The sequence below is a fragment of the Amycolatopsis sp. NPDC004368 genome, assembly GCF_053602515.1.
In genome coordinates, this window is the sequence record NZ_JBSGDT010000023.1 from 57,017 (window position 1) to 114,424 (window position 57,408).

The following is a 57,408-nucleotide window of genomic DNA, read 5'->3' on the forward strand; positions in this document are numbered from 1 at the left end:
AGGGCGTGCTCGCGAACTACGCCGAAGTGGCCGCCAAGACCGACGAGCTCGTGGCGACCGTGCCCGACCTGGGGGCCACGCAGCCACTGCCCAACGCGCCGTGGTTCCCGGAGAACGCGAGCTGGTCGGCGCGGCGGGTGTTCCTGCACATCATCGCCGAGACCGCGCAGCACGCCGGCCACGCCGACATCCTGCGCGAGTCCCTCGACGGTGCGAAGAGCATGGGCTGAGCGGCGTCACGGCGCCGCGCGGTCGATCGCCTGCGCGGCCCGGTGGGCGAACGCGATGATCGGGCCGAGCGTCGCGCCCCCGGCCCAGTAGGCACGGCCGGACGCCGACGCCACGCAGTTGCCGACGCCGTAGAGGCCGGGGATGGGGGCGCCGAGGTCGTCGAGCACGCGCCCGTCGGGGTCGGTGCGCGGGCCGCCCTTGGTGTCGAGGATGCCGCCGGTGACGAGGGCGGCGTAGTACGGGCCGGTGGCGCTCAGCGGCCACATGGTGGGGTTGGCGCGACCGGGCTCGTCCTTCACCGGGCCGTTGAACACCAGCTGGATCGCGGTCTCACCGCGGGCGAAGTCCTCGTCCTTCCCGTCGGCGGCGAAGCGGTTGAACCGGTCGATCGTGCGCGGCAGGTTCGCGGCGAAGTCGTCGGCGAGGGTGAACCCGCCGGTCTTCGTGGCCAGCGCAGCGAGCCGTTCGCGGATCTTCGCGGTGAGCTCGTCGAGCGTCGGCGCCGAGAGCACGTGGGCGTCGTCGCTGCCCGCCGGCACGATCAGCCGGCCGTACTCGTCGCTGGCCGAATGGTCCTGGCTGCGCTGGTCCCACAGCTGCACGAGGACGAGGTTCGGGTACGTGCCGGTCGCCGGGTCCCACCGGAAGAACGTCCGCGCGGCCTCGTTGTAGGGCAGCTTCTCGTTGACCACCCGCTCGCCGTGCCGGTCGACGAAGACCATCGAGTCACCGGCCACCGAGAACATGCCGACCAGGTCGGCCCGCCCGGCCCGCTCCAGCGGCACCGGGCACATCCAGGCGTGGTTCATGGTGGCAAGCTGCGCGCCGAGCGTGGAGGCGATGCGCAGGAAATCGCCCTCGTTGGTCAAGGCCGCGCACCCGGGGTACGCCGGCACGCCGAGGTGGTCGCCGCGCAGCCGCTCGTCGTGGCCGAAGCCGCCCGTCGCGAACACGACACCCTTACGCGCGCGGACCCGCACGGTCGTGCCGTCGACGGTCGTCGCTTCGACGCCGGTGACGCGGCCGTCGTCCATGACCAGGCGCTGCACGCGGTGGCCGGTGCGCACGTCGACGCCGTCGCGCGCAGCGACGGCGGACATCCGCTCCACCGCGCGCTCGCCACCATCGGACATCGAGTCCCGCGCGTCGGCGGGTACCAGGACCCGGCCGTGCGGTGCCTTGTCCTCCGGGAGCTCCGACCAGTAGTCGGGGACGTCCGGGCAGTGCCGGTAGGGCAGCGCGCCGCGGTCGGCGAGCAGCTCGGCGGCCGGGCTCGCGCTTTCGAAGAACGCCCGGGCCATCGAGGCTTCCCATTCGGTGAGCCCCGCCGTCGGGCTGTCCGGGTCGTAGCGCGTGGGCTGCGAGAGCCGCGCGACGTACCGGAGGAAGTCCTCGAACCGGTCCTCGATGCCCAGCGCCCGCATGGGTTCGTTGTCCGGCACCCAGTACCAGAACGCGGCTTTCCTGATGGTGTTGCCGAGTTCCGCTGCCTTTTCCAGCAGCACCACCTCGTTCCCGAGCCAGCGGGTGAACAACGCGGTGGGCAGGCCGGCACCGCCACCGCCGACCACGACGACGTCGGTCTCGACGTCCGCGGCGCCGGGTGGGACGGGCCGGGCGTTCTCTCGGGGCGCAACTGTCATGCGCACACCCTGCGGCCGCGGGCTCGCGCGCGGTTGTCTCACAATGAGACAGCCCGCCCGACCGTGTGGTGGCGCAAGATGTGCGGATCCGGTGTGCACAGTTCCCGTGACCACAATGGAGTGACGGCGGATGGGCTACGAGATCGACACGCGCGACGGCCTCGCCCGCCTGCGTCACGCCCGCGAGGTCTTCCTGACCGAACGGCGCCTGCCGGCGGATCTGCCCGCGTGGCTTTCGGCCGCGTGGCGCCGGTCGCGGTTCGCCGAACTCGACGTGACCCGCGACCACGTGCCCGAGGTGCCCGTTTCGCTGGACACCCCGCTGGTTCGCGCCGCGACCCCGGTGCTGACGCGGCTCGCCGCCGACCTCGTCGGGCTCGGCGCCGCGATCGTGCTCAGCGACCGCCACGCCCACGTCGTCGGGTGCTGGGCCGACGACGAGGCGGTGGGCGCCCACCTCGCCCGCATCGACACCCGGCTGGGCGCCGACCTGTCGGAGAGCTCCACCGGGACCAACGGCATCAGCCACGTCCTGGCCACGAGGGGCCCCTTCGTGATCGGCGGGCCCGAACACCTCTTCGGGCTCTACCAGCACTCCGTGTGCGCCGGCGCCCCGGTCACGGACCCGATCACGCACAAGGCCGCCGGTGCGGTCGCGATCGTGTGCGAGCTCGACGCGCCGTTGCGGGTACTGCACGCCGTCGCGACCACGGCGGCCGGCGCGATCGAACGGGAGCTGCTGCACGCCGCGTCGGCGCACGAGCGGCGGCTCCTCGAGGCCTACCTGCGGGCCGGGCCGGCGAAGTACCCGATCGCCGTGCTCGACGGCCGGACCCGCCTGGTCAGTGACTCCGCCGCCGCGCTGCTGCGGCCCCGCGACCTCGAGACCCTCGAGTCGTACGCGGTCGAGGCCGTGCGGGACGGTGCGCTCCCCACCACCGAGCTGATCCTGGAAGACGGGGTGAAGGTCCGGTTGTCGCCCGCGCTCGCCGACGACAACCGGGGCGTGCTGGTCGTTGCCGAGCCGGTGCCGCCGCGGCCCGCGCGCCGGCGCGTCCGGCTGTCGCTGTTCGCGGACGCGGGCCTCGTCGGCAGCGCGCCGGCGTGGCGATCGCTGGAGCGATCCGTCGCGGACGCCGGCACCCGGCCACTGCTGCTGCTCGGCGAACCGGGAGTCGGCAAGACCTCCGTCGCGCGTGCGGTGCTCGGCGATCCGCCGGTCCTCGAAGCCACGGACGACGACGGCTGGCTCGCCGAGGTCGCGGCGGCACTGCGGGCTCCGGCCGTGCTGCTCCGGCACGTCGAACGCCTGGGGCCGGGCCGCGGCGCGCGGCTCGCCGCCCTCCTCGCCGACGACCACCACGCCCGCGTCGTCGCGACCTTCACGACCGGCGCCGGCCCGGGGTGCGCGGATCTGCTGCGCACCGGCTGGTCGCCGGTCGAGGTCCTCGTGCCCGGCCTTCGCGAGCGGACGGCCGACATCCCCGAGCTGGCGCAGCGGTTCGCCGGCGGCGCGCGCTTCACCCAGGACGCGCGCACCACGCTGCAACGCCACGATTGGCCGGGCAACCTCGTCGAGCTCAAGGCCGTGGTCGCCGCGGCGGAAGCGGAAGCCGCGGGGCCGACCGTCGGCGCCCGGCACCTGCCCGGCCGCCTGCGGTCGTCGTCGGCGCACCCGCGGCTGACCGAGCTGGAGAAGGCCGAGCGCCTGGCGATTTCCGAGGCGCTGAGGACCGCGAACGGCAATCGCGTGCGGGCGGCCGTCCTGCTCGGCATCGGCCGCGCGACGCTCTACCGGAAGCTGCGGCGTTACGGACTCGAATGACCGCCGAGCCGCGTGTAGTGCATCTCGAAGTCGTGCCGCCAGTCCTCACCCGGCGGAGCCAGCTCCCAGGCGCCGTCGATGTGGTCGCCGTCGGCGCTGAAGGTGGCGGTGAAGCGCTGCCGGAAGCTGAGCGGCGAGAAGTCGGCGGCTTCGCGCAGCAGCGTCCACACGCCGTCGCGGAAGGTCATCGCGTAGAGGCGGCTCACGCCACGGGCGTCGTGGTAGTGCTGGGTGAAGGTGCCGTCTTCGTGGGCGGAGACGATCGAGAAGCTGTCCGGCGCCTCCGGCAGGGGGACTTCCGTGCGCTGCGTGAGAAAACGGCCGTCGAGGATCGTCGCGAAGACCGACCGCGCGACCGGCGAGGGCTGGTCGGCGGGCGCGTGGGGGAACACGACCGTCACCGCCCACTCGCCGAGGAACGGGTCCAGGTTTTCGATGCCCACGCGCGTCTCCTTCCAGCCGGCCAGGTCAGCCGGTGCGGTCGCCGAAGGATTCGAGCAGCGTGCGCAGGGCGTCGGCGAGGTCGGCCTGCACGGGTGGGGTGAGGGCGTCGAGCACGCGGCGTTCGGTGTCGACGTGGTCGGGCAGCGCCCGGTCGATCAGGGCGCGGCCTTCGCCGGTGAGCGCGACGAGCACGCCGCGCCCGTCGGTTTCGCTGCGGCTGCGGGAGATCAGGCCGCGGTCCTCGAGGCGGTCGAGCCGCTGCGTCACGGCGCCGGAGGTGACCATCGCGGTGCGCGTGAGCTCGGTCGGCGTCAGGCGGTGGGGCGGGTCGCTGCGGCGCAGGCAGGCGAGCACGTCGAACGACGCCGCGTCGAGGCCGTGTCTGGCGAACGTGCGCGCCAGCTCGGTGTCGATCAAGCGGGACACCCGCTTGAGCCGGCCGATCACGGCCATCGGGGACACGTCGAGGTCCGGGCGCTGCGCGGCCCACTGCGCCAGCACGGAGTCCACGTGGTCGGCCATGGTATCCAGCCTAATGGGTGACTTAGTCCTGAGGTAGGTGAGCGATCCGTCGAAGTCGCTTAGCGTTGAGGTACCTCACTCACGGGCCGGTATCCCGGGCCGTGAAAAAATCTTGTGGCCCGGTATCGTCCGCGCGGTGGCGGAGGGAGCGTTGATGATCCGGCGGCGAGGTGTTGCCGTGGTGCTGCTCGTCCTCGCGATGGCCGCCTCGGCGTGCGCGGCCTCCGACGCGGCCATCGGGCGCCTCGGTGAGGTCGTGCGCACGGCTTCGGGCCCGGTGCGCGGCACGGTGACCCCGGATCACCGCCTGTTCCAAGGGATTCCGTACGCGGCGCCGCCGACCGGTGAGCGCCGCTGGCAGCCGCCCGCGCCGCCCGCGCCCTGGACGGCCGAGCGCGACGCCACGGCGCCCGGACCCCGCTGCCCGCAGGAGACCGCGGCCGGCACCAGTGAAGACTGCCTCTACCTCAACGTCTCGACGCCCCCGGTCTCGACGGCGAAACGTCCCGTGCTCGTGTGGATCCACGGCGGCGCCTTCCTCGACGGCGGCGGCGACCGCTACGACCCGACCCGGCTCGCCGTGCGGGGCGACCTGGTCGTGGTCACGATCAACTACCGCCTGGGGGCACTGGGTTTCCTCGCCGACCCGGCACTGGGCACCCAGCCCGGCAACTACGGTTTCCTCGACCAGCAGCAGGCCCTGCGCTGGGTGCACGACAACATCGCGGCGTTCGGCGGTGATCCCGCCGCGGTGACCGTCGCGGGCGAGTCCGCGGGCGGCATGTCCGTGTGCGATCACCTGGTGGCCCCGGGCTCGCGCGGGCTCTTCCGCGCGGCGATCGTCCAAAGTGCTCCGTGCCAGGAGCAGGCAACCCTGACGGCGGCTGAAAAGTCCAGCGTGGACTTTTCAGCGGCCCACGGCTGCCCCGACCGCGCGACGGCCGCCGCGTGCCTGCGCGCGCTGCCCGTGGCGAAACTGCAACCCGGCCCGGTGTACCGGTCCCTGGCCGGCATCGGGTTCCCCGGCCCCGTCACCGGCGGCACGGACCTGCCGCGGGATCCGGTCACCGGCGTCGGTTCCGCGGCTCCCGTGCCCGTGCTGATGGGCACCACGCACGACGAGTTCACCTACTTCCTTGCCCAGCAGATCACCGCCGGCGCCCCACCCGTCACCCCGGGCACCTACGTGGCCGCCCTGGCCCGCTACTTCCCCGACGCCGCCGCCGTCGCCGCCGAATACCCGCCGGCCGCCTTCGGTGGCGACGCCTCGCGCGCCTACTCGGCGGCGGTCACGGACTCGGCCTTCGCCTGCGTCACCGAAACCCTGTCGCACTCCCTGCCGTCGGTGTGGCGCTACGACTTCGCCGACGCCACCTCCCCGGCCGCCGCGGGCGTGCAGGCCCCCTTCCCGCTCGGTGCGGCCCACACGTTCGAGCTGCCCTACCTCTTCGACCTCGACGGCCGGCCGGCCGCCTTCACGCCCGCCCAGAAGTCCTTGTCCGACCGGATGGTCGGCGCCTGGGCCGCCTTCGTCCACGGCACACCACCGCCGTCCTGGCCGGCCGGCTCCGTCGTCACCTTCGCCTCCGACGGCCCGCATCCCGATCCGTCCTTCCCGGCGGACCACCACTGCACGTTCTGGGGCCGGAACTCCCTGTGACGCACTGACGCATCTGCTCTGCACCGCGCGGGTGTTTTCCGTGCCGCTGACCCGTTCGGACGACCGTCGACCTCCTAATGTCGGTACCCACAGGGGAGGGGAACCGATGTCGGGTGAGCGACGGCCGAGCGTGGCCGGACGGGCGGAGCCGCGATGACCGCGTCCGCTCACGGCGACCCCGAGGCGATCGCGCGGCTCCTCGAGAGGGCGCGGCCGCTGATCGTGCGCTACTGCCGGGCGCGGATCGGGCGGCGCGGCGGCAGTTTCGCGAAGGCGGACGAAGTGGCTCAGGAAGTGTGTCTCGGGATTCTCGTCGCCCTGCCCGGCCGCGCGGGGGACCGGTCGTTCTCGGCCACGGCGTACCGCATCGCGCAGCGCCAGGTCCGCGAGGCCGGGTCGGGCGGTGAGCCGGCGGACGAGCGCCTGGCCGGGCTCCTGCGGCTCCTGCCCGAACGGCAGTGCGAGATCATGATCCTGCGGACGGTCGTCGGCCTGTCCGCCGAGCAGACCGGTGATGCGCTGGGCCTCGGCGCGGCCGCTGTGCGGGTGCAGCAGCACCGGGCGCTCACGGCGATGCGCAAGGCACTCGGCACCTGAGTCCGGCAGCATGGCCGCATGACCGTCACCGCCGCGGATCTCGGCGACGCGCTCGCCTGCGTCGAAGCCACGCTCCGGCCGCACACCCACCAGGACTGGACCCGCCCCGCCGGTGAGCTCGACTGGGACTGCCGCCAGACGGCGGAGCACGTGGGGGACGTCCTGATGTCGTACGCGGCCCAGGTCGTCAGCCGGCCGCGGGACCACTACGTGCGCTTCCTCGCGAAGGCCGACGAAGGGGCCACGCCGGAGGAGCTGCTGGAGCTCGCGCTCACCGGTGCTCGCCTCCTGCGAGCCGCGATCGCCACCAGCGCGCCCGAGGCCCGGGCTTATCACCCGACCGGTTTCGCCGACCCGGAAGGCTTCGCCGCCATGGGGTGCGCCGAATTGCTGCTGCACGGCGACGACCTCGCGCGCGGCGTCGGCACCCAGCTCGACCCGCCGCGCGAAGTCTGCGCCCGCGTGGTCGCGCGGCTCTTCCCCGACGAGGCCCCGGCGTCCGATCCGTGGGACGGACTGCGCTGGTGCGCGGGCCGTATCGAGCTTCCGGGCAGGTCACGGCGGGCAGAGTGGAAGTGGCGGGGCGCGCCCCTGAACTGATTACCGTCCCGCAGTGTGAACGGTGGCTGCCTGTAACGGACGCATCCGGTAGGCTCGACCACCAAGGTCGAGAGGCGCTGCAACGGACCACGGGTGTCCGCCACGCTCGACCGGCTCCACCGCGAACCGAAGGGCGCCTCCGTGACTACGCCGGAGGTGGCATGACCCAGCAGCCCAGGACCCAGCAGCGCGGGACTCAAGACGTGCGGGACCTGCTCGACCAGCGCATCGCCGTGCTCGACGGCGCGTGGGGCACGATGCTGCAGGGCGCCGGCCTGACCCCCGAGGACTACCGCGACTCGTGGCTCGAGGGACACCCCAAGGACGTCACCGGCGACCCGGATCTGCTGAACCTGACGCGACCCGACGTGATCCTCGACGTGCACCGCCAGTACCTGGCCGCGGGCGCGGACATCACGACCACCAACACCTTCACGGCCACCAGCATCGGCCAGGCCGACTACGGCCTGGCCGACCACGTGCGCGAGATGAACCTGCGCGGGGCCGCTCTGGCGCGCCAGGCCGCCGACGAGTTCGGCGGCCGCTTCGTGGCCGGCTCGATCGGCCCGCTCAACGTCACGCTCTCGCTTTCGCCGCGCGTCGAGGACCCCGCGTTCCGCGCGGTGACCTTCGAAGAGGTCAAGGCGTCCTACGCCGAGCAGATCCAGGCGCTCGCCGACGGCGGCGTCGACCTGCTGCTGATCGAGACGATCTTCGACACCCTCAACGCCAAGGCCGCCATCACGGCCGCGCGCGAGGTCGCGCCGCACCTGCCGCTGTGGATCTCCGTGACGATCGTGGACCTGTCGGGCCGCACGCTCTCGGGCCAGACCGTCGAGGCGTTCTGGAGCTCGATCGCCCACGCCGAACCGCTCGTGGTGGGCGTGAACTGTTCCCTGGGCGCCGCGGAGATGCGCCCGCACGTGGAGGAGCTGGCGAAGATCGCGGGCACCTACACCGCGTGCCACCCCAACGCCGGCCTGCCCAACGCGTTCGGCGGCTACGACCAGACCCCCGACGAGACCGGCGGCATGCTCGGCGAGTTCGCGGGCGCGGGCATGGTCAACATCGTCGGCGGGTGCTGCGGCACCACACCCGCGCACATCGCGAAGATCGCCGAAGCCGTGAAGGGCCTGGCGCCGCGCGAGGTGCCCGAGGAGCCGCACCGGTCGCGCTTCTCCGGGCTCGAGCCGTTCACGATCGGCGAGGACACCGGGTTCGTGATGATCGGCGAGCGCACCAACGTCACGGGGTCCGCGAAGTTCCGCCGGCTCATCGAGGGCGACAACCACCAGGCCGCCGTCGACGTCGCGCTGGAGCAGGTGCGCGGCGGCGCCAACCTGCTCGACGTGAACATGGACGCCGACCTGCTCGACTCCGAGCAGGCGATGACCACGTTCCTCAACCTCATCGCCACCGAGCCCGAGGTCGCCCGCATCCCGGTGATGATCGACAGCTCGCGCTGGAGCGTGCTCGAAGCCGGCCTGCGGTGCGTGCAGGGCAAGGGCGTGGTCAACTCCATCAGCCTCAAGGAAGGCGAGGGTCCGTTCCTCGAACAGGCCCGCCGCATCCGCGACTACGGCGCCGGTGTCGTGGTGATGGCGTTCGACGAGAAGGGCCAGGCCGACACCGCGGACCGCAAGGTGGAGATCTGCGCCCGCGCGTACGACCTGCTCACCCGAGAAGCCGGGTTCGCCGGCGAGGACATCATCTTCGACCCCAACGTGCTGGCCGTCGCCACCGGCATCAGCGAGCACAACGGGTACGCGAAGGCGTTCATCGAGGCGCTGCCGCGGATCAAGGAGCGCTGCCCGGGCGTGCACACCTCCGGCGGCATCTCGAACCTCTCGTTCTCCTTCCGCGGCAACGACGTGGTGCGCGAGGCGATGCACTCGGCGTTCCTGTTCCACGCCGTGCGCGCGGGGCTCGACATGGGCATCGTCAACGCGGGCCAGCTCGCCGTGTACGAGGACATCCCGAAGGACCTGCTGGAGCTGGTCGAGGACGTGCTCTTCGACCGGCGCGAGGACGCCACCGACCGGCTCGTGGAGTTCGCCGAGACGGTGAAGGGCAGCGGCACCAAGCGCACCGTCGACCTGTCGTGGCGGGAGGGCCCGGTCGCGGAACGCCTTTCGCACGCGCTGGTGCACGGCATCGTCGACTTCATCGAAGCCGACACCGAGGAGGCGCGGCAGCAGTTCGAGCGGCCGCTGCAGGTGATCGAAGGTCCGCTGATGGACGGGATGAAGATCGTCGGCGACCTGTTCGGGTCGGGCAAGATGTTCCTGCCGCAGGTGGTCAAGAGTGCCCGGGTGATGAAGCGGTCGGTGGCCTACCTGGAGCCGTACATGGAGGCGGAGAAGGAGAAGATGCGCCTCGAAGGCCGCATCGACACCTCGCGCGGCCAGGGCAAGGTCGTGCTCGCCACGGTGAAGGGCGACGTGCACGACATCGGCAAGAACATCGTCGGCGTGGTGCTGGGCTGCAACAACTACGAGGTCATCGACCTCGGGGTGATGGTGCCCGCCGCGCAGATCCTCGACACAGCCGTGACGGAGGGCGCCGACGTGATCGGGCTGTCCGGCCTCATCACGCCCTCGCTCGACGAAATGGTCACCGTGGCCACGGAAATGCAGCGGCGTGGCCTCAAGCTGCCGCTGCTGATCGGCGGTGCCACCACGTCGAAGCAGCACACGGCCGTGAAGATCGCGCCGGTGTACGACCACTCGACCCTGCACGTGCTGGACGCGTCGCGGGTCGTGGGTGTCGTCTCGGACCTGCTCGACACCGACCGGTCCGACGCGCTCGACGCCACCAACCGCGCCGAGCAGCAGCGCCTGCGCGAACAGCACGAGAACCGCCACGCGACACCGTTGCTCACCGTCGAGCAGGCGCGGGCCAACCGCGAGCAGGTGTCGTTCGACGACGTGCCCGTGCCTGAGTTCACGGGCGTGCGGGTGGTCGAGCCGTCGATCGCCGAGCTGCGCGAGATGGTCGACTGGCAGTTCCTGTTCCTGGCCTGGGAGCTCAAGGGCAAGTACCCGGCGATCCTCGAGCAGCCCGTCGCGCGCGAGCTCTTCGACGACGCCAACACGCTGCTCGACGAGATCATCGCCGCCGGCTCGTTCACCGCGCGCGGCGCGTTCGGCTACTGGCCCGCCCACTCCGAGGGCGACGACATCCTGCTCGACGGCGAGTACGCCGGCCGCGGTTTCCCCATGCTGCGCCAGCAGACGCAGAAGCCCGACGGCCGAGCCAACCGCTGCCTGGCCGACTACGTCGCTCCGGAAGGCGATCACCTCGGCGGTTTCGCCGTGGCCATCCACGGCGCCGAAGAGCTGGCCCGCCACTACGAAGCCGGGCACGACGACTACCGGGCCATCATGGTCAAGGCACTGGCCGACCGCCTGGCCGAGGCGTTCGCCGAGTACATCCACCTCGAGGCCCGCCGCCGCTGGTTCGAGCCCGACGCCGAGCCGAAGCTTGAGGACCTGCACGCCGAGCGCTTCCGCGGTATCCGCCCGGCCCTGGGCTACCCCGCGAGCCCCGACCACAGCGAGAAGAAGGACCTCTTCGATCTGCTCGGTGCCCGCGAGCTGGGCATCGGTCTCACCGAGTCCTACGCGATGAGCCCGGCCGCCGCCGTCAGCGGCCTGATCTTCGCGCACCCGGCGTCCCGCTACTTCACCGTGGGGCGTCTCGGCCGCGACCAGGTCGAGGACTACGCCCGGCGGCGGGGTCTGGACCTGGGCGAGGTGGAGCGCTGGCTGCGGCCGAACCTGGCGTACTGATCCGGACCGATCCGAAGCACGGCCGACGGGGGTCGCACCGCGTCGGCCGTGTCCGTTTCCGGTACCCGAGCGGGCACGAATCGGGATGAAACGGACCGCAGTTCGGGGTCGAAGACATCCCGGACCTGCGCAAAGGCGCCCTGCCAGCTAGGTTCTCCCGGTGCGTGCATTGAGTGTGGTGCGAGTCGGAGCGGTGGCGCTCCTCGTGGTGGTCGCGGCGGGCGCGGTGGTGCTGGCCGCGATCGATGCGTGGTGGTGGTTCCTCGCCGGGCCGCTGCTGGTGCCGGCGCTGGTCGGCGTGTACGACCTGGTGCAGCGTGAGCATTCGGTGCTGCGCAACTACCCCGTGCTCGGCCACGCGCGGTTCCTGCTCGAAGCCATCCGCCCGGAATTGCAGCAGTACTTCATCGAGCGCAACTTCGACGGGCGCCCGTACGACCGCGATGTGCGCAGCATCGTCTACCAGCGCGCCAAGGGCACGGACGCGGAGGAGCCGTTCGGCACCGAGCGGGACGTGTACGCCGACGGCTACGAGTTCCTCGTGCCCTCGATGGCGCCGGTGAAGCAGGCGGAGACGCCGCCGCGCGTGCGGATCGGCGGGCCGGACTGCAGGAAGCCCTACGACATGGCGCTGCTGAACGTGTCGGCGATGAGCTTCGGCAGCCTGTCGGCCAATGCGATCCTGGCGCTCAACAAGGGCGCGGCGCTCGGCGGGTTCGCGCACGACACCGGCGAAGGCGGGCTGTCGGAGTACCACCTTCGGGGTGGGGGAGACCTGGTCTGGGAGGTCGGCACCGGTTACTTCGGCTGCCGCACCTCCGACGGCGACTTCAACCCGTCGGTGTTCGCCGACAAAGCCCAGCACGACAACGTGAAGTGCGTGTCGCTGAAGCTTTCCCAGGGCGCGAAGCCCGGGATCGGCGGCGTGCTGCCGGGCACGAAGGTCAACGCCGAGATCGCGCGGGTGCGTGAGGTGCCGATCGGGCAGACGGTGATTTCGCCGCCGTACCACCGCGTTTTCTCGACCCCGCGCGAGCTCGTGCACTTCGTCGCGAAGATGCGGGAGCTCTCGGGCGGCAAGCCCGCCGGCTTCAAGCTCTGCGTCGGCTCGCGGCAGCAGGTGCTGGCTGTGTGCAAGGCGATGGCGGAAGAGAACGTGACGCCCGACTTCATCATCGTCGACGGTTCCGAAGGCGGCACCGGCGCGGCGCCGCTGGAGTTCGCCGACCACCTCGGCACGCCGCTCACCGAAGGGCTCATCACCGTCCACAACGCACTCGTCGGAACCGGTTTGCGCGACCGGATCCGGCTGGGCGCGAGCGGGAAGGTCGCCACGGGCGCCGACCTCGTGAAGCGCCTGCTGCAGGGCGCTGACTACACCAACGCGGCGCGGGCGATGATGTTCGCCGTCGGGTGCATCCAGTCGCAGCGCTGTCACACGAACAAGTGCCCGGTCGGTGTCGCCACGCAGGACCCGCGGCGCGGGCGCGCGCTCGACGTCGGGGACAAGTCGCAGCGCGTGCAGCGCTACCAGCACTCGACGGTGGCCGGCGCGCTGCAGATCATGGCCGCGATGGGCGTGTCCGGCCCGGCCGGTCTCTCGCCGCACCAGCTGCGCCGCCGCCTCGGCCCGAACGTGGTGCGGTCCTACGCCGAACTGTACGACTGGCTCGAGCCGGGCCAGCTGCTGGCCGAGCCGCCCGAGGCCTGGGCCGCCGACTGGAAATCCGCCGACCCCGACCGGTTCACCGTGTAGGCGGACGCCTCCGGCATGTCCGGCATAGGCCCGCCGCCGCCGTCGGGCTAGGGTGTGCGGAGGTTGAAAAGACAGCCTTCGAGCCCCGGCGTGGATTCGTCCAGGCCAGGGCTCTCCTTCGTGTCGCGTGCCGCCGCGGTGCAGTGTCATGGCCGGCGCGTTCCAGGAAAGGCTGATCGTTCTGTCGAACAGGGGTTTGTCGGGCACGGAGTGGTCCGGCACTGGCTTATCGGACGCCGAGTTGTCGGATGCTGAAGGATCGAACGCGGGCCCGTCGACCGATGGTCTCCCGAATGCTGCCGAGCGGGCCGCCCTGCCGGCGGTTCCGCCGCTCGACCCGGTCGCACCCGGCTCACGCCTGCGGGTGCTGCTGATCGAGGACGACGACGGCGACGCCCTGATCGTGGAAGAGCTCCTCGCCGACGCCGCGGTCCCGACGACGCTGGCCCGCGCGCACACGCTCGCCGAAGCGCTGGCGGGCCCGGTCGTGGCCGACTGCATCCTGCTCGACCTCCAGCTGCCCGACGCCATGGGCCTGACCGGGCTGACCCGGGTGCGCCGGCACGCGCCCGGCGTCGCGGTGGTGGTGCTGACCGGCCAGAACGACGAGGCCACCGGTGTCGCGGCCGTCGCCGCGGGCGCCCAGGACTACCTCGGCAAGGACCAGGTCGACGGGCCGCTGCTGGGCAAGGCGCTGCGGTACGCGTGGGAGCGCAAGCGCACCGAACAGGTCGAGCAGCAGCTGTTGCAGCAACAGCTCCTGGCGAGTGAGAACTCGCGCCTCGAACGCGGTCTGCTGCCCAGTCCGCTGCTGGCCGATCCGCACCTGCGACTGGCGTCGAAATACCGCCCGGGCCGCAACGGCTCGCTGCTGGGCGGCGATTTCTACGACGCCGTCGAGCTCACCGACGGCACCGTGCACCTCGTGATCGGCGACGTCTGCGGCCACGGCCCCGACGAGGCCGCCCTCGGTGTCGCCCTGCGCATCGCCTGGCGTGCTCTCGTGCTGGCGGGCCTGCCGACGGCCGAGGTGCTCGCGACGGTCGAACGCGTGCTCGTGCACGAGCGGATCCGCCCGTTGTTCGCGACGCTGTGCACGGTGGTCGTCGCCCCGGATCGCAGGTCGCTGCGGATGAACCTCGCCGGCCACCCACCGCCCCTGCTGATCAGCCGCGACGGGACCGGTCGCCTGCTGCCCGGCGACAAGCTGGGCGTGCCGCTCGGCGTGGTCCCCGACGCGCGCTGGGACCCGCTCGAGGTGGCGCTGGAACCCGGCTGGTCGCTCGTGCTCTACACCGACGGCATCTTCGAGGGCCGCGTCGGCCGGGGCTCCGAACGCCTCGGCCACGAGGAAATGGCCCGCCTGCTCGTCGACCTGCTGCGGGAAGCCGGGACGCACCACGACCAAGGAGTGGTGCTCGACCGGCTCATCACCCGCGTCGAGGAGCTCAACGCCGGCCCGCTCGACGACGACGTCGCCCTCACCATGGTCACGCACCGCGAAGAGGCCGCGCGATGAACCGGCTGCCGAAGGCTCAGCCCCACTGGCCGATTCGCCGCTGGGTGTCGGTGGTCGGGCTCGTCGAGGTCGTGCTGCTGCTCGCCGCCGTCGCCGGCGGGGTCCTCGCGGTGGGCAACCTCAACGACGCGCGCTCCCGCCTGCTGGACCAGAGCGGCCCGCAGCTGTTGCAGGCCAACGCGCTGTCGCAAGCGCTGCTGAACCAGGAGACCGGCATCCGCGGGTACCTGCTCACCGGGCGCCGCGACTTCCTCGACCCCTACCTGGCGGGCCGCGCCCAGCAGGACGCCGCCACGAGCGAGCTTCGTCGCCTGGGCGCGCTGCCCGGCACCCAGACCGGTGACGACCTCGAGGCGGTGCTGCGCGCCGCCGGCGAATGGCAGGCGGCGGTCAGCGCGCCGACTTCGCCCGGCACGCCGCCACCCGGCGTGGGCGCGGCCGATGCCGGCAAGGCGTTGTTCGACCGGGTCCGCTCCACCCTCGACACGCTTTCGGCGCACCTGTCCGCCGCGCGCGACATCGGCCGGGCCGACCTCAACGGCGCCGCATCCCAGCTCACCGTGCTGCTGCTCGTGATCGCCGCGCTCGTGGTGATCCTGTTCGCGCTGCTGTGGGTCTGGCTGCAGCGCGTGATCACCGTGCCGATCATGCGGCTGGCCACCGAGGTCCGCGAGGTGTCCGCCACCGACGACATCCACCGCCCCGTGCACGGCACCGGCCCGCGTGAGCTCGTCGAGCTGGGCGCCGACGTCGACGCCATGCGCCGGCGGATCGTCGCCGAGGTCAGCGACCTCGAGAACGCGCACACCCTGCTCGACACCCGCACCAAGGAGCTCGAACGGTCCAATTCGGATCTCGAGCAGTTCGCCTACGTCGCGTCGCACGACCTGCAGGAGCCGCTGCGCAAGGTCGCGAGCTTCTGCCAGCTGCTCGAACGCCGGTACAAGGGCCGGCTCGACGAACGCGGCGACCAGTACATCGCCTTCGCGGTCGACGGCGCGAAGCGCATGCAGAACCTCATCAACGACCTGCTCTCCTTCTCCCGCGTCGGCCGTCGTGCCGGTGAGATGACGGTGGTCGACACCGGGAAGCTGCTCGACGACGCGCTCGGCAACCTCGAGCCCGTGATCGAGGAGACCGGCGCCCGCATCGAGCGCGGCCCCCTGCCCGAGGTGCGGGGTGAAGGCCCGCTGCTCACCGCCGTGCTGCAGAACCTGGTCAACAACGCGCTCAAGTTCCACGGCGAGGCCGCCCCCGTGGTCGGTGTATCGGCCGAACGCCAGGGCGACGACTGGCTGTTTTCCGTGTCCGACAACGGGATCGGCATCGAGGAGCAGTACGCCGAACGGATCTTCGTGATCTTCCAGCGGCTGCACAGCAAATCGGCCTACGGTGGCACCGGGATCGGGCTCGCGATGTGCCGCAAGATCGTGGAGTTCCACGGTGGGCGCATCTGGCTCGACACGGAAGTGACCGAGGGCAGCCGCTTCCGCTTCACCCTGCCCGCGCTCGACCCGGCGCCCGATCCTCGGACCGAGCCCCAGACGGAACCCCGGACCGAGCCCCCGGCCGACGAGCCCGAGCACACCCCAGACCTGATCGACACCCGGACCGGGAACGAGGACGCATGACCGACACCATGGCCCCCATCGACATCCTGCTCGTCGAGGACGACCCGGGCGACGTGCTGATGACGCAGGAGGCCTTCGAGCACCACAAGATCCGCAACGCGCTCTACGTGGTGGCCGACGGCGTCGAGGCCCTGCAGTTCCTGCGGCGCGAGGGCCAGTACTCCGACGCGCCGCGCCCGGGCTTGATCCTGCTGGACCTCAACCTGCCCCGCAAGGACGGGCGCGAGGTGCTGGCCGAGGTGAAGGCGACGCCGGAGCTGCGCAGCATCCCGGTCGTCGTGCTCACCACGTCGGAGGCGGAGGAGGACATCTTGCGCAGCTACGACCTGCACGCCAACGCGTACGTGACCAAGCCGGTGGACTTCGACCGGTTCGTGGAGGTCGTGCGCCAGATCGACGACTTCTTCGTCACCGTCGTGAAGCTGCCACGCTGAACCGCGGCAGTGGCGCTCGGGGCGGCGATCCTGCACGATGGGACCTCGTGACGTCTACTCCCCGGGATGTGCCCGAGACCGGCGATCTGCTGGTCACCACGCGGTGGCGTGACCGGGCCGTCGTGGTGACCGTGGCGGGGGAGATCGACCTCGTCACCGCGCCCGAGCTCGACGAGATCGTGACCGGTGTGGTCGACGAGCACCCCGAGGTGCTCGTGGTCGACCTCAGTGAGGTCACGTTCCTCAGCTCGGCCGGGCTCCAGGTGCTGGCCGCCGCGCACCAGCGGCTGGGGGAGCGGGGCCTGCGGGTGGTCAGCACGTCGCACATCACCACGCGACCGCTCACCAGCACCGGGCTCGACACGTGGATCGGCCTGTTCACCACCGTCGACGAAGCGCTCGCGGGCGCTTCGGGACCGGGGGTGTGACGTGGTCGTGCCCGAGGAAACACCGGTGAGCGTGCCCGCGTTGCGCTGCCGCGGCATCGTGGCCGAGGCGGGGGAGCTGCGCGTGCTGCGCCACCGGCTCACGGACTGGGTGCGCGAGGCGGGGGTGCCCGAGGACCGGGCGCAGGACATCGTGCTGGCCAGCTACGAAGCTCTCGCCAACGTCGCCGACCACGCCTACGGCGGTGACACGCGCGGCCTCGTGGACCTCGACGCCACGGTGTTGGCGGACCGGGTGGAAGTGGTGATCACCGACCACGGGCACTGGCGCGCGCCGGTCGAGGACCCCCATCCCGTGTCGCTGCGCGGACGCGGTCTCCTGCTGCTGCGGGCGAGCGCCGACTACGCGGACATCACCGGCGGGGTGGACGGCACCGTCGTCACCCTCGGCTGGCACCTGAGCGCCGTCCGGTCGAGCTGAGGGGCCGGCTTCAGCGGTTGACCGGCTGGGGCCGGGCGACCTGCTCGGCCGCGCGGCGGCGCAGGAGGAACCGTTGCAGCTTGCCACTGGGGTTGCGTGGCAGCTCGGCCACGAACTCCACCCGCCGCGGGTACTTGTACGGCGCCGCAACGGATTTCGCGTAATCCTGCAGTTCCTTGACCTTGGGCTCGCCGGCGTCGGCGCCCTCGCGCAGCACCACGTACGCGGCCACGACCGAGCCGCGAGCCTCGTCCGGGGCGGCGACCACCGCGCACTCGAGCACGTCGGGGTGGCCCATCAGGACCTCCTCGACCTCGGGGCCGGCGATGTTGTACCCCGAGGACACGATCATGTCGTCGCTGCGGGCGCGGTAGTGGAAGTAGCCGTCGGTGTCGCGCACGTACGTGTCGCCGGTGAGGTTCCAGCCGTCCTCCACGAACACGGTCTGGCGCTCGTCGGCGAGGTAGCGGCAGCCCGTGGGGCCCTGCACCGCGAGCCGGCCGGGGGTGCCGTCGGGTACCGGGCGGCCCTCGTCGTCGACGATCCGCGCCCGGTAGCCCGGCACGGCGCGGCCGGTGGCGCCCGGGCGGGTCTCGTCGTCGGCGGCGGAGATGAACACGTGCAGCATTTCGGTGCTGCCGATGCCGTCGATCAGCCAGCGGCCGGTGGCCTCGTGGAAATCGGTGGCCACGGATTCGGGCAGTGCTTCGCCCGCCGAGACCGCGCGCCGCAGCCGGGTGAGCGACGCTCTTCGGTCGGACGCGAGGATCGCGCGGTAGGCCGTGGGCGCGGTGAACAGCACCGTGACGCCGTGGGCCGCCGTGAGGTCGGCCAGCTCCACCGGCGTCGCGCGCTCGATGAGCAGCGTGGCCGCGCCCGCGTGCAGGGGGAACACGAGCAGCCCGCCGAGGCCGAAGGTGAAGGCGAGCGGCGGGGTGCCCGTGAACAGGTCGCTCGGCTCGGGTTTCACGAGGTGGCGCGAGAACGTGTCCGCGATGGCGATGAGGTCGCGGTGGAAGTGCATGGTGGCCTTGGGGCGGCCCGTGGTGCCGGAGGTGAAGGCCAGGATCGCCACGTCGTCGGCGGCGGTGTCGACGTCGTCGAACGTCTCCGGCTGGGTCGCGCAGCGGGCCGCGAGGTCCTCGCGCGTGTCGCCGCCGAACGCGATCAGCGGCAGGTCGAAAGGCAGCAGGTCTTCGGTGTAGCGGTGGTCGGCCAGCGCGAGCACGGGGGAGGACGCGTCGACGATCTTCGTCAGCTCGTGCGTGCGCAGCATCGGCATCGTCGTCACGGCGACCGCGCCGGCCTTGAGCACGCCGAGCCAGCACGCGGCCAGCCACGGGGTGTTCGGCCCGCGCAGCAGCACGCGGTTGCCCGGCACCACGCCGAGGCCCACCAGCGTGCCCGCGATCCGGTTGGCGCGGGCGAGCAGTTCGCCGTAGGACCAGCTGCTCGTCGGCGAGAGCACGGCGGGCCGGTCGGGGCCCCACTGCGCGACGGCTCCGTCGAGCAGACGGGTTGCGGCGTTGAGCCGATCGGGGTAGTGCAGCTCGGGAAGGTCGAAGCTCAGGTGCGGCCACTGGTCGAACGGAGGCAGGTTGTCCCGGCAGAACGTGTCCACGTGGGCACTGGGCGTGAGCTGCACGGCTGACCTCTTTTCCCGTGGCGGCCGTCAACAGAACGCCACTGTAATACAATTTACGACCGTCAGGAAGACGCTAGAGCGGCCGAAGGAGGCCGAGTCGTGGCCCCAGTCGTGAAAGCAGTCGTGAAACCCGAGGTCGACACGTGCGATCCGGACGAGGCACGGTCGCGGCTGAGCGACGTCTACTGTCCCCACCGGCTCGACCTCGTCGGGGGCGGGCGGGGATTCGTCTGCCGGCAGAGCTCACGCGGATTCGCCAAGGTGCGGTTGTTCGACCTCGTCTACGGCGGGTCCGAGGTGCACGTGGACCCGGTGCCCTTCGACGACTTCGTGCTCGTCACCCGGCCGCTCAAGGGCCGCTTCGCCGTGCGCTCCAGCGCCGAGGGGCTGGTCGGTGCCGGGTCGGGCGCGCTCGTGATGGACGCCCACGGCTCGTACCAGCTGCGGTGGTACGACAGCGCCGAGGTGCTCAACACCGTGCTGGACCGCGACGGGCTCGAACGGATCGCCGCCGAGCTGCGGGGTTGGGACGAGCCACGGCCGGTGCGCTTCGCGCTGGGCGCGCCCGGGTCGGCCACCGCCGGGCGCCGATGGGACACCGTGACCCGGTTGCTGCTGGAGGAAACGCGCGCGGGCGACGGAATGGCGGCCAGTCCGCTGCTCGCCGCCCAGCTCTTCCGGCTCGCGGCGACCGCGCTGCTGGAGGCCTACCCGAGCACGCTCGGCGAACCGCCTCCCGGGCTGCCGGGTCAGGTGTCCCCGGCGGCGGTCCGGCGGGCCGAGGCGTTCATCGAGCTCAACGCCGGTGACGACATCGGGCTGCTCGAGATCGCGGCGGCCGCGCGCCTGAGCGTGCGCGGGGTGCAGGCCGCGTTCAGCCGCGCGGGACGGCCGTCACCGGTCGCGTACCTGCGGGAGACGCGGCTGCGCCGGGCGCACGCCGAGCTGCGCGAGCGCTCGCCCGAGGAAACGACCGTGGCGGCCGTCGCGGCGCGCTGGGGTTTCGGCAACGCCGGGCGCTTCAGCGCCGAGCACCGGCGGTTGTTCGGCTGCGGCCCCGGCGAGATGCTGCGAGGAAGCTGACCGCGGGGCTCGTCAGCAGATCGCGACCGCGTTGGCCGGTGAGCCGACGCCGCCGACGAGGTTCAGCGGTTTGACCACCACGAGGAACGTGTGACCGCCTCCGCCGGCGGCGTGGGCCGAGAGCGCGTCGAGTTTCCACTGCTCGCCGATGGGCAGGCCCAGCAGCCCGATGAGGTCCTGGTGCACCATGCCCGGCTCGTGCGGCCCGCCGAACCGCGGGTCCGGCGGCGGGGGCATGGCCTCCAGCGCGAAGGTGTCCGACGCGAGCAACGCCAGGCGCCGATCCCAGATCCACGCGATCAGCTCGGGCGACTGGGCCAGACCCGTGCACCGGCGGGTTTTCGCGACCGCCGCCCGGCCCGCGGTGTCCAAAGCGGACAGATACCACTCGGCCCAGCCGGTGCGCAGCACCAGGAGATCACCTTCGCGCAGCGTTTCGCCCTGCCACGCCAGCGTCTCCTCGACGAGCTCCAGCGGCAGCGGTTCCCCGGCGGCGTGGTCGATCGGTGTGCCCTGGGCCTCCCGGAACCGGGCCACGTCGACGAGCACCCCGCGGCCGACGATCGGGTCCTCGGCCCAGCGCTGCACACCCAGCTCCGGCGTGCCGGGGCGCACGGCGGCGTCGGGAACACCGCTGTAGAACCCGGCTTCGTGGTGGCGGCGGTGGCGCAGACCGTCCACATGGGAGCTCGCCTGCAGCCACAGGTGGTCGACGTAGTCGTCGCGCTGGTCGGCGTGCGAGGACGTGATCGTCTGCTCCGGCGGCGTCCGCCACACCACCGACGGGTCGAACGCGTCGAGCGGATAGTCGAGGTTGAACACAGTGCCGTGGTGCACCAGCCCGGCCGCTTCGACCACTTGCTCGGCCTGCGCGAAGTTCGCCATGCCCCGCTCGGGCGTGCGCTGGAACACGCCCCAGCTCGAGCCGGCCGGGGCGTCGGTGCGGGCACGCAGCTCGTCGTGGCTCGGCACGGTCACGGTCTTCTCCTCTCCCTGGCTCACGCGAGCTCCCGGCCGCGGGTCTCGGGCAGGAACACCAGCGCGATCAGGAACAGACCGTAGGCGCTGGCGGCGAACACGGAGATCCCGGTCCCCAGGCCGTAGCTGCCGGCCAGCGCGCCGACCACCGCCGGCGCCAGCGCGGCCACGCCCCGGCCGACGTTGTAGCAGAAGCCCTGACCGGCACCGCGCATCTCACCGGGGAAGAGCTCCGCGAGGAACGGGCCGAAGCCGCTGATGATCCCGGATCCGAAGAACCCCAGGGGGAATCCGACGTAGATCACGAGCCCCGCCGGGATGTGCGCGTAGGCGTAGACCACGACCGTCACCGCGCTGAGGACCCCGAACACGGCGAACGTCGGTTTGCGGCCGAACCGGTCGTTGGCGAACCCGGCGGCGACGTAGCCGAGGAACGACCCCGCGATCACGAACACGAGGTACCCCGCGGCGCCGACCGCGCTCAGGCCCCGGCTCTCGGAGAGATACGTCGGCAACCACGTGAAGATTGCGTAGTACCCGCTCTGCATCCCGATCGACAGCAGCGTCGCGAGGATCGTGTACCGCAGGACCTTGCGCTTGAAGATGAGCCCGAGACTGATCGGCGTCTTGGCCTTGCGGGTGCGGCGGGCCTCCAGCCACACCGGCGACTCGGGCACCTTGCGCAGGATGTAGATCACGACCACCGCGGGGATCAGGCCGATCCAGAACATCATGCGCCAGCCGATCGCCCCGAAGTTCGGCAGGATCACCACCGACGCGATCACCGCCAGCGCCCAGCCGAACGACCAGGCGCCCTGGATGAACCCGGCGACCGCACCGCGTTTCTTCGCCGGGATGACCTCCGAGATGAGCACCGCCCCGACGGCCCACTCGCCGCCGAACCCCAGGCCCTCCACCGCGCGGTACACGAGCAGCTCCGGATAACTGCTCGCGATCCCCGACAGGGCCGTGAAAAGCGAGTACAGGAAGATCGCCGCGGCCAGGATGCGCACGCGCCCGAACCGATCGGACAACGTGCCGGCGACGATGCCGCCGAACGCCGAGAACAGCAGCGTGACCGTGCCGATGAGGCCGGCTTGTTCGTGGTTGAGCCCGAACGCGATGCTCACGGCGCCGATGGCCAGCGTGTAGAGCATGTAGTCGAACCCGTCGAGGCCCCAGCCCGCGAACGTGGCCCAGAAGACCCGGCGTTGCGGACGGTCGAGGGTGAGCGGGGGAACTTTGGCGAGGACGGACATCGTTGACCAATCCTTGTGTCGGAGGGGACGCTCAGCCGGCGAAGCGCAGCACCAGATCTGCCGCGGCCACACCGTCGGGATGGGCGATGAGCGGGTTGATCTCGAGCTCGGCGAGCCGGTCGCCGAGCCCGGCGGCGTAGCGGGAGAGCGCCGCCACGGCGGTGGCCACGGCGTCGAGGTCGGCTCCCGGTTCTCCGCGGTAACCGCGCAGCAGGGGTGCACCGCGCAGCCGGGTCAGCAGCTCCCGCACGTCGGGTTCCGACAGGGGAGCCAGTGCGGTGACCACGTCCTGGTAGACCTCCGCCGTCACGCCGCCGAAGCCGACGGTCACCACCGGCGGGTAGCCGTCGGCAGCGCCTTCCACGCCGACGAGCAGCTCGATCCCCGGCGGCAGCAGGCGTTGCACGAGGATTCCGTCGAGCACGGCGTCGGGCCGGGCCGCGTGCACGGCTTCGGTCATCTCCCGGTACGCGCTCGCCGCGTCCGTGACGCCGACGCGCACGCCGCCGACCTCGGACTTGTGCGTGATGGCGGGCGACTGCGCCTTGAGCACCACTGGGCCGCCGATCCGGCTGGCTGCTTCGGTCGCCTCCAGTGCGCTCGTCGCGAGTTCACCGTCGGGCCGCGGCACCCCCAGTGCGTCGAGCAGCGGCCCACCTGCGGCTTCGGTGACCACGCCGGTGCCGGTGAAGACGCCGGTCAGCGGCTCCGGCCGCACCGGCGGCCCGACCGTGGCCGATCGGTACAACCGGGCCAGCACGTGGGCCTTGCGCCCGATCGAGTCGTGGAGCGGCACGTGGTGCTCCCGCAGGATCTTCACGGCTTCGGTGATCTGGTTGCCGTCGGCGAGCCACACCACGCCCAGGGGCTTGGGTGAGCTTTCCGCCGCCGCCACCAGCTGGCGGGCCACACGGGCCGCGCGGGCGCCGGTCACGTTCGTCATGATCATCATCAGGACGTCGGTGCCCGGGTCGTCGAGAATGGTGCGGCAGACGTGGAACACCGAGTCGTCGTCCTGCGCGAACAGCTGCGCGGTGACGTCGACCGGGTTGCTCGTGGAGCCGTACGCCGGGATGAACTTCGCGAGCTCCCGGCGCGTTTCGGCAGCCAGCTCACCGGTCCGCAGCCCGGCTTCTTCCAACCAGTCGGCCGCGATCCCGCCCGCTCCGCCGGAGCTCGTCACGACCGTGACTCCCGGCCCTCGCACGGGTTTGCGCGCGGCCAGCTCCACCACCGTGTCCAGCAGCTGGTCGAGGTCGGTCACGCCGATCACGCCGTGCTCCGCCGACACCAGCTCGAACGCCGTGGCGGGCCCGATCATGGCGCCGGTGTGCGAAGCCGCCGCGCGCCGTCCCGCAGCCGAGCGGCCCGAGCGCAGCACGACCAGGTTCTTGCCGAGCTCCCGTGCCCGCGTGGTGAGCTGCCGCCACTGCGCACCCGGCGGGATCGCCTCCAGGTACATCGCGACGACGCGGACCTCGTCCTCTTCCAGGAACCCCGCGGCGAGATCGGCCACCCCGAGGTCGGCCTGGTTGCCGCTGCTCGCCCACGCGGTGAGCCCGATGCCCCGTTCCCGGGCCAGCCCGAGGAACGAGCCGCCGATCGCGCCGCTCTGGCCCACGTAGGCGATGCCGCTGGAGTCGCCGAGCCCGGCCTGCGCGGCCTCGCTGAACGTCGCGACGAGACCGGCGGGCCGGTAGATCAGCCCCTGGCAGTTGGGTCCGAGCAGCCGCACGCCCCCGGCGCGGGCGGCCTCGGCCATCCGCCGCTGGACTTCGAGCCCTTCGGCACCCAGCTCGGCGAAGCCCGACGAGAACACCACAGCCGTGCCGACGCCGGCGCGCACGCAGTCGTCGATCGCGCCCGGCACCGCGGCCGCGGGGACCAGGATCAGCGCGAGGTCGACCGGGCCGGGTGCGGCGTCGAGCGAGGGGTAACACGGCAGGCCGTCGAGTTCGCCGTACTTCGCGTTCACGGGCAGGATGCGGCCCGCGTAACCGAAGTCGCGCAGGTTGGCCAGCGCCTGCGCGGCGAGGCTCCCGGCCCGCGCCGACGCGCCGACGATCGCGACCGAGCGGGGGTGCAGCAGGCGAGCAGCCCAGTGGTCACCGGAGTCAACGGGCATCGAAGTGGTCCTTTCGGGCCGGTCAGGGAACCAGCCAGCTGAGCACGGGGGTGGATTGCAGGTAGACGAGCACCGACAGCACCACGACCATCAGGACGGTCCAGCCGATCGTCCGGCGGAAGAGCACCCCTTCCTTGCCGCCGAGGCCGACGGCGACGGCGGCGATCGCCAGGTTCTGCAGCGACACCGCCTTGCCGACGACACCGCCGCTGCTGTTGGCGGAGGTCAGCAGCACGTCGGACAGGCCCGCGTGGTGGGCGGTGGTGTACTGCAGCAGGCCGAACAGGGTGTTGCTGGAGGTGTCGGACCCGGTCAGCACCGTGCCGATCCAGCCGATCACCGGCGACACCAGCGGGAACGCCGCCCCGGCGCCCGCGAGCCACACGCCGAGCGTGGTGGTCTGGCCCGACAGGTTCATCACGTAGCTGAGCGCGATCACGCAGCAGACCGTGAAGATGGCCCAGCGCAGCTGCCACAGGTTGGCCAGCCAGACGCGGCCCGCGCGGCCGAGCCCGACGCCGAGGATCGGCAGGCTCAGCAGTCCCGCGATGAGCACGAGCGAACCGGGCGCCCCGATCCAGGCGAAGCTGATTTTCGAGATGCTCAGGGGTTTTCCCTCGGAGCTGAGCACGTCGGCTCCCGGCCAGTGGACCTTCGTGGTCGCCGCGGCGATCAGGTCCTTCACACCGGGCAGGTTCGCGATGATCACCACGGCCACGATCAGCAGGTACGGTGCCAGCGCGGCGAGCACCGGCGGCTCCTTTTCGTCCACGGTGGACTCATCAGCGGGCGGGGCGGCGAAGTCGCCGCCGCCGGCCGTGACCATCGAGCGCTGCCGCACCGCGGTGGCCGGCACCCGGCTCGCACGGGCGACGAGCACCGTGACCACACCGGACACCACGGCCGCGACGGTGTCCACGAGCGCCGGCGTGAGGAACACCGAGGCCGCGCACTGGACCGCGGCGAACGAGAGGCCGGCCGCGAGGGCCACGCCCCAGCGTTGCCTGAGCCCGGTCTTCCCGTCGACCACGAACACGAGGACCAGCGGGATGAACAACGCCAGCAACGGGGTCTGGCGTCCGATCATCACCGCGAGGTCGTGCACCGGCAGGCCGGTCTGCGTGCCCAGCACGTCGATGGGCTGGCCGAGCGCGCCGAACGCGACCGGTGAGGTGTCGGCGATGAGGCACGCGGCGGCGGCCTTGATCGGCGAAAGGCCCAGCGCCATCAGGATCACGGCGCAGATCGCCACCGGCGCGCCACCGCCGGCCAGGCCTTCCAGCGCGGCGCCGAAGCAGAAGGCGACCAGGATCGCCTGAACCCGGCGGTCGTCGCTGACCCGCGTGAACGCGGTGCGCAACGCGGCCGAATGGCCCCGCAGCTCGGTGACCTTGTGCAGCCAGATCGCGTTGATCGCGACCCAGAGAATCGGGAAGATCCCGTAGACGATGCCTTCCGCGGCGCCGGAGAACGCGACCGACGACGGGAGCCGGAACGCCACGATGCCCACGACCAGCGCCGCGACGAGCGACACCGGCGCGGCGATCCGCGCGGGTGTCTTGAACACACCCAGCAGCACGATCAGGAGTAAGAGGGGGATGGCCGCCAGCAGAGCGGACAGCGTCAGCGAGCCGCCGACGGGGACGAGGAGCTGTGTGAACAACGTTGTTCTCCAGGGACCGGGGCCGGTGGGGATCAGTGGCCTTCGAAGACGGGAGTTCTCTTCTCCCTGAAGGCGGCCAGCGCCTCCGCGGAGTCGCGAGTGGACTGGATCACGGCCTGGTGGGACGAGATGAGGTCCAGTGCCGTCCGCAGGTCCGTGCGGCTGCTCTGGTAGGTGGCGCGCTTGATGGTGCGCAGGGCGAGCGGGGGCCCGGCCGCGAGCTTGGCGGCGAACGCGGCCGTCCGTGCGGCGAACTCGGCGTCGGGGTAGACGTGGTTGACCAGCCCGATCCGTTCGGCTTCGTCGGCGGGCACCCAGTCGCCCGTCCACAGCAGTTCCAGTGCGCGCGACATCCCGACGAGGCGGGGCAGCAGGTAGCAGCCGCCGTCGCCGGGCACGAGCCCGACGCGCACGTACCCCTCGGAGAACCGCGCCGAAGCCGACGCGACGCGGATGTCGGCCATGAGCGCGAAATCCATGCCCGCACCCACCGCGACACCGTCGACCGCGGCGATCACCGGCTTGTCGAAGTCTTCGAGCGCGTACGCGATGCGGTGCACGCGATCGGTGAGCAACGTCTTGTCCTTGAGCGGGGTGCGGGTCTCGTCGTCGAACACGCCGAGGTCCACGCCCGAGCAGAACGCGCCGCCGGCGCCGGTGACCACCAGCACGCGGATCGTGTCGTCGGTGCGTGCGTCCTCGATGATCCGCACCCAGTGCTCCAGCATCTCGAGCGTGAACGCGTTCTTGCGCTCGGGCCGGTTCAGCAGGATGGTCCCGACGCCGTCGGTGACCGTGAACTCCAGATCCGCCACGTCAGTGTTCCTTCGTCTGGTAGCGCTTGAGCTCCTGGCGGGCGACCGTGCGCACGTGCACCTCGTCCGGGCCGTCGACGATGCGCAGGGTGCGCGCGCGGCTCCAGATCTCGGCCAGGGGCAGGTCGTCGGTCACACCGGCAGCGCCGTGGATCTGGATCGAGCGGTCGAGCACGCTCAGCGCGGCCCGCGGCGCGACGACCTTGATGGCCGCGATGTCCGAGCGCGCGTTGCGCACACCCACCTCGTCGATCAGCCACGCCGTGCGCAGCACCAGCAACCGGGCCTGGTCGATCTCCATGCGCGACTCCGCGATCTGCTGGCGGACCACGCCCTGGTCGGCCAGTGGACCGCCGAACGCGGTGCGCGACAACGCGCGCTTGCACGCCAGCTCCAGCGCGCGCTCGGCCATGCCGATCGCCCGCATGCAGTGGTGGATGCGGCCGGGGCCCAGGCGGGCCTGCGCGACGGCGAACCCACCGCCCTGCTCACCGAGCAGGTTGCTCACGGGCACGCGGACGTCGGTGTAGCTGATCTCGCAATGTCCTTGCTGATCCCGGAAACCGAACACCGGCAGCGCGCGTTCGACCTTCACGCCCGGGGTGTCGATCGGCACGAGCACCATCGAGTGCTGCCGGTGCTTCGGTGCGTCGGGGTCGCTCTTGCCCAGCACGATCAGCAGCTTGCACCGCGGGTCGGCGGCACCGGTGGTGAACCACTTGCGGCCGTTGATCACGTACTCGTCGCCGTCGCGCACGATCGTGGTGGAGATGTTGGTGGCGTCGGAAGAGGCCACGTCGGGTTCGGTCATCGAGAAGCCGGAGCGGATCGTGCCGTCCAGCAGCGGGTCCAGCCAGCGCGTCCGCTGCTCGTCGGTGGCGAACAGGTGCAGCAGCTCCATGTTGCCGCTGTCGGGCGACAGGCAGTTCATGGCCGCGGGGGCGATGAACGGCGAGCGGCCGGTTTCCTCCGCGAGCACGGCGTAGTCCACATTGGTCAAATGGGACTCGTCGGGCAGGAACAGGTTCCACAGCCCGCGTTGGCGCGCGGCGGCGATGAGGTCTTCGAGGACCGGTGGCACGTCGTGCGTGCGGCCCGCGGCGATCAGCTCGTCACGCTGGTGCGCGTAGACGGGTTCGGCGGGGTAGACCAGATCCTCCATGAAGGCGCGGACCTGGGCCAGGCGCTCGGTGGCCTGGGGGGACAGCGAGAAATCCATACGGGCTGCTCCGGGTTTCGGGTTCAGCGGGCGGGGGCCAGTGACTGGAGTGCTTCGGTCAGCTGCCACTCGACCTGGGCGTCGAGGGCGGCGAGGTCCAGCTCCTTGTCGCCCATCGCGCCGGCGACGAAGCGGGCGCGGGTCGTGGTGTTGATGCACGACAGGCGCCAGTAGGAGAACGCGACGTAGTACGGCAGGTCGGACATGTCCAGCGGCGAGCGGGCGGCGTAGGCGGCGACGAGGTCGGCGTGGCCGGGGAAGCCGCCGGCGAGCGTGGCGGGCGGGGAGATCCACTTGCCGGGGTTGTCCGGCAAGGCCCACCACACGAGCAGCCAGCCGAGGTCGGCGAGCGGGTCGCCGACGGAGGCGAGCTCCCAGTCGAGCACCGCGGCGACGTCGCCTTCAGGCGTGAGCAGCACGTTTTCCGCCTTGAAGTCGCCGTGCAGCAGGGCGGTGCCCTGCGGCTCGGGGACGCGGGCCGCGAGCCGGTCGGCGACGGCACGCAGCGGGCTGGCGGCGGGCAGCCCCAGGGTGTCGAACTGGCGCTGCCACCGGCGCAGCTGACGTTCGACGTACCCGCGGTCGCGGCGCAGGCCGTCGAGGCCGATCTCGGTGACGTCGAGGGCGTGCAGCTGGGCGAGGACCTCCGGCAGGCGCCGCCCGATCGTGCGCTTGACCTCGGGGGACAGGGCCGCGGCGGTGTCCGGGCTCAGCGTCTGCCCGGGCACGAAGTCCATCAGGAAGAACGGCGCGCCGAGCACGGCCGCGTCGGCGCACTCCGCCACCGGCTTCGGCACCGGCAGCGCGGTGGTGCTGAGCGCGGCGAGGATGCGCGCCTCGCGGCCGACGTCGTGCGCACCGGACTCCAGCGCGCCCAACGGCGGCCGGCGCAGCACGAACTGGGCGCCGGCGGCGTCGCGCACGGCGTAGGTGAGGTTCGACCGGCCGGCGGAGATCGTCGTCACCGCCAGGGGCGGTTCGACGGCGCTGCCCTGGCTCGCCAGCCACTGCGTGAGCGCCACTACGTCGACGCCCGGCGGCCCCTGGTTCGGCACCTTCGACCTCCTGACCACGAGGGGAGATAAAATCGGGACAGCGTCCCGAACTTGTGGAGGATCCTGGACCCGGCGGGCGCGGGTTGTCAAGGTGGTCGGGCGGCGGCTGGTTACAGTGGCTCGCGGAGGGAGACAGGTGAGCGGTGCACGGGGACAGCTGGTGAGCGGGCCGGGGTCGAGTGGGCAGGGTTCTGCCGTCGACGCCGAGCCGCGGTTTCGCGCCCTCGGCATGACCGGGCGCGTGTTCGCGGTGCTCGACGCCGTGATCGCGCGCCAGGACGGCGACACCGGCGTGCGCGAGCTCGCGGCGCACCTGGACGTGAGCCGCAGCGCGGTGCACCGGATCCTGCAGACGCTGGGAGACCTGGGCGTGGTCCGCGGGCAGCCGGGCGGGCGCTACGACCCGGGGCCGCGGCTGCTGGTGTGGGCGAAGTTCCTGGGCGAGCGCAACGTGCTGCTCACGCGCGGCCACGACGAGCTCGTGGCGCTGGAACGCGAAGCCGGCGAGACGGCGATGCTGCTGACCTACACGCCCGGCGACGAGTCGGCCCGAGTCGTGAGCTCGGTCGAGTGCGGCAAGCCCGTGCGCTACACCGTGCGCATCGGCTCGGCTTCGCCGTTGTACGCGGGGTCGGCCGGAAAGGCGATCCTGGCGAACCTTCCCGCGGACTTCCTGGCCACTTTGGATCGTCCGGTGCTCACCGGCGCCACGATCGGCGACCTCGGACAGCTGCGGGCCGAGCTGGCACACGTGCGTGAGCAGGGCTTCGCGACCAGTGTCGGCGAGCGCATCCCCGAAGCCGCCGGCGCCGCGGCCGCGTACTTCCGCGACGGGGAACCGGCGGGGGCCTTCAACATCACCGTGCCGCGCCACCGCTTGTCCGATGTGGACGGACTGCGCCGGCTCGGCGAGCTCGTGCAGGGCGCGGCCGACCGGCTCACGGCGGCGCTGGCCGTGCCGCCGCAGGTTCCGCGGGTGCCGGCGACCGGCGCGGGGGAGTCCTCGGGGGTGTCGGCCGAGCGGCGGTCCATCGTGCGCGTCGCCGCGGCGCTCGACGCGCTGGCCCGCTCGTCGGCCGACGGCGTTTCCGTCGACGACCTCACCGCCGGCATCTCCAGCGGGCGCGCCACCGCGGCGCGGCTGCTCGACGCACTGGCCTCACTGGGCCTGGCTCGCCCCCTCGGAGGCGCCCGCTTCGAAGCCGGCGCCGAACTGCTCGTGTGGGCGGCCCGGCTCGGCCGCGGGACCGGCGTCGGCCCCGTCGCGGCCGATCTCCTCGCCGACCTCGTCCGCGACGTCGGCGAAAGTGCCTACCTGGCCCGCTACGACCCGGTGGCCGAAGGCGTGGTGTTCGAAGCCGGGCGGACCACCGACAAACCCATCCAGTACGTGATCCCACTCGGCTCCACCGCACCCCTGCACGCCGGCGCGGCGGGCAAGGCCGTGCTCGCCTGGCGAGGCCCGGAATCCCTGGCGGCGCAGGACTTCACGCGCTTCTCGCCGACGACGATGGTCGACCGCACCACCCTGGAGGCGGATCTGGCGCTGGTGCGCGAACGCGGCTACGCCGTGAGCACCGGCGAACGCATCCCGGAGGCCTCGGGCATCGCCGCACCGTTCTTCTCCGACGGCGTGGTCGCCGGCGCCCTCACGATCACCATCCCGCACTACCGCTTCGACCCGGCGCGGACACAGGAGTTCGCGGACCGCGCAATCTCCGCGGCCGCAGAACTCACGCGGCTGCTGACGGCGGGGACGCTGTTCACCTGAGCCTGGCGAAACGGCCGGTTCGCGCACGGTGGGGGACAGGCAGCGCACACTGCGTTGACTGTCCGGCACGGGTGCGAATACTCCGCAGGGAAGGTAAGCCACGTCACTGCCGGAGGAGGACGCCCGTGAGCGTCGAATCGCTTGCTTCCCACTACGAACCGCTGATCAACGGTGAGTTCCGCTCGATCTCCACCGAGACGTTCCCGGCGGTCGACGCCGCCACCGGTGCACAGCTCGCGACGATCACCCGCGGTGGCACCGCCGAGGTCGACGCCGCGGTGGCGGCCGCTCGCGCGGCGTTCCCGAAGTGGGCGGCCACACGGCCCGAGGAACGCTCTCTGCTGCTGCACCGCCTCGCCGACTGGATCGAGGCCAACGCCGAGCGCCTCGCCGCCATCGACACGATGGACATCGGCCGCACGATCTTCGAGACCCCGCTCGACCACCGCATCGCCGTGGGACAGTACCGGTTCTTCGCCTCGGCCGCCGTCACCCACGACGGCTGGAACCGCCCCGTCACCGGCGGCTGGGCCATCGCGAAGCGCGAGCCGATCGGTGTCGTCGGGCAGATCATCCCGTGGAACGTGCCCGCGATCATGACGGCGTTCAAGCTCGCGCCGGCTCTCGCGGCCGGGAACACGGTGGTGCTCAAGCCGGACGAGAACGCTTCACTGTCCACTTTGGAGCTGTGCACGAAGCTGGCCGAGCTGTTCCCGCCCGGCGTGGTGAACGTCGTGCCGGGCTTCGGCGACGAGGCCGGCGCGGCACTCACGGCCCACCCGGACCTGGACAAGCTCGCCTTCACCGGCTCCGCGGAAGTCGGCCGGCTCGTGGCCCACGCCGGCGCCGAACGGCTCGTGCCGGTGTCACTGGAACTGGGTGGCAAGAGCCCGAACATCGTGTTCCCCGACATCGAGGACCTCGACCGTGTGATCGACAACGCGACCTTCGCGGCCACGTACTGCAACGGCCAGTCCTGCCTCGCCGGCACCCGCCTGTTCGTGCACGACGACCTGTACGACGACTTCCTCGGCAAGCTGGGCGCGAGCTTCGAGGGTGTGCGCGTCGGGTCCCCGCTCGACCCCGCCACCCGCCTCGGCTGCCTCGTCTCGGAGAAACAGGGCCGGCGTGTGCTGGACTACATCGCCTCCGGCCGAGCCGACTCGTCCCTCGTCACCGGCGGCGGCCGCGCCACGGTGGCCGGCAGTGAACACGGCTGGTTCATCGAGCCGACCGTGTTCGAGACGGACAACTCCAGCCGCATCGCCCAGGAGGAGATCTTCGGCCCCGTGCTGTCGGTGATCCGCTGGAAGGACTACGAGGCCCTCATCGACCAGGCCAACGGCGTCGAATACGGCCTCGCCGCCGGCGTCTACACCACCAACCTGAAGAACGCGATGCGCACGGCCGACCGCCTGCAAGCGGGCTCGGTCTGGGTCAACCAGTACTTCAACCTCGTCGACGGCTCGCCCTTCGGCGGCTACAAGGGCAGCGGCCTGGGCCGCGAGTACTGCAAGGAAACGCTGGACATGTACACGCAGCTCAAGTCGATCGTGCTGGCGGAGGAACTGCCGCCGCCGCTGTTCGGCTGAGCCGGGGCTGCGGGCGTACTGCGCCGGGCTCCTCGGAGTTCGCCGAGGAGCCCGGCGCAGGCAGCGCCGACCCTCACCGCACGGTCACTGCCGCGCGTCGAGGTACTGCGGGTCCGGCGGCGGGATCGGGGTGTCGGGTACGCCGGCCAGCAGGGTGTTCATCGCGTGGAAGTACGGCGGTGCCGCGACCGTGCCACCGAACGCACCATGCCCACAGCGGCCAAGATGCACCGGCGTGCCCGGGCAGATCTCCTCGGGGGTGCGGCCGTCGGCGAACACCATGGAGGACACGGCGAAGTTGTCGACACCGCCCACAAACGCCACGGATTCAGACTCCTGCGTCGTACCCGTCTTACCGATATCCGGCCGAGTCCAGCCCGCCGACCGAGCGGCAGCAGCCGAAGTACCGACAGTGGTGTCCTGCGAGAGCCCCGCCTCCAAGGTGTTCGCCACACCAGTGGGGATCACCTGCTCGCACGCCTCCTGCTTCACCGGCACGGGCCGGCTGTTGCGGTCCGTCACCGACAGGATCGGGTTCGGCGGGCACCACGTGCCGCCGCTCATCAGGGTGGCCGAGACGTTGGCCATTTCGAGCGGGCTCACCGGGCTGTTGCCAAGGGTGAACGACAGCAGGTTCTGGAAGTACTGCGACTGAGGCTGGTTGTACTGCGGGTTCTTCGACCGCGCGTCCGACGGGTCGGTGATCGGCGGATTGCCCGCGTCGTTGGTCGCGAGGGTGTTTCGCAGCCCCAGTTTGCGCGCCATGTCCAGCACTGCGGGCATGCCCACCTGGGACTCGAGGCCCACGAACGCGACGTTCGGCGACGTCGCCAGCCCGCTGGCGAGCGAGATCGGATCGGGGTAGTTCGTGCCGTCGTTGCTCACCGAGTAGCACGGTGTGAAGCGGTTCGCGTTCGGTGGCGTGAAGCAGTTGCTCAACGGGTTGGGCAGTGGCGTGTTCAGCCCCGCCTTGCCGGACACCATCGCGGCCGCCGAGGTGAAGATCTTGAACGACGAACCGGCGCCGAACTTGTTGCTCGCGTCCGCCACGATGTTCGTGGACGTCTCGCCCTTCGCCGGATCGGTGCCGTAGTTGCGGTTCGCGACCATCGCGAGCACCTGGTGCCCGCCGGAACCCGGCTGCACCACGGCGAACGTGTTGGCCACGCCGTCCTGCGTGGTGGGCACGTTGTTGTCCACCGCGTCCTTCACGACCTGGCTCACGTGCGGGTCCATCGTGGTCTTCACGACGTAGCCGGCCGTGTCGAGCTGGTCGAGGGTGAACCCGGCCTTGGTCAGGTAGTTCACGGCGTACGCGCAGAAGAACCCGGCGTCGGCCGCCGCGCCCATGCAGGTGCTCGACGGGGCCGCGGGCCGCGTGCCGACCACGCCGAGCGGCGTCGCTTTCGCGGCGGTGGCGAAGGAAGCGGGGATCGACTTCGCCGTGACCATCGAGTCGATGACGGTGTTGCGCCGCTTGAGCGCGTTGTCCGGATGCGTGTACGGGTTGTAGACGCTGGGGTTGTTCACCATGCCGGCCAGCAACGCGGCCTGCGGCACGGTCAGTTTGTCCGCTGTGGTCCCGAAATACGCTTCCGCCGCCGCGCCGATGCCGTAGACGGTGCCGCTGAACTCGACCACGTTCAGGTAGTCGGCGAGCACGTCGTCCTTCGGCACGGTCTGGCTGATCTGCACGGCCATCTTGGCCTCGCGCAGCTTGCGGGCCAGAGAGTCCTCGCGGTCCTTGTCCTGCGCCGTCTTGTCACCGCGGTCGACGACGTTGATGAGGTAGTTCTTCACGTACTGCTGCGTGATCGTCGACGCGCCCTGCAGGTCGCCACCCGAGCTGTCGTTCACCGCGGCGCGCAGCATGCCCTGCGGGTCCACGCCGCCTTCGGTGTAGAAGCGCCGGTCCTCGATGTCGACGATCGCGGCTTTCATCGTCGGCGCGATCTGCGCCGCGGTGACCGGAATGCGGTACTGCGAGTACAAAGTCGCTATCGTGCCGCCATTCCGGTCCGTCACCGTCGTCACGAGTGGCGGGTCCGCGTGCTCGAGGTCCGCGGAGATCGCGTCGACCGAGTCACTGACCTGATTGGACAAAACGCCCGCGCCGATCGCGACCGGTGCCATCGTGCCCGCGACGAGAACGCCTGCCAGCACGCACAATCCGATGAACGGGGCTACCCCCCTGCCTTTTCCCACGGTCCCAACCTACGACCGGGCTCGTGTGAATACGGTGGGTAAACGAAGTGGTGTCATCGAGCCAACCTTCCGAGCAGAGCCGACGCGACGCCGATCGCCACGGCGGTCGCACCCAGGAGGACGCCGAAGTCCAGCCCGAGGTTGGCCGGAGTTCCGATGAGAAGTCCGCGCAGGGCGTCGACCTGGTAGCTCAACGGGTTGAGGTGGCTCAGCACCTTCAGCCAGCCGGGCATGAGGTCCACCGGGTAGAGGGCGTTGGACCCGAAGAACAACGGCATGGTGATGGCCTGCCCGATCCCCATCAGCCGCTCGCGTGACAGCACGATGCCGGCGATCACGATGGAGAAACAGCAGAAGAACGCCGAGCCCAGGATCACGACCACGACCATCCCCAGCAGCCGCAGCGGGTTCGCGGTGAGACCGACGCCGAGGATCGCCGAGAGCACGAGCACCATCAGTGCCTGCACGAGCGCGCGCAGCCCGGCCGCGAACGCCTTGCCGGCCACGAGCGCGGCCCGCGGGGTCGGTGTCACGAGCAGCTTCGCGAGCACGCCGGCGTCGCGTTCCCAGATGATCTGGATGCCGTAGAAGATCGCGATGAACAACGCCGACTGCGCGAGGATCCCGGGCGCGAGGTAGTCGAGGTAGGGGATCGGGCCGGTGGGGATCGCGTGGATGCGCGTGAACGTCTCGCCGAAGATCAGCAGCCACAGCGCGGGCTGGATGGCGCGCGTGAGCAGCTCGGACTGGTCGCGGCGCAGCTTCTGCAGCTCCACCAGGCACATCGCGCCGATGCGCGAGAGCAGGACGCGCAGTTGCTCCAGCGGTCCCGGGTCAGCCGAGACGGCGGGCGGTGCGGCGAGTGGCGCGGACATCGCGTATCCCTCCTGTGTCGCTCTGCAGCGCGTCGCCGGTCACCGACCGGAACACATCGTCCAAAGTGGAGTCGGGCCCGAGCTCGGCTTCGAGCTCGGCCGGCGTGCCGAGCGCGCGCACGCGCCCGGCGTGCATCAGCGCGACGCGGTCGCAGTACTGCTCGGCTTCGTCCATGTAGTGGGTCGTGACGAGCACGGTCATGCCGGTGCGTGTGCGGATCTCGGTGATGCGCTCCCACACCGCCGAGCGCGCCACCGGGTCGAGGCCCACGGTCGGCTCGTCGAGCACGAGCAGCCGCGGGGAGCTCACCAGGGCCTGCGCCAGTTCGAGGCGGCGGATCATGCCGCCGGAGTAGCCGCCGACGGGCCGGTCGGCGTCGTCGAGCAGGCCGACCAGGTCGAGCGCGCGCCTGACCTCGTCGGCGCGGCGCGAGCGGCGCACGTCGAACAGCCGCGCGAACAGCGACACGTTCTCGCGCCCGGTGAGCGCGCCGTCGGCCGAGAGCTGCTGCGGCACGTAGCCGATCAGCCGGCGCACGGCCATGCGGCGGCGCGTGACGTCGACGCCGAACACCGTGACCGTGCCGGCTTCCGGGGGCAGCAGTGTGGTGATCATGCGGATCGTGGTCGTCTTGCCCGCGCCGTTGGGGCCGAGCAGGCCGAAGATCTCGCCGGGCACGATCTCCAGGTCGACGCCGTCCACGGCCTTGGTGGCGCCGAACGAGTGCCGCAGGCCGGTGCAGCGCACAGCGGGTTCGATGCCGGGCTCGGCGCCGGGTTCGGGGTCGCTCATGCCTCCTCCTTCAGGACGTCCATCAGCTTCTCCAGCGCGGGCAGGGCCGCAGTGATCGACTCGGTGTCCTCTTCGGACAGCCGGGCGAGCGCGCCCGTGACGAGCCCGGCGCGCGCCTTGCGCCAATGGGCCATGCGCACGCGCGCGGCGCCGGTCACCTCCAGCCGCGCGGCGCGCCGATCGGCCGGGTCCACCTCGCGGCGCAGCAACCCGGCTTCGACGAGCAGGTTCACGAGCGTGCTCACGGAATTGCCGGCGAGCCCCAGCTCCCGCGCCGCGGCCGCGACACCGATACCGGGCACCCGGTCGACGACCCGCAACAGCTCCACCTGCGCACCGGGCAACGGCGGCCCGGGCACCTCCGCGCGCACCCGCCGCCGCACCACCCGCCGAATACCCTGCACGGCGCCCATCAACCGTTCGGCGAGGTCGGGAGAGGAGGCCATGCGGTCAAGGTAGCTCTGAGTCAGAGTTATGTGCAACGCCGATTGTCGCGTTGGTCGCCTTTGCGGCTCAGGGCAGCCGGCTGAGGGTCATCGACACGCCGAGCGCGGTCATCGTGACCGCGATCAGTCCGTCGAGCACGCGCCACGCCGAGGGCCGCGCGAACACCCCCGCGAGGCGGCGCGCGCCGAGGCCCAGGGCGCTGAACCAGGCGGCGCTGGCCAGCGCCGCCCCGGCGCCGAACGCCCAGCGGCCGGAGCCGTGGCCGGCCGCGACGGAGCCGAGCAGCAGGACGGTGTCGAGGTAGACGTGGGGGTTGAGCCAGGTCAGCGCGAGGCCCGTCAGCACGGTGCGCCGCGGCGAGACTGGCTCGAGTGCGCCGACCACGAGTGCGCCGGGGCGGACCGCACGCCGGGCCGCGAGGAACCCGTAGGTCACCAGGAACAGGCCGCCGACCACGGCCACCGCGGTGATCACGCCCGGCCGGCGCTCGACGATCGCACCGACTCCGCTCACGCCGGCGGCGATGAGCACGACGTCCGACAGCGCGCACAGCACGATCAACCGCACCACGGCGCCGCCCCGCAGGCCTTGCTGCAGCACGAAGGTGTTCTGCGCTCCGATGGCGACGATGAGGGACAGGCCGGTACCGAAGCCGGCGGCGAGGACGGGGACCACGCCGTCGAAGGTAAAACCCACCTCGAAGTTGACGCCAGCTAAAGATTCTTAAGTAGCATTAGCCATCGTGATGTCGGATCTTCCGCTCGACCAGGTCCGGACGCTGCTCGCCGTGGTCGACGAGCAGTCGTTCGACCGCGCGGCCGCCGCGCTGCACGTGACGCCGTCGGCCGTGAGCCAGCGCGTGAAGGCGCTGGAACAACGCTTGGGGCGCGTGCTCATCCTGCGCACGAAACCCGTGCGCCTCACCGACTCCGGCCAGGTCTTGGTGCGCTTCGCCCGCCAGCTCACCCGCCTCGAAGCCGACACCCGCGCCGAGCTCGGTCTCGCCGGCGCGGCGGGCCCGGCCACCGTGGCCGTCGCCGTGAACGCCGATTCCCTGGCCACCTGGTTCCTCCCCGCGCTCGCCGCGGTGCCCGGCGTCTCCTTCGATCTGCGCAGCGACGACCAGGACCACACCGCCGCCCTCCTGCGCGAGGGTCTGGTGATGGCCGCCGTCACCTCCGCGCCGCACCCCGTCCAAGGCTGTACCTCCGCGCGGCTCGGCCTGATGCGCTACCGCGCGGTGGCCGCTCCCGTGTTCGTCGAACGGTGGCTCGCGGACCGGCCGTTGAACGTGGCGCTGTCCGAGGCGCCCGCGGTGCTGTTCGACCGGAAAGACGACCTCCAGGACCGTTTCCTGCGGAACCTGACGCGGCGAACGCCAGGACCGAAGCATTTCGTGCCGTCGTCGGAGTCGTTCGCCGAGGCGGTGGCCGCGGGCCTGGGGTGGGGTCTGGTTCCCGAGCTCCAGCTCCGCGAAGGCCTGGTGGATCTCGCGCCCGAGCGCCCGGTGGACGTTCCGCTGTACTGGCAGCAGTGGAAACTCGACTCCCCGGCGCTCGCGGCGGTCTCGAGGGCCGTGGCCGAGGCGGCCGGGGCCGCGTTGCGGAGATGACCGGGTTGTCCCCCTCCGGGCCGGGGTCGGATGGTTTGATCACAGTCGTGGACAGCGTGGAGCGCAGGAAATCACCGGAGCGGCTCGTCTTCTTCAGCGACGCCGTGGTCGCGATCGCCCTGACCCTGCTCGTGCTGCCGCTCACCGACCTCGTGCCGGAACTGGCCGCGGAGCACGGCGACCCGTTCGACGCGGTGCTCGAGCACTGGAACCAGATCTTCAGCTTCGTGCTCAGTTTCGTGGTGATCGCGCGGATGTGGTGGGGCCACCACCGCATCTTCGAGGAGGTTCGCGCCTACAACGGGCCGCTGGTGTACGTGAACTTCGTGTGGCTGTTCACCATTGCCGTGCTGCCGTTCCCCACGGAGATCACCGGCTCGTTCGCCGCCAACCGCTTCGCCGCCATGTTCTACACCGGCACCATCTTCGCCAGCAGCGCCGCCCAGTCCGCGCTGGTGCTCATCGTGCGCAGGGACCGGAACGTGGCCCGCAGCCCCGATTCCGTGAGTGACCAGTGGCTCGGCAACACCTGGTTCTCCACGGCCGCGCTGCTGATCGCGTTCGTGGTGGCGGCGATCAAGCCCGTGCTCGGGTACTACGCCCTGTTGCTGCTCATCGCCGCGCCCTGGGCCGCCCGTTGGCTGGTCGGCCGCAAGGCCGGGAACTGACGCCCACTCCTGAAGCTCACGCCTGGGGCAGCGGCCACAAGTCGTCGTTGAGCATCCGCTTGAGGATCTTGCCCGTGGCGTTGCGTGGGAGCTCCGGGACGAAGTAGACGTCGCGCGGCACCGCGAAACGCGCGAGCTTCTGGTGGATGTAGTGCCGCACATCCTCGGCGTGCATGCGAGCGCCCCGGCGGAGCACCACGTACGCGGCGAGGCGCTGGCCGAACTCGTCGTCCGGCACGCCCACCACGGCGGCCTCGTACACGCCGGGCAGCGCGACGAGTGCTTCCTCCACCGGACGCGGGAACACGTTCTCGCCGCCGGACACGATCATCTCGTCGGCGCGGCCCGTGACGAACAGGCGCCCGGCGGCGTCCTGGTAGCCGACGTCGCCCGTGGCCATGAGGTCCTTCGAACGCGGCACGCTGGAGCCGTTGGTGTAGCCGTCGAAGAGCATGTCGTTGCCGACGAAGATCTGGCCCTCGTCGCCGGGCGGCACGGGGCGGCGTTCGTCGTCGAGGATCGCGATGCGGGTGCCCGGCGGGCAGCGGCCGGCGGTGGTCGGCGCGGCGCGCAGGTCGGTCGGGTCGGCGATGCTCGCCCAGGAAACCTCGGTGGAGCCGTAGAAGTTGTAGAGGATGTCGCCGAAAGTGTCCATGAAGGACGTGACGAACGAGCCCGACATCGCCGAGCCGCTGCTGGCCACGATGCGCAGCGACGACAGGTCGTAACGGCTGCGCACTCGCTCGGGCAGCTCGTGGATGCGCTGCAGCATGATCGGCACGGCGAACAACGCGTCGCAGCGGTGCTCGGCGATCATCCGCAACGTCTGTTCCGCGTCGAACCGGCGGATCAGCGACAGCTCGGCCCGCACGGACATCCCGATCTGCAACGCGGCCAGGCCCCAGCTGTGGAACAGCGGCGCGGCGACGGCGATCTTGTGCCGTGCCCGCAGTGGAATCCGCGCCAGGATGCTCGCCGCCGTGCTCATGCCCTTCGGCGTGGGGCGGCGCGCGCCCTTCGGGGCGCCGGTGGTGCCGGAGGTGAGGACCACGATCTGGCCGGGCCGCTTGGCCGGCTTCGGCCGCGTGACGGGGGCGTCGTGGATGAGCTCGTCGACGGTCCGGTAGCCCTGCTCGGCGTCGTCCCACGTGCTCACGCGCGGGAAATCGCCCTGCACCCCGGCGATCGTGTGCGCGAACTCGTCGTCGGCCAGCACCGCCACCGGCTTGTGCTCCGCGAGCACGTCCTCCACCGACGAGGGGGAGAGGCCGGTGTTGAGCAGTACCACGTCGACTCCGAGCTTGCTGCACCCGACGAACGCCTCGACCATCGCCGCGTGGTTGCGGCACATCAGCGCCACGCGCCGGCCGGGCTGCACGTCGAGCTTGGCCAGGGCGTTGGCGAGCTGGTTGCTGCGCTCGTCGATGTCGCGGAACGTGCGGCTGTTGCGTTCGTCGTGCACGGCGATGTCGTCGGCGCCGCGCGCGGTCGCGGCGAGGTAGCCGCCGGCGATGGTGGCGCCCCACTGCGAGAGAGAACTGAGCTGCTTCGCGACCTTGTCCGGCCGGCCGGACTTGAGGACACCGGCGCGGACCAGCGTGTTGGCCGTGCGCAGGGTGGTCGCTCGGTCGTACTCGGGTGGTTCGGCGGCCTCGCCCGAGAGCTGCAGGTCGATCCGGTGCGTCAGCTCCTTCAGCATGGCGCGTACGGCCGAGCGGGACACCAGGTCGTGGTGCTCGGGAGGCAGTGACGGCAGCATCATGCGCAGCACGATCTCCGTCGTCCCGCCCGCGAGCGCGCGCAGCTCGAACGAGACCCAGTTGCGTTCGTCGGGCAGCCCGCACCACACCACGTGCTCGCCCGGCCGGTACACCACCGCGTGGATCGTGCCCTCGACGAGTGTGTCGCGTCCCGGCGCCAGCCTGATCAGGCATCGCGGGCCTCGGCCGCGCACTGCGGCCTCGGTCACCTCGCACCAGCTGATCACCGGCAGGAATCTCGGGTAGAGCTCGGGGGAGCCGATGATCTGCCACACCGCGTCGGACGGGTGCCCGACCGTCGAGGTCGCCTCGACCACATCGTCTCGCATTGCGATCCGCCTCACCACCGCGCGCGTTGCGCTCCCCGGTACGTACCGGACACGCGTTCAGGTGCGGGCACGCTACCAGCAAACGGCTCGGCACCGGTACTGGTGAATGACCAGGAATAGGGCGGGACGGGAATTTTCAGACGAGCGCGGCGGGCACGGCAGGAACCGACGCGAGTGCGGAGCCGAGCTCGTGTCCCACGGCGAGGCGGACCTCGTCGCGCAGCCGGGCGAGTTTCTCCACGTCGATGCCCGTGGCGATGCCTTCGCGGTGGAGCAGGTGCACGAGGTCATCGGTGGCGATGTTGCCCGAGGCCCCGGGCGCGAAGGGGCAGCCGCCGATCCCACCGAGCGACGCGTCGAAGCGGCGGATGCCGAGCCGCAGCCCTTCCCACGCGTTGGCGGCGGCGAGGCCGTAGGTGTCGTGCAGGTGCAGGCCGAGGGGCAGGTCCGGCACCGCGTCGCGCACAGCTTCGACGCCGCGGCGCAGCAGGCTCGGGTTGGCGGCGCCGATGGTGTCGGCGAGGTGCAGCACACCGGCGCCCAGCTTGGCCAGGCGCTCCGCGGTGGCGGCGGTGCGCGCGGGGTCGGTGTCGCCGTCGAAGGGGCAGACGAACGCGGTGGCGATGGTCGCCTCGATGGCCACGTCGCCGGCGACGAGGATCTCCGCGCAGTTCTCGAGCCGGGCGAGGGCGCCTTCGGTGGGCACGCCCGCGTTGGCGGTGCTGTGCCCGTCGCTCGCGGAGACGACGAGCCGCACGGACCGGGCGCCGGCGTCGACCGCCTGCTGGGCGCCGCGTTCGGTGAACACGAGCGTGTGCAGGGTGGTGGGGCTGGTCGCCGGGTCGAGCGTGCGCAGGAGCTCGTCGGTGTCGGCCATCTGCGGCACGCGGCGCTTCGAGACGAAGGAGCCGACCTCGAGCGCGCGGAAGCCGGCGTCGACCAGGCCGCGGGCGAGGCGGAGCTTGTCGGGGGTGGGCACGGTGCGGGCTTCGTCCTGCAGGCCGTCGCGGAGCACGACCTCGGTGATGAGGACTTCGTCCATGGTGGGTTCTCCTTGTCTGTCAAATGACGCCTTCGGCGCGCAGGCGGGCGCGGGTGCCTTCGTCGAAGCCGAGTTCGGTCAGCACGTCCTCGGTGTGCTCGCCGAGCTCGGGGCCGAGCGTGCGGATGCTGCCCGGGTGCTCGCCGAGCGCGGGGACGATGCCGGGGAAGGTGACCTCGACGTCCTCGTCGTCGATGCGCACGTGGCGGCGCTGGTGCATGCCGCGGGCCTCGAAGTGGGGGTCCTTGGTGATGTCCTCGGCCGTGAGGATGGGGCCGCACGGCACGTCGGCGGCGCGCAGCGTGGTCTCGGCGGCGTCCTGGGACCGGCCTGCCGCCCACTCGCCGATGACCTGGTCGAGGCGCTCGGCGTTGGCGACGCGGCCGGCGTTGTCGGCCAGCGCGGGGTCGTCCGCGAGGTCGGGGCGGCCGATGGCGTGGGCGAGGCGGCGGAAGATGGCGTCGCCGTTGCCGCTGACGACGATGTACTTGCCGTCGCCGCAGCGGTAGGTGTTGGAGGGGGAGACGCCGGGCAGCGCGGAGCCGGCCGGTTCGCGGACGACGCCGAACGCGTCGAAGTCGGGCACCAGCGACTCCATCAGGGAGTAGACGGCTTCGTAGAGCGCGACGTCGACGACCTCGCCGCCGTCGCCGTGGCGTTCGCGGCGCACGAGACCCATGAGCGCGCCGATCACGGCGTAGAGGCCGGCGACGGAGTCGGCCAGGCTCACGCCGACGCGCGTCGGTGGGCGGTCGGGGTAGCCGGTGAGGGCGCGCAGCCCGCCGACCGCCTCGGCGACGCCGCCGAAGCCCGGGCGGTCGCGGTACGGGCCGGTCTGGCCGTAACCGGAGACGCGCACGAGGACGAGGCCGGGGTTGAGCTTCTTGAGCTCGTCCGGGCCGAGGCCCCAGCGTTCGAGGGTGCCGGGGCGGAAGTTCTCGAGGACGACGTCGGCTTTCTCGATGAGCTTGCGGGCGACGTCCTGGCCTTCGGCCGAGCGCAGGTCGAGCGTGATCGAGCGCTTGTTGCGGCCGAGGGCGCGGAACAGCAGGGAGGTGTCGCCCCCGTGCAGGCGCCAGCGGCGCAGCTCGTCGCCGGTGCCGGGTCGTTCGACCTTCACGACGTCGGCCCCGAAATCGGCCAGCAACCGGCCGGCGGTGGGCGCGGCGATGAAGTTGCCCAGTTCGACCACCCGCACCCCCGCGAGGGGTCCTTGCTTGTCCATGATCCGCTCCAACCACATAGTGAGTTGCTAACTCAGAATACGGGTGCGCGTGTCGCCGTCAAGCCGAACGAGGCTGACTACACTCGGCGAAACAGTCGGGTCGGTCACAGAACGGGGCATCGATGGCGGAAGAGCGGGGCGGCACCGCGCCGGTGCTGGTGCTGCGGAAGTTCAAGCAGATCCTCGAGTCGTTCACGATCGCGGAGCCCGAGCTGACCCTGCAGCAGATCACCCGCGCCACCGGCCTGCCGGCGAGCACCTGCCAGCGGCTCGTGCACAACCTCGTGCGCGAGGGTTTCCTCGACCGGTACGACGACACGTACCGCGTCGGCCTCGGCCTGGTCCGCTGGGCCGCCCCGGGTACCTTCGGGCTCGACCTGGTGCGCCTCGTGCGCCCCGTGCTCCACAAACTCCGCGACGACTCGGGCGAGACCGCGTGCCTCTACGTCCGCGACGGGGCGTTCCGCACGGTCGTTTCGCTGGCCGAGTCGCGCCACCCGGTGATCCGGCTGTTCGTGGTGGGCATGGTCATGCCGCTGCACGCGGGCTCCGCGGGCAAGGTCTTCCTGGCCTGGGACCGCCTCGCGTTGCGTGACGCTGTCGGCCACGGGCTGGCCCGCTTCACCGCGCACACGATCGTGGACATCGACCAGCTCAACCAGCAGCTCGCCCAGGTCCGTTCGGACGGCTACGCCAGCAGCTTCGAGGAACGCGACCTGGGGGCGGCTTCGCTGAGCGCGCCCGTGTTCGGGCTGACGGGCGAGCTGAGCGCCGTGATCGGCATCGGGGCGCCGACGCAGCGGATGACCTCGGCCGACGTGCCGCGGTTGGCGCCGTTGGTGCTGGAAGCGGCAGCCGCGGCTTCGGAGCGGTTGGGGTACCGGGCGGGGATGGCCCGCGACGTCACGGGCTGACTGGTTCCGGTTCGCGGCTCCGTGCTGCTGCCGGTCGGCTCTTCTGCGTATCCTGGTTGTCACGGAACGCAGTCGTGAGGGTTGTCGGCGAGGCCGGCGTCCGATGTGGGTCGTTCGCCGGTTTGCTTGCGGGCTGAAGATTTCTTGTCACCCGTTCGCTGAGCCGGAAGTCCACTCTTAGTGCTGGTGAGAGCCCTGATGAAGCCGAAAGCGTCTCGATCAGTGGGCTCTTCGGGCTGATCAACAATCTCCGCGACCTTGACGACCGTGTACCTGCCGCCACATCATGGGGCAACGAATCACATAGTGGATCGATTGATCCGCGCGGCCATGACTGTCAAAGGAGACGACGGATGGCGAACCCCCTCGACACGGCGGAGCCGGGGACGGCCGCGGTCGCGGCGCGGCTCGATCGGCTGCCGATCACGCGAACGCACCGGCGCGCAACCGTGGCTGTCGGACTCGGGCTGTTCTTCGAGTTCTACGAGGTGTTCCTGACAGGGACGATCAGCGCGGTGCTGGTCAGCGAGTTCAAGCTCAGCAAGGCGGCCCTCCCGCCGCTGCTCGCGTCGACGTTCCTCGGCATGTTCTTCGGTGCCCTGCTGCTCGGGCGGCTCGCGGACCGCTTCGGGCGGCGCGGGGCGTTCCTGCTGAACCTGGGGCTGTACTCGTTCTTCTCGTTGCTCGGTGCGTTCAGCGGCAGCGCGGTCATGCTGCTGATCACCCGGTTCTTCGCGGGGGTCGGCCTCGGTGCGGAGCCGCCGCTGGCGGACACCTACCTCACGGACCTGCTGCCCGCCCGCAAGCGCGGCAAGCTGATCGCGTGGGCGTACACGCTGGCGTTCTGCGGGGTGCCGGTCGTCGGCTTCCTCGCGAAGGGGCTCACCGAAGGGTCGTTCCTGGGCCTGGCCGGCTGGCGCTGGCTGTTCGTGATCGGCGCGCTCGGCGCCGGGGTGGTGTTCCTGCTGCGCCGCGGCCTGCCGGAGTCGCCGCGGTGGCTGCACTCGGTGGGGCGCACGCAGGAAGCCGACACCGTGATCCGCGCGCTCGAGGCCGAAGCGGGCCAGCCCGCCGAAGCCGCGGCGGAGCCGGTGGGCAAGCCCGCGCGCAAGGCCTCCGTGCGTGACCTGTTCGGCCGGACGTACCGCCGTCGCATGATCATGATGACGGTCTTCCACATCCTGCAGACCATCGGTTACTACGGCTTCGGCACGATGGTCCCGCTCGTGCTCGCCGCGAAGGGCTACCCGGTTTCGCAGTCGCTGCTGTTCACCGCGCTCACGTTCCTGGGCTACCCGGTCGGCTCCGCGTTGTCGCTGCCGCTGGTGGAACGCCTGGAGCGCAAGCACCTCGTGATCGGCTCGGTGCTGGCGATGGCGGTGTTCGGGCTCGCGTTCGGGCTGTCGAACTCCATCGCGCTCGCGATCGTGTTCGGGTTCATCTACACGGCGATCAGCAACGTCTTCTCGAACGCCTACCACATCTACCAGGCTGAGATCTTCCCGACGGCGCTGCGCTCGACGGCCTCGAGCGGCACGTACTCGATCTCGCGCCTGGCCAGCGGCGTGATGCCGTTCGTGCTGGTCCCGCTGCTCGACAGCTCGGGCCCGACCACGCTGTTCGTGGTGATCGGCGCAGCGCTCGTACTGGTGGCGCTGGACATCGCGATCCTCGGCCCGCGCACCACCGGTCGTTCGGTGGAGAACGTGGCCGCGGACGGCTGAGCGTCATAATGGCCCCGTGGAAGATCTTGTCGAGGAGTACGGCCCGCGGTGGGAATCCGGACCGTTCGAACGGGGCACCGACGGACCGCGCGTGATCCTGGTCGGCACGGACACATCGCCGACGGGGTTGCGCGCGGCTTCGTATGCGGCGGGTCTGGCCCGTCGTCAGCGCGCGCGGCTGGTGGTGGTGTACGTGGCGGCACCGTCGATCTGGGCGGGGATGGCCGCCGCGGCCGTGGCCGAAGTCGAGCAGCAGACGTTCGAAGAAGAGATCAAGGAGCTGCGGGCCGGGCTGAGCGGCCGCGCCGAGGAGCTCGGGGTGCCGGTGAAGTTCGTCGTGCGCCGCGGGGAGACGTTCCCGGAGCTGCGCGATGCCGCGGTCGAGGCGAGTGCCGACATGGTGGTGGTCGGGGCGTCCGAGCAGGGCGGCCACCGGCTCGTCGGTTCAGTGGGCAACCGGCTGGTGCGGGCCGGCATCTGGCCCGTGGTCGTGGTGCCCTGACCTGCGGGCGTTGACAGCGGTGCGTGAGTCGGTAAAAATTCTGAACCGGTAAGAAACGTGAACCGGTCGGAGGACGTAAACGGTGGGCACTCGCGACGACCTGCTCGACAAGGCGCTACCCCTGGCTTCGGTGGCTTCTTCGCGGGCCGAGGAGACCGAGCGGCGCCGGTCGCTCGCACCCGAGGTCGTGGCCGCCGCTCGCGAGTCGGGTTTGTTCCGCGCCGGCCTGCCCGCTCGCTTCGGTGGCACGGAACCTCCGGCGGCGGCGATCCTGCGTGCGGCCGAGCGCGTGGCCGAGGCCGACGCGTCGGCGGGCTGGTGCGTCTCGATCGCGGCCACGAGCAGCCTGCTCGGGGCGTACCTGCCGGACAAGGGTGCCGACGAGGTGTTCGGCGATCCCGGCGCGGTGGCCGCCGGCGTGTGGGCCCCGCGCGGCAACGCGACCACCGTGGACGGTGGGGTCACCGTGTCGGGCCACTGGTCCTTCTGCAGCGGCGTGACGCACGCCGACTGGATCTTCCTCGGCGTCGTGCGCGAGGGCAAGCTCGTGGTCGCCGCGATTCCCGTGGCGGAGCTGGAGATCCACGACACCTGGCACACCTCGGGCCTGCGCGGCACCGGCAGCCACGACGCGAGTGCCACTGATGTGTTCGTGCCGGACCACCGCCTGATGTCCGTTGTGGACGGTCCGCCCGCGGGCGCCGGGCAGCTTCACCGGTTCCCGCTGTTCGGCTTCTTCGCCGCGTCGATCTCCGCCGCCGCGCTCGGCAACGCGCGGGGCGCCATCACGGAGTTCACCGAACTCGCCGCGGCCAAGCACCCCAGCGGTTCCCGCCGCTCCCTGGCCGAACGCTCGGCCACGCAGAGCACGGTCGCCTCCGCCGAGGCCGCCCTGCGCGCCGCGCGCGAGTTCTACTACCGCGCCATCGACGACGCCTGGCAGGCTGCTGCTTCTGCGGACGGTCTGGTGCCGGAGGACCTTCGCCTCGCCCTGCGCCTCGCCTGCACCCACGCGGTCCGCACCGCCGCCGACGTCACCCGCTCCCTCTACGACCTCGGCGGCGGCTCGGCGATTTACGAGACCTCCCCGCTGCAACGCCGTTTCCGCGACGGACACACGGCGACGGCCCACTTCCAGGTCAACCCGGCGACGTATGAACTGACTGGCCGGCTGCTGCTCGGCCTCCCGACCGAGACGGCGCAGCTGTGAGCGCGCTCGGTGTGGTGTTCGGTGTGCCGGCCGCAGGCTCGGGGGCCGGCGCCGGCATGGCGGAGGGGACGGGCCCGTTGGCGCAGGCCGGCGCCGCTGCCGGCGGCGGTGCTGCCCGGTTCCGTGCGGTTGGGCAGTCAGGCCCTGGCGCGGTCGCTGGGGTGGCGCGATGAGTGAGCTTGGTGTCGTCACGCCGTTTTGGCTCGATCGGCCCGCCGGGGAGGCCGTGGACATCGTGGTTGTGGCCGGTTGGTGTGGGTTCGCGGAAGTGTGGGCAGTCGGCTCCAGCTCGGCCGAGGGGGTGACGCGATGAGGGCCCTGAATGTCAGCACGCCGTTCGGGCTCGATCGGCCGGGCGGTGAGGGCGCAGACATTGCGGTGGGGGCAGATCGGCGCGGGTTCGGTGCGGTTGGGCAGTCAGGCCCCGGCGCGGTCGCTGGGGTGGCGCGATGAGTGAGCTTGGTGTCGTCACGCCGTTTTGGCTCGATCGGCCCGCCGGGGAGGCCGTGGACATCGCGGTCGAGGCCGATCGGTGGGGGTTCGGTGAGGTGTGGGTGGGCGAGATGGCGACGTTCGACGCCTTTGCGCTCGCCACGGCTGTGGGCCTGCGTACCGAGCGGATCGGCGTGAAGGTCGGGCCCCTGCCGCTCGGGGTGCGGTCGCCGGTGGCGCTCGGGGTGGGCGTGGCGTCGGTGGCGAAGCTGGGGCGGCGGCCGGTGGGGCTGGCGCTGGGTGGGTCGAGCCCGGCCATCGTGAGCGGGTGGCACGATCGGCCGTGGGAGCACGCTGCCGGGCGGATGCGGGAGACCGTGGCGGCGCTGCGGACCGTCCTGAGTGGACAGCGGCTGGACGTGGCCGGGGAACACGTGCGGAGCAAGGGGTTCCGGCTCGGGGAGCCCGAGCCGGTGCCGATCACGGTGGCGGCGTTCGGGCCGGCGATGACGAGGGTGGCCGCGGAGGTCGCCGATGAGGTGGTGCTCAACCTCGTGCCGCCTTCGCACGTTGCGCGGGTGCGGGAGCGGGTCGACGGCCACGCGCGAGCTGCGGGCCGCACGCCGCCGCGGTTGGCGGTGTGGCTGCCGGTGGCGATCGAGCCGGGGGAGGCGACGGTGCGGCAGCTCGTCGCGCAGGCGAGTGTGTACCTGCGGCCGCCGGGTTACGGCGAGATGTTCGCCGAGCTCGGGTACGGCGACCTCGTGGCCGCCGCTCGCGCCGGGGCGTCGAGGGCTTCCCTGACCGTGCCGCCTTCGCTGGTGGCCGACGTCGGCGCGATCGGGTCGGTGGCGGAAGTCCGCGAGCGCATCGCGGCGTACCACGCGGCGGGCGCCGACCACGTCGGCCTCGTCCCGGCCACCGCGGAGGATCCGGCCGGCCGCACGCTGCTGCGCGAGCTGGCCCCGTGACGGCCGGGCCGCACCGCTTCACGGCCGAGTCCGTCGGCCGGGCCCTCGACGTCCTCGGCGAACGCTGGACGCTCCTCATCCTGCGCGAAGCCTTCTTCGGCGTCCGCCGCTACGCCCAGTTCGCCCGCAACCTCGGCATCCCCCGCCCGACGCTGTCGGCGCGGCTCAAACAGCTCGTGGACCAGGGCGTGCTCGACCGCGTGGTCTACGCCACCGACCCCGACCGCCACGAATACCGCCTCACCGACACCGGCAAGGAGATCTTCCCGGCCTTGGTGATCCTCATGCGCTGGGGCGACGAGCACCTCCCGCTGCCCGACGGCCCGCCCTTGGTGCTGCGGCACTCCTGCGGCGAGCCGGTCGCGCCGCAGCTGTCGTGCACCCACTGCGGCGAGGAGATCACCACGGCGAACGTGACGCCCGAACCCGGCCCGGGCTACCGCGAGGAGTAGCCCGGACCGGGGTTCAGCTCCGGGTGTAGACCAGCGACCACTCCCAGCCGCGGCTCTGGCACGTGCCGGCCTCGACCTGGAAGCTGCTGCCGCCGGCCGGAACCCAGCCGTCGGCGACCTTTGCCCGGTCGAGGCGATCTCGCAGGACCGCCACGTGCCCGACGAGTACGCCGCGTTCGCCGAGGACAACCGCCGCTTCTTCACCGAAGCACTCCCCGGCCGCGACGCACCGATCGGCCAGCCGGGCGGCGCGATGTCGTTCGGCCCGACGGGTGCGGACACGGAACTGGTGGCGGAATACGGCCCGCGTGGCTGAGTCAGGCGCCGTCTTCGACGAAGGTGTCCCAGTGGCGCTGGGCGTCGTCGCGCCACTCGGTGTGGCGGGCGTGGAAGAGGTCGGCCGCCTGGGCGCCGCTCCAGCGGTCGGGCAGCAGTGAGCGCGGCAGGTCCGGGTCGAGGAACGGGAAGCGGCGCCACTCGTGCACCAGTCGGGTCTGGGCGAGCAGCACGGCCTCGCCTGAGCGCGGGGCGAGGCCGGTGAACTCGTCGATGAACCGTTCGTAGGCGTGCTCGAGCTCGCGCAGGTCCCAGGCGCGGGCGACCATCTGCTGCTCGTCGCCGATGTCGGCGTAGCTCGCAACGAACGACATGGCCTGTCCACCGTCGGTGAGCTCCGCGACGAGCCGGGCGGCTTCGGCTTCCGCGCTCGTGTCGGGGCTGATCCAGACGCCCGGCGCCGGCGAGCCGAAACCGGCCCAGCTCAGCCGGGTGCGCATGCGGTGGCGCAGGTCGCGCTGCGACTCGGGGACCGACACGAGGAGCACCAGCCAGCGACGGTCCCAGTCGGTGGCACGGCGGCCGAAGCCGTAGATGCGCTCGGCGCCTTCAGTGAGCAGGCGACGACCCGGCGGCGTGAGCAACCAGCGGACCCGGCGGCCGGCGCGTTCGGATTTGAGCCAGCCTTCGTTCGAGGCTCTCGCGAGCGCTTGTCGGGCGGATTTTTCTTCGATCTTGAACAGGGCGAGGGCGTCGACCAGGGAGGACGTCCAGACGGGGTCTTGCCGGGGGAGGACGTATTCGCCGAGGACTGTCATGAGGAGGGAACGCGCGCTGGTGTGGGCGAGTTCGCGTCGCCGTGTGACGGTGGGCCGGGTGGCTGCCACCTGGGGATCACCGCCTTGGGGTTGGTTCTGGGATGGGCTTCGGGGTGGGCTTCTGGTGGGCTTTGGGTGATGGGATTGGTACGGGCGTCTGGTCAGATTACCTGGTTGGTTGAAGTGGGTGGGGGTGTGGAGGGAGAACGAGTGCTCTCCATTGCAAGGGGGTGAGGGGAATTTCTGGGGAATGTTTCGGTGATCTTGGACGGCTCGTCGCGCGGGGCGCGACATTGCGCCGGATAGGGGAGTGGGCACCCCGATTTTCGATTGTGGCGACGGTGGGGATCTGTTTGTCAAGGATGGAAAGACTCCTTGACAAACAGATCCCCACCGCGTGTTGGAAAAGAATCGGGGGCCGGTCGGGGGAAGGGTGCGGGAAGGGTTGGTACGGGGGCGAGTTGGTACGCCGGGTGGCGGTCGGTGAGTGGGGAAAGCCGGGTGGGTTGGTCTGGTGGTGGGTTGGTTTGCCGGGTGGCAGTTGGTGAGTGGGGGAGCCGGGTGGGGGACCCCCACTCACCACGCAAGGGGCCCCACCCCACGAACGCAAGGGGCCCCCACTCCACCAACGCGAGGGACTCCCACTCGCCGAGGCAAGGGACCTCCACCGACCGCTTGTCAAGGCACGCGGCTGCGGCCCGTGAGCGGTTCGGCGAGTTCGTCGAGGCCTGGGGTGGCCGGTATCCGGCGATCGCGCGGTTGTGGGACCACGCCTGGGCCGAGTTCGTGCCGTTCCTGGCCTTCGACCCCGAGATCCGGCGGGTGATCTGCTCGACCGACGCGATCGAGAGCGTCAACGCCCGCATCCGCCGCGCGGTCAAGGCCCGTGGGCACTTCCCGAACGAGCAGGCCGCGCTCGAGTGCGTCTACCTGGCGATCATGAGCCTGGACCCGACCGGCGCCGGCCGCAAACGCTGGACCATGCGCTGGAAACCCGCGTTGAACGCATTCGAGATCGCCTTCGGCGGCCGCCTGGCCGCCGGACGCAAGTAGTGCCCCTCAAGCCGAGCTACACCGCTCGTTTGACAGACCCTCAGGAAACTTGCCGAGCGACAGCTAGCGAGCAGCGCAAGCCGAGCGAGTTGGTCGAGGGGCGCTGTCCTCGGGCGGAATGACGGGTGATGGGGTGAACTGTCTGCAGCGAAGAGAAAGAGGGAAACCCATGTCTCAGGACGTTGAGGCTGTGGTGCACCGGTTGAGGGCGGCCGGGTGCGTATTCGCCGAGGAAGAGGCCGTCGTGTTGGGGGAGGCGGCGCAGGGGGACGCCGCGGTGCTGGAGAGGTTGCTGCAGCGGCGCGTGGAAGGAGAGCCGCTGGAGTACGTAGTGGGATGGGCGGAGTTCATGGGTCGGCGGTTCGTGGTGGCCGACGGGGTGTTCGTGCCGCGGCATCGCACGGAGTTGCTGGTGCGGTTGGCGGCGGGGTTTGCGCGGGAGCGGGAGGGCGCAGTGGTGGTGGATCTGTGTTGCGGGTCGGGGGCACTGGGGGCGACGGTGGCGGCGGAGGTGCCCGGGGTGGACTTGCACGCGGCCGATGTGGATGCGGCGGCGGTGAGGTGTGCGCGGCTGAACATCGCGGGGAGTGTGTACCAGGGGGATTTGTTCGAGGCACTGCCGGAGAGGTTGCGGGGCACCGTGGATGTGTTGATTTCGAATGTGCCCTACGTGCCGAGTGGTGAGGTGGCGCTGTTGCCGCCGGAGGCGAGGGAGTATGAGCCGTTGGTGGCGCTCGACGGGGGTGCCGATGGGCTCGATGTGTTGCGGCGGGTGGTGAGTGAGGCGCCGGAGTGGTTGGGGCCTCGGGGGAGGGTGTTGTTCGAGACGGGGGAGGGGCAGGTGGAGTCCGCCGTCGCGGCTGTTGAGGGCGTGGGGTTGCGGGGGTGGGTGGAGGAGTCCGACGAGCTCGGGGCGACGGTGGTCGTGGGGGAGCGGGAGGCGTTGCGACACAAGGAGTAATCCTGGTTCGCGAGGGGGCGCGCGGGGTAGTTGGGCGGGGCCGTGGGAAGAGAGGGCCCCGAATGAAGGTCTATGCGGATCGGCCGGTGCGTCGGGTCGTGCAGGTGCTGGCGGACGCGTTCGCGGTGGGGCTGCTCGCTGTCGCTGGGTGGGCGGCGGTGCGGGTGCACGGCGAGGTCATGCGGTTGCGGGCGCCGGGCGACGGGTTGGTCGACGCGGGGGGCGGGTTGCGGGCGACGTTCGACTCGGCGGCGGACAAGGCCGGGTCGGTGCCGCTGATCGGGCATCCGCTGGCCGACGCGTTGCACTCGGGGTCGGCGGCCGGCAACGAGCTGGTGGACGCCGGGCGGTGGCAGATCAGTGCGGTCGAGGACCTGGCGTGGTGGCTGGCGGTGCTGGTTGTGGCAGTGCCCCTGGTGTTCCTGCTGGTGTCGTGGTTGCCGCTGCGGTGGCGGTTCGTGCGGGGGGCGTCGGCGGCGGATCGGTTGCGGCGGGAAGGGGCCGAGGGGCTGGACCTGCTCGCGTTGCGGGCGCTCGTCACTCGGCCGTTGCCCCGCAAAGCCCACGCCGGTGCGCTGACGGCGGGGTGGCGGGAGCGGGATCCGGACGTGATCGCCGGGCTGGCCGGGCGGGAGCTCTCCTACCACGGACTGCGGCTGGAACCGGTCACCGGGACGAGGGTGAAGTGAGTCGATCACGACACCGATTGGTCGCTTCCCCGTACTGCACTTCCCGGCCCGTGCCGTTTAGGGTCGGACCATGAAGGTCGGCCTGCTCACCCGGGAGTACCCGCCGGACGTCTACGGCGGCGCCGGGGTCCACGTCGAGTTCCTCGCCCGCGAGCTGAGGTCGCTGGTCGACCTCGACGTGCACTGCTGGGGACCCGATCGCGAAGACGGCGCCCACGGGCACCGGGACCACCACGGCTACGCGCAGACCGCGTTCGCCACCATGGACATCGCCGTGTCGATGGCGGACGCGCTGGGGAACCACGACCTCGCGCACAGCCACACGTGGTACGCGAACCTCGGCGGGCACCTCGCGAAGCTCGCCCACGGCATCCCGCACGTGATCACCGCGCACTCGCTCGAACCGCTGCGCCCGTGGAAAGCCGAGCAGCTCGGCGGCGGCTACCGCGTGTCGTCGTGGATCGAGAAGGACGCGTACGAGGCGGCGGACGCGATCATCGCCGTGAGCGCCGGCATGCGGGAAGACGTGCTCACCGCGTACCCGGCCGTCGACCCCGCGCGGGTGCACGTGGTCCACAACGGCATCGACACCACGCTCTACCGCCCGGACCCCGGGCGCGACGTGCTGGCCAAGCACGGCATCGACCCGGACCGCCCGTACGCGCTGTTCGTCGGGCGCATCACGCGGCAGAAGGGCGTGCCGCACCTCGTGCGGGCCGGGTCGGAGCTGGCCGAGGACGTGCAGCTCGTGCTGTGCGCCGGCGGCGCCGACACGCCGGAGCTCGACGCCGAGTTCCGCGCTCTCGTCCGTGACCTGCAGCGCAAGCGCTCGGGGGTGCACTGGATCCCCGAGATGCTGCCGCGCCCCGAGATCGTGCAGCTGCTGACGCACGCGACGGTGTTCGTGTGCCCCTCGGTCTACGAGCCGCTGGGCATCGTGAACCTCGAGGCGATGGCGTGCGGCACGGCGGTGGTGGCCAGCGACGTCGGCGGCATCCCCGAGGTCGTCGCCGACGGCGCGACGGGGCTGCTCGTGCACTACGACTCGGCCGACACCACGGCGTTCGAAGCGGGGCTCGCGCGGCGGATCAACGAGCTGGTCGCCAACCCGGACCGGGCCACGGCTCTGGGGCTGGCCGGGCGCGACCGCGCCGTGGGAGAGTTCGGCTGGGCGGCGATCGCCGCGCGGACGGTCGCGATCTACGAGGCGTGCGGGAGGGTTTCGTGATCGACGGGTCGGATGTCCTGGGAATCGTGCTGGCCGGCGGCGAGGGCAAGCGGCTCATGCCGCTCACGGCCGACCGCGCCAAACCCGCGGTGCCCTTCGGCGGGGTGCACCGCCTGATCGACTTCGTGCTGTCGAACCTCGTCCACGGCGGGATCCGGCGCATCTGCGTGCTCACGCAGTACAAGTCGCACTCGCTCGACCGCCACATCTCCACCACGTGGCGCCTTTCGTCGCTCACCGGCGAATACGTCACGCCCGTGCCCGCGCAGCAGCGGCTCGGCCCGCGCTGGTTCCAGGGCAGCGCCGACGCGATCCACCAGAGCCTCAACCTGGTCTACGACGAGTCGCCCGCCTACATCGCGGTGTTCGGCGCCGACAACATCTACCGCATGGATCCGCGCCAGATGGTCGACGCGCACATCGCGTCGGGCGCCGGCGTGACCGTGGCCGGCATCCGCGTGCCGCGGGTCGAGGCCACCGCGTTCGGCGTGATCCAGACCGGCGACGGCACGAAGATCGACGCCTTCCTGGAGAAGCCCGAAGACCCGCCGGGCCTGCCCGGCTCGCCCGACGAGGCGTACGTGTCGATGGGCAACTACGTGTTCACCACGCAGGTGATGCTCGACGCGCTGCACGCCGACTCGAAGAACGTCGGGTCCAAACACGACATGGGCCGCGACATCATCCCGGCGCTCGTGGACAAGGGCCAGGCCGCGGTCTACGACTTCACCGGCAACGTCGTGCCCGGCGAGAGCGAACGCGACCACGGCTACTGGCGCGATGTGGGGACCATCGACAGCTACTACGACGCCCACACCGACCTGATCTCCACCTACCCGATCTTCAACCTCTACAACCGCAAGTGGCCGATCCTGTCCTACCCCGGCCAGCGCGCGGCGGCGAAGTTCGTGGAGGGCGGCAGCGCCACGCAGTCGATCATCAGCAACGGCTGCATCGTCTCCGGTGCGCAGGTCGTCGACTCGGTGCTCTCGCCGGACGTGGTCGTCGAGAACGGCGCCGTCGTTCAGGGTTCGGTGATCCTCGACGGCGCCCGCATCGGCCGCGGCGCCGTGGTGCGCCGGGCCATCCTCGACAAGAACGTGGTGGTGCCGCCGGGTGCCCACATCGGCGTCGACCTCGCCCGCGACCGCGAGCACTACCACGTGAGCGCGGGCGGGATCGTGGTGCTGGGCAAGGGAGAGTCGGCGATCTAGGCGCGCGCGCCGACCTCGCGGGCCGCCTCGACCAGCGAGCGGTGCGTGGGCGCGTCCGGCACATTCGCCGGGCGGTTCTTGGCGAACTCCGCGCGCAGCACGGGGACCACCTGCTCGCCCAGGATGTCGACTTGCTCCAGCGCGGCCTTGTGCGGCACGCCCATGCCGTCCACGGCGAACAGCTGCCGCTGGTAGTCACCCGCGTACTCGCGGAAGGCGAGCGTGCGTTCGATGACCTGTTGCGGGCTGCCGACCGACAGCGGCGTCTCCGCCATGGTCTGTTCGAGCGACGGGCCGCCGCCGTAGATGGGGGAGCGGTCGAAGTACGGCCGGATCTCGCGGATCGCGTCCTGGGAGTTCGGGCGGATGTAGGTCTGCCCGCCCAGGCCGACGATGGCTTCTTCGGCGGTGCCGTGGCCGTAGTGCTCGAAGCGGGTGCGGTAGAGCTCGATCATCCGCTGCGTGTGGTCCTTCGGCCAGAAGATGTTGTTGTGGAAGAACCCGTCGCCGTAGTAGGCGGCCTGTTCGGCGATCTGCGGGCTGCGGATCGAGCCGTGCCAGACGAACGGCGGCACGCCGTCGAGCGGGCGCGGGGTCGAGGTGAAGCTCTGCAGCGGCGTGCGGAACTTGCCTTCCCAGTCCACGAGTTCTTCGCGCCAGAGCCGGCGCAGGAGAGAGTAGTTCTCGACGGCGAGGGCGATCCCGTCGCGGATGTCCTTGCCGAACCACGGATAGACGGGCCCGGTGTTGCCGCGGCCCATCATGAGGTCGACGCGGCCGTCGGCGAGGTGCTGCAGCATCGCGTAGTCCTCGGCGATCTTGACCGGGTCGTTGGTGGTGATCAGCGTGGTCGAGGTCGAGAGCACGATCCGGCTGGTCTGCGCGGCGATGAAGCCGAGCATCGTGGTCGGCGACGAGGGCACGAACGGCGGGTTGTGGTGCTCACCGGTCGCGAACACGTCGAGCCCGGCCTCCTCCGCGTGCACGGCGAGCTCGACCATCCGCTTGATCCGCTCGCGCTCGGTGGGCGTCTCTCCCGACACCGGGTCGAGCGCCAGATCGCCGACCGTGAAGATCCCGAACTGCATGACTGCCTCCCGCTGAGTTGATGATTCAAGTGAACCGGGGGCGGGGCGCCGGTATTCCGCGGCCCTCGCCCGCTGTGGTGATCACGCCGACTGCACCGCTTCGGTGCGTGAGGCTGCCACCAGGGACGCGTGCGTGGGCGCGTCCGGGACGTTGGCCGGGCGGTTCTTGGCGAACTCCGCGCGCAGCACGGGGAC

General features: G+C 71.3%; 50 protein-coding genes and 2 pseudogenes (2 of these 52 only partly in view). 29 read left to right on the plus strand and 23 right to left on the minus strand.

Annotation, left to right across the window (positions count from 1 at the left end; translation table 11 throughout):
• Nucleotides 1-230: the 3' end of a DinB family protein gene (locus ACWEOE_RS27930; protein WP_452014365.1), read on the plus strand. It extends 250 nt beyond the left edge of the window; the window shows 230 of its 480 coding nt (coding positions 251-480); its start codon lies off the left edge, out of view; it ends in the stop codon at nt 228-230.
• Between the two features lie 6 nt (nt 231-236).
• On the opposite strand, the gene ACWEOE_RS27935 is transcribed toward ACWEOE_RS27930, so the two are convergent.
• Entirely contained in the window at nt 237-1,874 is a 1,638-nt protein-coding gene (locus tag ACWEOE_RS27935; protein WP_452014205.1) for an FAD-dependent oxidoreductase, read from the minus strand.
• A 130-nt stretch (nt 1,875-2,004) separates the two neighbouring features.
• Between ACWEOE_RS27935 and ACWEOE_RS27940 the strand changes: the two genes are divergently transcribed.
• Nucleotides 2,005-3,699, plus strand: coding sequence for a sigma-54-dependent Fis family transcriptional regulator (locus tag ACWEOE_RS27940; RefSeq protein ID WP_452014207.1), 1,695 nt, complete (start codon nt 2,005-2,007; stop codon nt 3,697-3,699).
• Here the strand turns inward: ACWEOE_RS27940 and ACWEOE_RS27945 are convergent.
• Complete coding sequence (locus ACWEOE_RS27945) at nt 3,684-4,142, minus strand: hypothetical protein (RefSeq protein ID WP_452014209.1); 459 nt, start codon at nt 4,140-4,142, stop codon at nt 3,684-3,686. The two genes, ACWEOE_RS27940 and ACWEOE_RS27945, sit on opposite strands and share 16 nt — an antisense overlap.
• A 25-nt stretch (nt 4,143-4,167) precedes the next feature.
• On the minus strand, nt 4,168-4,665 hold the full coding sequence (locus tag ACWEOE_RS27950; protein WP_452014211.1) for a MarR family winged helix-turn-helix transcriptional regulator: 498 nt from the start codon (nt 4,663-4,665) through the stop codon (nt 4,168-4,170).
• A gap of 154 nt (nt 4,666-4,819) precedes the next feature.
• Between ACWEOE_RS27950 and ACWEOE_RS27955 the strand changes: the two genes are divergently transcribed.
• From ACWEOE_RS27955 to ACWEOE_RS28000, 10 genes are all read left to right on the plus strand, one after another.
• Nucleotides 4,820-6,325, plus strand: a complete 1,506-nt coding sequence (locus ACWEOE_RS27955) for a carboxylesterase/lipase family protein (RefSeq protein ID WP_452014213.1) — start codon at nt 4,820-4,822, stop codon at nt 6,323-6,325.
• A 153-nt stretch (nt 6,326-6,478) separates the two neighbouring features.
• Nucleotides 6,479-6,922, plus strand: coding sequence for a sigma factor (locus ACWEOE_RS27960; protein ID WP_452014215.1), 444 nt, complete (start codon nt 6,479-6,481; stop codon nt 6,920-6,922).
• An 18-nt stretch (nt 6,923-6,940) separates the two neighbouring features.
• On the plus strand, nt 6,941-7,522 hold the full coding sequence (locus tag ACWEOE_RS27965) for a maleylpyruvate isomerase N-terminal domain-containing protein (protein ID WP_452014217.1): 582 nt from the start codon (nt 6,941-6,943) through the stop codon (nt 7,520-7,522).
• Nucleotides 7,523-7,683: 161 nt separating this feature from the next.
• A complete protein-coding gene (gene metH / locus ACWEOE_RS27970; protein WP_452014219.1) occupies nt 7,684-11,313 on the plus strand; it encodes a methionine synthase in 3,630 nt (1,209 codons plus the stop codon).
• Between the two features lie 178 nt (nt 11,314-11,491).
• Complete coding sequence (locus ACWEOE_RS27975) at nt 11,492-13,069, plus strand: FMN-binding glutamate synthase family protein (protein WP_452014221.1); 1,578 nt, start codon at nt 11,492-11,494, stop codon at nt 13,067-13,069.
• A 241-nt stretch (nt 13,070-13,310) separates the two neighbouring features.
• Entirely contained in the window at nt 13,311-14,588 is a 1,278-nt protein-coding gene (locus ACWEOE_RS27980) for a PP2C family protein-serine/threonine phosphatase (protein WP_452014223.1), read from the plus strand.
• Complete coding sequence (locus ACWEOE_RS27985) at nt 14,585-16,219, plus strand: sensor histidine kinase (protein WP_452014225.1); 1,635 nt, start codon at nt 14,585-14,587, stop codon at nt 16,217-16,219. Before ACWEOE_RS27980 ends, ACWEOE_RS27985 begins: the two co-directional genes overlap by 4 nt.
• Nucleotides 16,216-16,653, plus strand: coding sequence for a response regulator (locus ACWEOE_RS27990; RefSeq protein ID WP_452014227.1), 438 nt, complete (start codon nt 16,216-16,218; stop codon nt 16,651-16,653). The genes ACWEOE_RS27985 and ACWEOE_RS27990 overlap by 4 nt, the downstream gene beginning before the upstream one ends.
• A gap of 47 nt (nt 16,654-16,700) precedes the next feature.
• Nucleotides 16,701-17,081 carry an STAS domain-containing protein gene (locus tag ACWEOE_RS27995; protein ID WP_452014229.1) on the plus strand — a complete coding sequence of 127 codons (381 nt, stop codon included), beginning with the start codon at nt 16,701-16,703 and terminating at the stop codon, nt 17,079-17,081.
• Between the two features lie 25 nt (nt 17,082-17,106).
• Nucleotides 17,107-17,520: an ATP-binding protein gene (locus ACWEOE_RS28000; protein WP_452014231.1), complete on the plus strand. Its 414-nt coding sequence runs from the start codon at nt 17,107-17,109 to the stop codon at nt 17,518-17,520.
• Between the two features lie 10 nt (nt 17,521-17,530).
• Here ACWEOE_RS28000 and ACWEOE_RS28005 read toward each other — a convergent pair whose 3' ends face one another.
• Nucleotides 17,531-19,165 (minus strand): AMP-binding protein, encoded by a 1,635-nt coding sequence (locus tag ACWEOE_RS28005; protein ID WP_452014233.1) that lies wholly within the window; start codon nt 19,163-19,165, stop codon nt 17,531-17,533.
• 99 nt (nt 19,166-19,264) lie between these two features.
• Here ACWEOE_RS28005 and ACWEOE_RS28010 point away from each other — a divergent pair, with 99 nt between their 5' ends.
• Nucleotides 19,265-20,248: an AraC family transcriptional regulator gene (locus tag ACWEOE_RS28010; protein ID WP_452014235.1), complete on the plus strand. Its 984-nt coding sequence runs from the start codon at nt 19,265-19,267 to the stop codon at nt 20,246-20,248.
• A gap of 12 nt (nt 20,249-20,260) precedes the next feature.
• Here ACWEOE_RS28010 and ACWEOE_RS28015 read toward each other — a convergent pair whose 3' ends face one another.
• Genes ACWEOE_RS28015 through ACWEOE_RS28045 form a run of 7 tightly spaced genes read right to left on the minus strand, consistent with a single transcriptional unit; the run spans nt 20,261 to nt 29,362 of the window.
• Nucleotides 20,261-21,250 carry a cyclase family protein gene (locus ACWEOE_RS28015; protein WP_452014237.1) on the minus strand — a complete coding sequence of 330 codons (990 nt, stop codon included), beginning with the start codon at nt 21,248-21,250 and terminating at the stop codon, nt 20,261-20,263.
• Entirely contained in the window at nt 21,247-22,485 is a 1,239-nt protein-coding gene (locus ACWEOE_RS28020) for an MFS transporter (protein ID WP_452014239.1), read from the minus strand. The genes ACWEOE_RS28015 and ACWEOE_RS28020 overlap by 4 nt, the downstream gene beginning before the upstream one ends.
• A 31-nt stretch (nt 22,486-22,516) precedes the next feature.
• Entirely contained in the window at nt 22,517-24,610 is a 2,094-nt protein-coding gene (locus ACWEOE_RS28025) for an acetate--CoA ligase family protein (protein WP_452014241.1), read from the minus strand.
• A 22-nt stretch (nt 24,611-24,632) separates the two neighbouring features.
• Nucleotides 24,633-26,273, minus strand: a complete 1,641-nt coding sequence (locus ACWEOE_RS28030) for an L-lactate permease (protein ID WP_452014243.1) — start codon at nt 26,271-26,273, stop codon at nt 24,633-24,635.
• Between the two features lie 32 nt (nt 26,274-26,305).
• The gene (locus ACWEOE_RS28035) at nt 26,306-27,088 is read right to left on the minus strand and encodes an enoyl-CoA hydratase/isomerase family protein (RefSeq protein ID WP_452014245.1); all 783 of its coding nucleotides are present in this window, start codon (nt 27,086-27,088) and stop codon (nt 26,306-26,308) included.
• A gap of 1 nt (nt 27,089) precedes the next feature.
• Entirely contained in the window at nt 27,090-28,307 is a 1,218-nt protein-coding gene (locus tag ACWEOE_RS28040; protein ID WP_452014247.1) for an acyl-CoA dehydrogenase family protein, read from the minus strand.
• 23 nt (nt 28,308-28,330) lie between these two features.
• Entirely contained in the window at nt 28,331-29,362 is a 1,032-nt protein-coding gene (locus ACWEOE_RS28045; protein ID WP_452014249.1) for a phosphotransferase family protein, read from the minus strand.
• A gap of 136 nt (nt 29,363-29,498) precedes the next feature.
• Here ACWEOE_RS28045 and ACWEOE_RS28050 point away from each other — a divergent pair, with 136 nt between their 5' ends.
• Nucleotides 29,499-31,133 carry an IclR family transcriptional regulator gene (locus ACWEOE_RS28050; RefSeq protein ID WP_452014251.1) on the plus strand — a complete coding sequence of 545 codons (1,635 nt, stop codon included), beginning with the start codon at nt 29,499-29,501 and terminating at the stop codon, nt 31,131-31,133.
• A gap of 125 nt (nt 31,134-31,258) precedes the next feature.
• Nucleotides 31,259-32,725 (plus strand): aldehyde dehydrogenase family protein, encoded by a 1,467-nt coding sequence (locus tag ACWEOE_RS28055; protein WP_452014253.1) that lies wholly within the window; start codon nt 31,259-31,261, stop codon nt 32,723-32,725.
• Nucleotides 32,726-32,809: 84 nt separating this feature from the next.
• Here the strand turns inward: ACWEOE_RS28055 and ACWEOE_RS28060 are convergent, their stop codons facing one another.
• The 5 genes from ACWEOE_RS28060 to ACWEOE_RS28080 all read right to left on the minus strand — a co-directional run bounded on the left by ACWEOE_RS28060 (nt 32,810) and on the right by ACWEOE_RS28080 (nt 37,720).
• Nucleotides 32,810-34,858, minus strand: coding sequence for a transglycosylase domain-containing protein (locus ACWEOE_RS28060; protein WP_452014367.1), 2,049 nt, complete (start codon nt 34,856-34,858; stop codon nt 32,810-32,812).
• Between the two features lie 125 nt (nt 34,859-34,983).
• Nucleotides 34,984-35,805, minus strand: coding sequence for an ABC transporter permease (locus ACWEOE_RS28065; protein WP_452014255.1), 822 nt, complete (start codon nt 35,803-35,805; stop codon nt 34,984-34,986).
• Nucleotides 35,765-36,598, minus strand: coding sequence for an ABC transporter ATP-binding protein (locus tag ACWEOE_RS28070; RefSeq protein WP_452014257.1), 834 nt, complete (start codon nt 36,596-36,598; stop codon nt 35,765-35,767). Before ACWEOE_RS28070 ends, ACWEOE_RS28065 begins: the two co-directional genes overlap by 41 nt.
• Nucleotides 36,595-37,044, minus strand: a complete 450-nt coding sequence (locus ACWEOE_RS28075) for a MarR family winged helix-turn-helix transcriptional regulator (protein ID WP_452014259.1) — start codon at nt 37,042-37,044, stop codon at nt 36,595-36,597. The genes ACWEOE_RS28070 and ACWEOE_RS28075 overlap by 4 nt, the downstream gene beginning before the upstream one ends.
• 67 nt (nt 37,045-37,111) lie before the next feature.
• Nucleotides 37,112-37,720 (minus strand): LysE/ArgO family amino acid transporter, encoded by a 609-nt coding sequence (locus ACWEOE_RS28080; RefSeq protein ID WP_452014261.1) that lies wholly within the window; start codon nt 37,718-37,720, stop codon nt 37,112-37,114.
• Between the two features lie 70 nt (nt 37,721-37,790).
• On the opposite strand from ACWEOE_RS28080, the gene ACWEOE_RS28085 reads away from it, so the two are divergent.
• A complete protein-coding gene (locus tag ACWEOE_RS28085) occupies nt 37,791-38,657 on the plus strand; it encodes a LysR family transcriptional regulator ArgP (protein WP_452014263.1) in 867 nt (288 codons plus the stop codon).
• Between the two features lie 47 nt (nt 38,658-38,704).
• A complete protein-coding gene (locus ACWEOE_RS28090) occupies nt 38,705-39,325 on the plus strand; it encodes a TMEM175 family protein (RefSeq protein ID WP_452014265.1) in 621 nt (206 codons plus the stop codon).
• A gap of 16 nt (nt 39,326-39,341) precedes the next feature.
• Here the strand turns inward: ACWEOE_RS28090 and ACWEOE_RS28095 are convergent, their stop codons facing one another.
• The 3 genes from ACWEOE_RS28095 to ACWEOE_RS28105 all read right to left on the minus strand — a co-directional run bounded on the left by ACWEOE_RS28095 (nt 39,342) and on the right by ACWEOE_RS28105 (nt 43,681).
• Entirely contained in the window at nt 39,342-41,414 is a 2,073-nt protein-coding gene (locus ACWEOE_RS28095) for an AMP-binding protein (protein ID WP_452014267.1), read from the minus strand.
• A gap of 136 nt (nt 41,415-41,550) precedes the next feature.
• Nucleotides 41,551-42,456, minus strand: a complete 906-nt coding sequence (locus tag ACWEOE_RS28100) for a hydroxymethylglutaryl-CoA lyase (protein ID WP_452014269.1) — start codon at nt 42,454-42,456, stop codon at nt 41,551-41,553.
• A gap of 19 nt (nt 42,457-42,475) precedes the next feature.
• On the minus strand, nt 42,476-43,681 hold the full coding sequence (locus ACWEOE_RS28105) for a CaiB/BaiF CoA transferase family protein (RefSeq protein WP_452014271.1): 1,206 nt from the start codon (nt 43,679-43,681) through the stop codon (nt 42,476-42,478).
• Nucleotides 43,682-43,803: 122 nt separating this feature from the next.
• Here ACWEOE_RS28105 and ACWEOE_RS28110 point away from each other — a divergent pair, with 122 nt between their 5' ends.
• The 6 genes and pseudogenes from ACWEOE_RS28110 to ACWEOE_RS28135 all read left to right on the plus strand — a co-directional run bounded on the left by ACWEOE_RS28110 (nt 43,804) and on the right by ACWEOE_RS28135 (nt 49,886).
• Nucleotides 43,804-44,595, plus strand: coding sequence for an IclR family transcriptional regulator (locus ACWEOE_RS28110; protein WP_452014273.1), 792 nt, complete (start codon nt 43,804-43,806; stop codon nt 44,593-44,595).
• 353 nt (nt 44,596-44,948) lie between these two features.
• Complete coding sequence (locus ACWEOE_RS28115; RefSeq protein ID WP_452014275.1) at nt 44,949-46,319, plus strand: MFS transporter; 1,371 nt, start codon at nt 44,949-44,951, stop codon at nt 46,317-46,319.
• Between the two features lie 16 nt (nt 46,320-46,335).
• A complete protein-coding gene (locus ACWEOE_RS28120; RefSeq protein ID WP_452014277.1) occupies nt 46,336-46,821 on the plus strand; it encodes a universal stress protein in 486 nt (161 codons plus the stop codon).
• A gap of 82 nt (nt 46,822-46,903) precedes the next feature.
• Nucleotides 46,904-48,031, plus strand: coding sequence for an acyl-CoA dehydrogenase family protein (locus ACWEOE_RS28125; RefSeq protein ID WP_452014279.1), 1,128 nt, complete (start codon nt 46,904-46,906; stop codon nt 48,029-48,031).
• A gap of 437 nt (nt 48,032-48,468) precedes the next feature.
• Nucleotides 48,469-49,434 (plus strand): annotated as a pseudogene (locus tag ACWEOE_RS28130) (LLM class F420-dependent oxidoreductase); the annotation flags it as partial.
• The gene (locus ACWEOE_RS28135) at nt 49,431-49,886 is read left to right on the plus strand and encodes a winged helix-turn-helix transcriptional regulator (RefSeq protein ID WP_452014281.1); all 456 of its coding nucleotides are present in this window, start codon (nt 49,431-49,433) and stop codon (nt 49,884-49,886) included. The pseudogene ACWEOE_RS28130 and the gene ACWEOE_RS28135, both read left to right, overlap by 4 nt.
• 13 nt (nt 49,887-49,899) lie before the next feature.
• Here the strand turns inward: ACWEOE_RS28135 and ACWEOE_RS28140 are convergent, their stop codons facing one another.
• Complete coding sequence (locus ACWEOE_RS28140; protein ID WP_452014283.1) at nt 49,900-50,040, minus strand: hypothetical protein; 141 nt, start codon at nt 50,038-50,040, stop codon at nt 49,900-49,902.
• Here ACWEOE_RS28140 and ACWEOE_RS28145 point away from each other — a divergent pair, their 5' ends adjacent.
• On the plus strand, nt 50,041-50,202 hold the full coding sequence (locus ACWEOE_RS28145) for a hypothetical protein (protein WP_452014285.1): 162 nt from the start codon (nt 50,041-50,043) through the stop codon (nt 50,200-50,202). It begins immediately after the preceding gene.
• A 1-nt stretch (nt 50,203) separates the two neighbouring features.
• Here the strand turns inward: ACWEOE_RS28145 and ACWEOE_RS28150 are convergent, their stop codons facing one another.
• On the minus strand, nt 50,204-51,049 hold the full coding sequence (locus tag ACWEOE_RS28150) for a PaaX family transcriptional regulator (RefSeq protein WP_452014287.1): 846 nt from the start codon (nt 51,047-51,049) through the stop codon (nt 50,204-50,206).
• Nucleotides 51,050-51,664: 615 nt separating this feature from the next.
• Between ACWEOE_RS28150 and ACWEOE_RS28155 the strand changes: the two are divergent.
• The 5 genes and pseudogenes from ACWEOE_RS28155 to glgC all read left to right on the plus strand — a co-directional run.
• Nucleotides 51,665-52,033 (plus strand): annotated as a pseudogene (locus ACWEOE_RS28155) (transposase); the annotation flags it as partial.
• Nucleotides 52,034-52,202: 169 nt separating this feature from the next.
• Nucleotides 52,203-52,994 (plus strand): putative protein N(5)-glutamine methyltransferase, encoded by a 792-nt coding sequence (locus ACWEOE_RS28160; RefSeq protein WP_452014289.1) that lies wholly within the window; start codon nt 52,203-52,205, stop codon nt 52,992-52,994.
• Between the two features lie 62 nt (nt 52,995-53,056).
• On the plus strand, nt 53,057-53,683 hold the full coding sequence (locus ACWEOE_RS28165) for a hypothetical protein (protein WP_452014291.1): 627 nt from the start codon (nt 53,057-53,059) through the stop codon (nt 53,681-53,683).
• Between the two features lie 70 nt (nt 53,684-53,753).
• On the plus strand, nt 53,754-54,911 hold the full coding sequence (gene glgA / locus ACWEOE_RS28170; protein WP_452014293.1) for a glycogen synthase: 1,158 nt from the start codon (nt 53,754-53,756) through the stop codon (nt 54,909-54,911).
• The gene (gene glgC, locus ACWEOE_RS28175) at nt 54,908-56,125 is read left to right on the plus strand and encodes a glucose-1-phosphate adenylyltransferase (RefSeq protein ID WP_452014295.1); all 1,218 of its coding nucleotides are present in this window, start codon (nt 54,908-54,910) and stop codon (nt 56,123-56,125) included. Before glgA ends, glgC begins: the two co-directional genes overlap by 4 nt.
• Here glgC and ACWEOE_RS28180 read toward each other — a convergent pair.
• The gene (locus ACWEOE_RS28180; RefSeq protein WP_452014297.1) at nt 56,122-57,213 is read right to left on the minus strand and encodes an LLM class flavin-dependent oxidoreductase; all 1,092 of its coding nucleotides are present in this window, start codon (nt 57,211-57,213) and stop codon (nt 56,122-56,124) included. The two genes, glgC and ACWEOE_RS28180, sit on opposite strands and share 4 nt — an antisense overlap.
• A gap of 81 nt (nt 57,214-57,294) precedes the next feature.
• Nucleotides 57,295-57,408 carry the end of a CE1758 family FMN-dependent luciferase-like monooxygenase gene (locus ACWEOE_RS28185; protein WP_452014369.1) on the minus strand. The gene runs 867 nt beyond the window's last position, so only the last 114 of its 981 coding nucleotides appear in the window; the start codon falls outside the window, past its right edge; it ends in the stop codon at nt 57,295-57,297.

What these genes read in the sequence shown, in the direction of transcription:
- ACWEOE_RS27950 (WP_452014211.1), bottom strand. Translation starts at nt 4,665, where the DNA reads ATGGCCGACCACGTGGACTCCGTGCTGGCGCAGTGGGCCGCGCAGCGC.
- ACWEOE_RS28160 (WP_452014289.1), top strand. Translation starts at nt 52,203, where the DNA reads ATGTCTCAGGACGTTGAGGCTGTGGTGCACCGGTTGAGGGCGGCCGGG.
- ACWEOE_RS27935 (WP_452014205.1), bottom strand. Translation starts at nt 1,874, where the DNA reads ATGACAGTTGCGCCCCGAGAGAACGCCCGGCCCGTCCCACCCGGCGCC.
- ACWEOE_RS28105 (WP_452014271.1), bottom strand. Translation starts at nt 43,681, where the DNA reads ATGGACAAGCAAGGACCCCTCGCGGGGGTGCGGGTGGTCGAACTGGGC.
- ACWEOE_RS27960 (WP_452014215.1), top strand. Translation starts at nt 6,479, where the DNA reads ATGACCGCGTCCGCTCACGGCGACCCCGAGGCGATCGCGCGGCTCCTC.
- ACWEOE_RS28020 (WP_452014239.1), bottom strand. Translation starts at nt 22,485, where the DNA reads ATGTCCGTCCTCGCCAAAGTTCCCCCGCTCACCCTCGACCGTCCGCAA.
- ACWEOE_RS28100 (WP_452014269.1), bottom strand. Translation starts at nt 42,456, where the DNA reads ATGGACGAAGTCCTCATCACCGAGGTCGTGCTCCGCGACGGCCTGCAG.
- ACWEOE_RS28165 (WP_452014291.1), top strand. Translation starts at nt 53,057, where the DNA reads ATGAAGGTCTATGCGGATCGGCCGGTGCGTCGGGTCGTGCAGGTGCTG.
- ACWEOE_RS27940 (WP_452014207.1), top strand. Translation starts at nt 2,005, where the DNA reads ATGGGCTACGAGATCGACACGCGCGACGGCCTCGCCCGCCTGCGTCAC.
- ACWEOE_RS27985 (WP_452014225.1), top strand. Translation starts at nt 14,585, where the DNA reads ATGAACCGGCTGCCGAAGGCTCAGCCCCACTGGCCGATTCGCCGCTGG.
- ACWEOE_RS28095 (WP_452014267.1), bottom strand. Translation starts at nt 41,414, where the DNA reads ATGCGAGACGATGTGGTCGAGGCGACCTCGACGGTCGGGCACCCGTCC.
- ACWEOE_RS28115 (WP_452014275.1), top strand. Translation starts at nt 44,949, where the DNA reads ATGGCGAACCCCCTCGACACGGCGGAGCCGGGGACGGCCGCGGTCGCG.
- ACWEOE_RS28070 (WP_452014257.1), bottom strand. Translation starts at nt 36,598, where the DNA reads ATGAGCGACCCCGAACCCGGCGCCGAGCCCGGCATCGAACCCGCTGTG.
- ACWEOE_RS28075 (WP_452014259.1), bottom strand. Translation starts at nt 37,044, where the DNA reads ATGGCCTCCTCTCCCGACCTCGCCGAACGGTTGATGGGCGCCGTGCAG.
- ACWEOE_RS27990 (WP_452014227.1), top strand. Translation starts at nt 16,216, where the DNA reads ATGACCGACACCATGGCCCCCATCGACATCCTGCTCGTCGAGGACGAC.
- metH (WP_452014219.1), top strand. Translation starts at nt 7,684, where the DNA reads ATGACCCAGCAGCCCAGGACCCAGCAGCGCGGGACTCAAGACGTGCGG.
- ACWEOE_RS28025 (WP_452014241.1), bottom strand. Translation starts at nt 24,610, where the DNA reads ATGCCCGTTGACTCCGGTGACCACTGGGCTGCTCGCCTGCTGCACCCC.
- ACWEOE_RS28040 (WP_452014247.1), bottom strand. Translation starts at nt 28,307, where the DNA reads ATGGATTTCTCGCTGTCCCCCCAGGCCACCGAGCGCCTGGCCCAGGTC.
- ACWEOE_RS28065 (WP_452014255.1), bottom strand. Translation starts at nt 35,805, where the DNA reads ATGTCCGCGCCACTCGCCGCACCGCCCGCCGTCTCGGCTGACCCGGGA.
- glgA (WP_452014293.1), top strand. Translation starts at nt 53,754, where the DNA reads ATGAAGGTCGGCCTGCTCACCCGGGAGTACCCGCCGGACGTCTACGGC.
- ACWEOE_RS28085 (WP_452014263.1), top strand. Translation starts at nt 37,791, where the DNA reads ATGTCGGATCTTCCGCTCGACCAGGTCCGGACGCTGCTCGCCGTGGTC.
- ACWEOE_RS27965 (WP_452014217.1), top strand. Translation starts at nt 6,941, where the DNA reads ATGACCGTCACCGCCGCGGATCTCGGCGACGCGCTCGCCTGCGTCGAA.
- ACWEOE_RS27955 (WP_452014213.1), top strand. Translation starts at nt 4,820, where the DNA reads ATGATCCGGCGGCGAGGTGTTGCCGTGGTGCTGCTCGTCCTCGCGATG.
- ACWEOE_RS28180 (WP_452014297.1), bottom strand. Translation starts at nt 57,213, where the DNA reads ATGCAGTTCGGGATCTTCACGGTCGGCGATCTGGCGCTCGACCCGGTG.
- ACWEOE_RS28110 (WP_452014273.1), top strand. Translation starts at nt 43,804, where the DNA reads ATGGCGGAAGAGCGGGGCGGCACCGCGCCGGTGCTGGTGCTGCGGAAG.
- ACWEOE_RS28060 (WP_452014367.1), bottom strand. Translation starts at nt 34,858, where the DNA reads ATGGCACCGGTCGCGATCGGCGCGGGCGTTTTGTCCAATCAGGTCAGT.